We start from the raw sequence: 57,671 nt of genomic DNA on the forward strand, positions 1-57,671 counted from the left end.
GTTGAGCAGCCCCTTGGTCTTGTCGTTGCGCAGGCAGACGAGCTTCTCGCCCGCCGCCGGCATGGGATCGCGATAGCCGTTCAATTCGCGCAGGCGCGTGTTGTAGAGGCGCCGGGTCTTGTTGAGGCCCACCAGCACCTGATCGGCCGCCATGACGGTGGCGGCATCGATCTCGCGGCGGCGGATGATGCGGCTCTCGCCATAGGTGCCCGGCTCCAGCCGCCCGCCTTCCCGAACCTGCATCGACAGGTGGATGATGGGGTTGTCCTTGGCCTGCCGGTGGACCTCCGTGAGCATCATGTCGGGCTCGCCCTCGGTGAAGAAGCCGCCGCCCTTCACCGGCGGCAGCTGCGCCGGGTCGCCGAGCACGAGAACGGGTTGACCGAAGGACAGGAGATCGCGCCCCAGCTCCTCGTCCACCATGGAACATTCGTCGATGATGATGAGATCCGCCTTGGAAGCCGGGCTCTGGCGGTTGATCACGAATTGCGGACCGTTCTCGTCCGATTCCCGGGAGCGGTAGATCAGCGAATGGATCGTCGACGCATCGGCGCAGCCCTTGGTGCGCAGCACGAGCGCGGCCTTGCCCGTATAGGCGCCGAACGCCACATCCCCGTCAACGTTCTCGGCGATGTGCTTGGCGAGCGTCGTCTTGCCCGTGCCGGCATAGCCGAAGAGGCGAAACACCGGACGGTCGCCGCGGCGGAGCCACTCGGCGACGGCTTTCAGGGCGGCGTCCTGTTGCGGCGACCAGGTCATGCGGATTTCGCCTCGCGATGCAGGGAATAGAGAAGACCCATGATGATGATGCCGCTCCCGAGGAAGACATAGGGATCGAGCGCCTCGCCATAGAACTGCCAGCCGACAAAGGCGATCAGCGGGATGCGCATGAAGTCGAGCGGAACGACCATGGTGGCGTCGCCCCGCCGGTAGGCATTGGTCAGGCAGTAATGCGACAGCAGGCCGCCGACGCTGATGCCGATGAGGCCGAGCGCGTGGGACGGCTGCACCTGGAGCCAGAAGGCCCGGCTCACGCCCGCGAGGTTCATGGGCAGCTGCAGCAGGTTCATGAAGAACAGGATCGCGAAGGTGCTCTCCGTCATCGTGAGACGCTTGGTCATGATCGCCACGAGGGCGAAGCTGAACGCCACGCCGAGCATGAGAAAACTGGCCGGCTGCAAGGTTTCCAGACCGGGGCGCAGGATCACGAGGATGCCCGCGAAACCCAGCACGATGGCGACGAGACGGCCTCTCGTCATTTGCTCCTTGAGCAGCGGGATCGCCAGCAGCGCGACCCAGGCCGGCGTGGTGAATTCGAGCGCGAAGACCGTTGCGAGCGGCAGGAGCGTGAGGCCGAAAGCCCACCCGTCCGTGCCGAGGAAATGAAGGACGTTGCGCGCCAGGTGCAGCGGAAAGCGACGGGGCTTCAGACCGGGCCGCAGCTCCGGCTTGAGAAGCGCGAGCGCGAGCAGGATCAGGACGCCCGCGGCGTTGCGCACGGCCAGCATCTCGAAGATCGAGAAGGTGGGTGCAAGCGTGCGTACCGCAATGGCGGTGGCGGAGAAGGAGAGGAGCGCGCCGCTCATCCAGAGGACGACGGCGAGGATGCTGCGATGGGGCAAGGCGGTCCAACCGATGTGAGGCCCTTTTCGCTTAGCCTGCCTCGACGATGGCGTGAAGCCTCCATCGTCATGCGGCCTGCAGCGACCAAGGCGCACACGACGGACGAATGCGTGTGCCGGTCTCGACGGGAGATCGGCACATGTCCTCACGCTCGAGTCATGACATGTGATTCTCGACACGCACGACGGCATGCGGACCGGTTTTCGACTCCGTGCGACGATTTTTTCGGACACTTATGCGCGATGTCTCCAACCGACGCAGGAGCCGTTTTCGACCCTCTCCAAGTGAAGAGGTTTTTGACCTCGACGTTGAACGCTCCCAAACACGCTCGAATACTCTGCGGCGGTTTAACATCTTCTTTACAATTGAGCTAAGTCACTGCGCTAAAAGGATTTTTCATTCCATCATGACGGCGCCCGATCATGAAGAGCGATGTCGACGGCGCTGACGAAGTGTCTCTAACTGTCTCATCTTGAACCCGATATTGAGTCTTTGATCTGCAAGAGCAGAGAGACTTGTCGTCCGAAATATCCACAGAAAAAGTGAGCGTTCTACTGTCTACACTTTTCGATTATCGGAACCGCGTTGGTATAACGACGTTGCCTTGCAAGCGTGACGGTTGCACGCGAAGGCCCTTGAAGGAGGCGGCAATGCCGACAGATACCAAGAACCCGCTGACGATGCTGTTCACGGGTGACACCGGTGCGACCAGCACCAAGAAGACCGCTAAGAAGAGCAGCGCGCGCCGCAGCTCGACGAGCACCGCCAAGAAAGCTGGCACGAAGAAGACCGCTGCCAAGAAGACGACCGCCAAGTCCGCCACCAAGAAGACGGCTGCGAAGTCGACCTCGCGGTCGGCGGCGAAGTCCTCCGCCAAGTCCGGCGCGAAGAAGACCACTGCCAAGAAGGCGGTCGCCAAGAAGACCACGGCGAAGTCCGCCGCCAAGTCCGCTGCCAAGAAGACCACGGCCCGCTCGTCGGCCAAGTCGGCAGCGAAGAAGACCACCGCCAAGAAGACGGTCGCCAAGAAGACCACCGCTCGGAAGGCTCCGGCCAAGTCGGCCGCCAAGAAGTCCACGGCCCGTTCGACCTCGGCCCGTTCGACTTCGGCTCGGAAGACGGCTGCTCGCAGCACCAGCCGCAGCGCGGTGAAGTCGCCTGCGAAGTCCCGCAGCGCCTCCAAGTCCACCACGAAGCGCGCTGCCGCCGCTTCGAGCCGCACCTCGGCCACGAAGAAGTCGGCCAAGGTCGCGAAGCGGTCTTCGAGCGCTCGCAAGAGCCCGTCGAAGTCGCGCAAGCGCTAAACATCCATGCCGCAAGCGCCGGAATAGGACCTCCTATCGCCCGGCGCCTGCGCATAAAAAATCGCCCGGCGAGAGCCGGGCGATTTTGTTTGACCGGGTCGCAGGTCGGGTTACCGGCCCGTGCTCATCGGGTCGCTGTCGCCCCAATAGGGCGTGGCGTTGTAGTAGCGGTGGACGTGCTCTTCCCATTCGCGATCATACGATGCGTCATGCCCCTCCGCGCTGCGGCGGGGCGCTCCGCGCAGCTGATCCTCGGAGAGGTTCAGCTCATAGGCATCGAGCTCGGTGTTGTACTTCAGGACGCTCCAGGGAAGCGTGTAGTATTCCTCGCCGAGCCCCATGAAGCCGCCGAAGCTCATGACCGCATAGGCGACCTTGCCGGACCGCTTCTCGATCATCACCCGCTCGATGGTTCCGATCTTCTCGCCGTCCGTGCGGCGCACCGGCGTTCCTTCGACCTTGTCGCTGGCGATCAGGCTGTGAGTTTCACGAACGTCGCTGCTCTGTGCCGTCGTCTGCATCACTGCGCTCCCTTCCTGTGTGAGATCCAGGGCACCGGACCCAAAGGCGGACCCGTTTTCCGGGTCAAATCCGATGCTTCATCGTTCAACCGGCGCATCGTCGATGCGGAAACCGGATCCATCTTTCCGCACGATGCTCCAAGGCAACGCTCGGGTTGAAAAGCAGGTTCCGGTTCGGGTCCGAAAGTCCAAGCTTTCCAAGACTTTTGGCTTTCACGACTTCCGGGAGATCATCGATCCAGGGGGCGGACTCCCGCTTCTTGATCCGCCGAATGCCATATCCTCGAAGAGCGCATCGTCGGTGCGGCGCGGCAGGTCCGCTTCCCTTGCAAGCGGGAAAGATATTCCCTTGCAAGCGGGAAAGATATCCCTTTCACTTGCGAGCCTCCCCTTCCGCATGGTGAACCCGTGTCGTCCCGGCGCCGCGCGGCAAGCGCTGCCGTAGGAACCCCCTTTCCGACCTCACGTTGACCCACGTTCACGGACCTTGAGGAATTGAAGGAGATTGCCATGGCGGTTCGCCAGAAGCCGGTCGAGGGCCAGGTCGTCGTCATCACCGGCGCATCGAGCGGCATCGGACTTGCGACGGCCCATCTGTTCGCCGAACGCGGCGCCAAGGGTCTCGTTCTGGTCGCCCGCAACGAGGATGCTCTGCGCAAGATCGCCGATGAGCTCAGCCGCGGAACGACGCGCGCCATCGCGGTCGCTGCCGATGTCAGCAAGCGCGAAGACCTGGAGCGGGTGTCGCGCACGGCCATCGAGACTTTCGGGGGCTTCGACACCTGGGTGAACGATGCCGCGGTGGCCATCTACGGCAATCTCTCCGACATCCCGATGGAGGACCAGCGTCAGCTCTTCGACGTGAACTACTGGGGCGTCGTCAACGGCTCGATGATCGCGGCTGATCACCTGCGCCGGCGGGGCGGCACCATCATCAATGTCGGCAGCGTTCTGTCCGAGCGGGCCATGATCCTGCAGACCCAGTATTCGGCGGCCAAGCATGCGGTGAAGGCCTTCACGGACGGCCTGCGTATGGAGCTTGCGAACCAGGACGCACCGATCTCGGTCACGCTCATCAAGCCTTCGTCCATCGACACGCCCTATGTCGAACATGCCCGCAACTATCTCGACCGGGAGAATGCCGTTCCACCGCCGGCCTACGACCCGCATCTCGTCGCCAAGGCGATCGTGTACGCGGCCGAACACCAGCGTCGCGAGATCACCATCGGCTTCGGCGGCTGGGTCATCGGCGCCATGGGAAAGGTCGCGCCGCACCTCATCGACAAGGCGATGGAATGGACGGGCTATGCCTCGCAGACCACGGATCATCCCGAACGCCCGGGAATGCGAGACAACCTCTATCGCGCCCGCCAGGACGGCGACATGTATTCGTCCCTGCCCGGCGAGCCGCGCAAGACCAGCCTGCTCCTCGAAGCGCAGCTCCATCCCTTCACGACAGCCGCCGTGCTGGCCGGAGTCGCGGCCGGCATCGCAGCCCTGTTCCTGCCGTCCCTGGCGGCAAGCCGTCGTCCGAAGAGGGTCAAGCGGCCGACGCCTCGCTACCAGCCCGCCATGCGCCGCACCGGCAACGGGCACGACAAGCGCACGTTCGGCCCCGGTCACATCAGCCAGCGCGGCCCCAGCGAAGGCCGCCCGCAACCGAGGCATTGATTGCGGCTCTTCCCACGTCATCACCGGCCTCGTGCCGGTGATCTCGATCGGACAAGCGCGGCACACTTCCAATCGGGATGGCCGGGACTGATCCCCGGATCACGTCCGGGGACGGCCATGACGCAGCATCCTTCAGGCTCACCTCACCTTCAAAAGAGCGACAACATGGCCGCATCCGGCACGTTCCGAAGTCCGCGCCCGCAGGCTAGCCTTGCCGCATGATCCCGATTCGCTCTCTCGCCCTCGCGCTCGCTCTTCTCGCCGGCGGCTCCGCCGTCGCCCAGGACAAGGGCACGCTCGACCCGAAGCCGCTGCCGCCGCTCGCCAATCCCGACGATCCCAAGCTCGCCGCGAAGGAACTCTTCGGGCGACGCACGACGCCGGCCGATCTGCGCTCCCGCTCCATTGGCGGCTATGCCCGGGGATGCGTGGCGGGCGCAGCCGCGATCCCGATCGACGGGGACAACTGGCAGGTCATGCGCCTGTCCCGCAACCGCAACTGGGGCCATCCGCAGATGATCGGATTCCTGCAGCGGTTCGCGACCCGTCTCCCCGGCATCAACGGCTGGCCGGGCCTTCTCGTCGGCGACATCTCGCAGCCGCGCGGCGGCCCGATGATCACGGGCCATGCCTCGCACCAGATCGGCCTCGATGCGGATATCTGGCTGACCCCCATGCCGAACCGACGCCTCTCGCGGGCCGAGCGGGAGGAGATGTCGGCCACCAACATGGTGCGCGACGACCTGCTCGACATCGATCCCGCCAAGTGGACCCCGCAGCATACCGCGCTCATCCGCGCGGCGGCCCAGGAGCGCAGCGTCGCCCGTGTCTTCGTGAACCCGGCGATCAAGCGGGCCCTCTGCCGCGAAGCCGGCGCCGAGCGCTCCTGGCTGACGAAGGTGCGGCCGATCTGGGGCCACAACTACCATTTCCATATCCGCCTCGCCTGCCCGGCCGGCGATGCGGGCTGCGCCGACCAGGACCCGCCGCCGGGCGGCGACGGCTGCGGCGCGGAGCTCAATGCGTGGTTCACGCCGCAGATGCTGCATCCGAAGCCCGGCAAGCCCCGCCCGCCTCTGACCCTGGCGCAATTGCCCAACGAGTGCCGCGGCGTTCTCGAGGCGCCGTGACGAGCGCTTAAACGAGAAACGGCCTGCATCCGGATGGATGCAGGCCGTTTTTTCAAGCCTTCGGCAAGAGGCTGGATTTATTCGGCCGCGACCCCGACGCCGATCTGGCACGACACGCCCGTGCCACCGAGGCCGCAATAGCCGTTCGGGTTCTTGGCCAGGTATTGCTGATGGTAATCCTCGGCGAAGTAGAACGGCCCCGCTTCGAGGATCTCGGTCGTGATGGGTCCGTAGCCCTTCGCCGCGAGCGCCTCGCCATAGGCCGCCCTGGAGGCCTCCGCGGCCCTTCGCTGGGCCTCGTCGAACACGTAGATCCCTGAGCGGTACTGGGTGCCCGCATCGTTGCCCTGGCGCATGCCCTGCGTCGGATCATGGTTCTCCCAGAAGGTCTTCAGCAGGGTGTCGTAGGAGATCGCCTTCGGATCGTAGACCACCAGCACGACCTCGTTGTGCCCGGTCAGGCCGGAGCAGACCTCCTCGTAGGTCGGGTTCGGCGTGAGGCCGGCGGCATAGCCCGCGGCGGTGATCCAGATGCCGTCGCCCAGCTGCCAGAACTTGCGCTCCGCGCCCCAGAAGCAGCCGAGGCCGAACACGGCCTTCTCCATCCCCTCGGGATAGGGCGGCTGGAGGGGGCGGTGATTGATGAAGTGCGTTTCAGCCGTCGGGATCGGGCTGGGGCGGCCGGGCAGAGCCTCGGCGGCATTGGGCAGGTCGAGTCGTTTGCGGAAGCTGAACATGGAGGTCCCTCGCGTGACCTCGTCCATGTAAGCATTCCCGGGCCTCTGCGGGAGAGCCCCGACGTCACCTTCCCGTGAAAGAAGGGGTTCAGCGGCCGGCGAGATAGCCGATGGGCTCCAGGGGCTTCTGGCCGATCCACATCAGCAGCGCGCCCAGCAGGAAGGCCGTGACCGAGGCGGGCATCTGCAGGACATAGGTGGCGATCGGATCCCACAGCCAGGGATAGCCGCGCTGCGCGATGCTTCCCTCGAGTTCGGCCAGCCCGTTGGGCGACAGAATGCCCGCCACCTTTCCGATGGACCCGAACGATACAGCATTGTTGACGATGGATCGGGTGCCGTCGATCACCAGTCCGACGAACCCCGCCGCGATGAGCAGGAGGCCAAGGCTACGCGCTAGGAACTTCAAGGGAAGATACCTCTATGAACAGAGGGGGAATTATCTAGAGCGTTTTGTCGCAATGGCAAAGGCGATTCCGGCTAAATTGTCACAAGTTCGGTCTTGCCTTTTCCCCCGGTTTGGCGATACACGAGCGCTCCGCCGACGATGTCGCGGAGAACCGGACCGGCCCGTCCAGCAAGACGACGCCGCGGTTCCTGGGCCTTGAAGGCTCATGCTGGAGGGGTGGCCGAGTGGTTGAAGGCGCACGCCTGGAAAGTGTGTATACGGGAAACCGTATCGCGGGTTCGAATCCCGCTCCCTCCGCCATTATTTAAATTCCTGACATCGCAGGATTTTTTCGCGGCATCTTCTCCTGAATGCCAGTGTTCAATTGTGGAGTAGCTGTTCTCTGTGCTCCTCTCTAAAGCGGCCTTGAAGGCGATTTCGCCTTCAATTCCGGGCCCCTTCTCCCCCCAAACCACCCAGGCGGGTTGTGGGACTAGCGGCGGCTCCTGCACAAATTCTGCAGAACAATCCTTAAATCCTGCGCAGCGTCTGTCATCTTTGTGCAAAGCAGCCTGTCAGCTTTGCCGGCATGAACTCATCCGACCAATCGCCTCCCGTTTTACCCACCCGCCTTCTGAAAGATGGCTGGTGGCTCTTTCGGGAGAATGACAAACCGTCAGCCATTATCCTCACCTTTCCTGAAAGGCAGAAGGAGCAGTCTGAACGGAACGAGAGATCGGATGGGACCTCAGTTCACTCCTCACAAAGACAGGCCGATTTCCCATGACCGCTGCCCTGAAGCCTCTAGCCAATCTGGCCCATTCTACATTCAGCACAAAGCTAGCCTTGGCCCTCGTCATTGCCGCATTCGGTGACTGGCTTTTCTACGATCATGGTGTCGGCCTATCGCTGGTCATCTTCTTGGCCATTCTTGCCGGTGCTGCATGCTTCATGAGCCCGAGCCGTGAGCGTCGCGGCCTGTTGATTGCCCCCATCCTCCTGACCATTGCGTTCCTGCCACTCCTCGAATCCACCGGGATCATTTCCATGTTCTTCGGTATCTTGGGGACGGCCCTGGCCGCCGTCGTAGTAACGGGCGGCATCTCCAGGGGCTGGAATATTTTGGCAGCCTCAACACAAAGGCTGCTTCTCACCGGGGCACTCCAAATCATCCCCGATTTTGTCCAGGCGAGACGGGAAGCCCAACGGCGAGGTCGCAAGTGGCTAAGATTGGAGGCCGTGTCAGGCTGGGTTATCCCAGTCCTATGCTGCGCCGTTTTCGTTGCCCTATTTGCCTCCGCCAATCCCTTGATCGAACAATGGTTGTCCGTATTCGATCCGTCTCGGCTGAGCTGGGAGATCAATTTCGCACGGATGGCCGTCTGGATCATTCTGCTCGCTGTTATCTGGCCTTTCCTCTCGGTGCATCTGTGTGAGAAGCCATTGATCAAACAGAGCCTCTTGAGGGCCGATGCTCAGAATATTAAAGGCAGCAACCTCCTTTTCGGACCGGCAGCCATCCTGCGGTCGCTGGTTGTCTTCAACGTGTTGTTCGCCGTGCAATCCGGTCTCGACGCTGCTTATCTGTGGGGCGGGGCGACGCTGCCGGAAGGCATGACATATGCCACTTATGCACACCGCGGAGCCTATCCCCTGATCGTCACTGCGCTTCTGGCCGCCGGGTTTGTGCTAGCCGCCATGCGTCCTGGCGGAGCCGGTGAGCAATCGCCCATCATCCGACAGCTGGTTTACCTCTGGATAGGGCAGAATGTCCTACTCTCGGTCTCCTCGATCCTGCGCCTCGAATTGTACGTCGCCACTTACTCTCTGACCTTGTTGCGTGTGGCAGCCTTCCTCTGGATGCTGCTCGTAGCTGTCGGCCTCATGTCCATCATGGCTCGCATCGCCCTGCGGCGCTCCAACAGCTGGCTTGTTGGGGCCAATGTGCTTTCTCTTGCCCTCACTCTCTATGCCTGCAGCTTCGTAAACTTTGCCGCGGTTATTGCAAACCACAACTTATCTCAGAGGCGTGAAGCTATTCAGGGAACGCCCTTGGTTGACACCGGGTATATCCGGACATTGGGTCCGCACGTCATCCCGGCCATCGACCGCTATATCGCACGCAAAAATCTGACCGCCCCCGACAGCCTTGTCCAATGGCGCAACCGGGCTGCGGCTGCCCATACCGAGCGCATGAAGGACTGGCGAGTCTGGACATTCCGCGACCTGCGCCTGAAACACTATCTCGCCAAGCGAATGGATGGTAAAGCAACAGGTCTTGCGACGATCAATGAGTTCATCACACCCTAGGAGACAGGAGTGGCACACCGGATCCTCGTCGTCGATGACGACCCGCATATCCGCGAGGTTATCTGCTTTGCCCTCGAAAAAGGCGGGATGGCGACCTCGATTGCCCGCGATGGCAAGGAAGCGCTCAAACGCTTTCGAGAGACTAATCCGGACTTGATCGTGCTAGACATCGGCATGCCTGAGATGGATGGACTGGAGGTCTGCCGTCAGATTCGGAAGGAATCCGATGTCCCAATCCTGTTTCTCTCGGCGCGCGATGAGGAGATTGATCGCATCCTCGGTCTGGAGATTGGAGGCGACGATTACGTTACAAAGCCTTTTAGCCCACGGGAGCTCGTTACTCGCGTCAATGTCATTCTCAGGCGCACCGCTGCGAAGGACGTACTGGCACCTGAATCGAAGCTCCTGTCTCAGGGGCAGCTATCAATGGACCCTCTCCGCCATACGGTTATGTTCAATGGCTCCCCTATCACGCTTACCGCGATCGAGTTCATGATCGTGAAGAGTTTCCTCGCCCGGCCCGGGATCGTGCTGACACGTGAGCAGATTATAGATGCTGCCTACAGCATTCAGATCTACGTTTCCGATCGGACAATCGACAGCCACATTCGTAACATCCGAGCAAAATTCACAGCGGCGGGTTGTGTCAGCATCATTGATACGGTCCATGGGGTAGGCTTTAGATTGGGCCTCTGTGAGGCCACCTTATGACAAGTCAGGTTGCAACCAAGTGGCGCCCGACCCTCGGAATGATTGTGTTCGCTGTGCTCGCAACGGTGCTGGCCCTTCCTCTCGTCAGCTTGGTCTTCTTTCGGCTGTATGAGAACGAGCTCATTCGTCAAACTGAAGCGGAACTCATTGCACAAAGCGCTGCACTCGCAGCAATCTTTGGGCAGGAGGTAGAAGCAACGTCTGACATGAACCTATTGTCCGGTGCCCTGGTCAATCCTGTAGTCTCTGGTCATGGGGAATTTGATCACTTCCTTCAGCCATCTCTCGACTTGGCCCGCGACAATGTCCTTGGACCGCGACCGGAAGCTGCCCCATCCCTCAGGCCGCCTGCTGCTCCTCTGATCGCGATTGGCCAACGTCTACAGCGTATCGTGCAGCAGACACAATCCATAACCCTGGCAGGCTTCAGGCTACTCGACACACAAGGTGTGGTAATCGCAGGCCGTGATGAAGTAGGTTTATCCCTAGGCCATATCGGAGAAGTCGAACAAGCTCTTCAGGGTCGCTATAAAGCGGTGCTGCGCGCGCGCATCTCCAACGAGCCGCCTCCACCGCTTTATTCGCTAAGCCGAGGCACGAGCGTTCGGATCTTCGCGGCCATGCCTGTTATCGTGCAAGGTCACGTGGTAGGCGCGATCTACGCATCCCGCACACCGAACAACATTATTAAGCATATTTATGATCAGCAGCGAAAGCTGATCCTTGCTGGCCTGTCGATTCTTGGAGCAACGCTGATCATTGGCCTGATCTTCTCGCGCGCCATCACTAGGCCGCTCCATGCGCTTGTCGCACGAACGATCGAAGTGGGTCATGGCAGGCGTGAAGCATTGCAACCGCTTGCTCACCATGGAACCCGAGAGATCGCAGTTTTGTCTCAGAGCTTTATCGACATGGCCAAGCGTCTCCATAATCGCTCGGATTATATTGCGACATTTGCGGCCCATGTGACACATGAACTTAAAACACCCCTCACTTCGATTCAGGGTGCAGCGGAGCTATTGCGGGATGATGCCGCTGCTGCATCAGGCTCTATGACTCCTCCGGAGCGGCTCCGCTTCCTCGACAACATCATTGCCGATACCTCTCATCTAACGCTCATGCTCCATCGACTGCGTGAGCTTGCCCGTGCTGAAAATCCACCTGTTGATGGGCAGACGAATCTCGCGACGGTTATTGCTGAGCTAAAGAATAGCTTTCCCGGCTTGAATATCAGAATCGATGGATCAATCGATTACCACGTCTCAATTTCTGCGGAGAACTTATCTATCGTATTCTCCCACCTCGCGGATAATTCCACTCGCCATTGCGCGCATACGCTCTGGATATCTGCATTCGCAACCAATCATGTTGTCGTCATCTCCGTACATGATGATGGAGACGGCATATCTCAGGCCAATCAAGCTAGGATTTTTGAGGCATTCTTCACGACACGCCGGGAGTCGGGCGGCACGGGAATGGGCCTCGGCATTGTCCAAGCCATGCTCCAGGCTCACCACGGATCGATTAGGCTTTTGCCCTCCGAGAAGGGCGCTACCTTTGAAATCCGACTGCCCGAGGCTTAAACCGACAGCCTCCGAGTGCTTCTTGAGTAAAAACTTACCTCATGTTCATGCTTTAAGGATCGCGGCATCTCGATCCCCATGCGCTATCCAGAACAGCTTACTCAGGTTCCGTGAACGCACTTACCGGAAATTCGCAGCCTTGAACCATCTGGCAATCGCTGCCGGCAGGAGTGCGACCGAGCTGTGAGACAGGGCTAACCAAGATTGGCTGCATCGTGTTTTAATATAATATATTATGTGCGGTTGCACACACCATCATACGCGGCACATCCTGACTTTCTTCCTGCGTGTGCATGAGGCTGATACGCTGGCCTGGTGTAAGCGATTTCATGGTGAGCCGTGCCCCGCCACAACCCTAGCTTGGACGAGCAGTGCTGCAAGGTTGAGGCGGCGCAAGAGCAACTGGCCCGCCATGAGAGATTGAGCCGGATCGCCCTGCTTTTGATCCTGCTCTTGGCCCTCGGCCTTCTGACTCTGGTACTGGGTCATCTCCGGCATTAGCCGTCGCCACAGACATGGGCGGCGCTGGCCACGGCGGCGGTCTTGTGAACGGGGAAGCTTGAACCTCCTGAAAAGGTGTCCAGGCGCGAGAAGCGGCGGCCGCGCCTTCATTAAGCGCCGGAGGAGCGCTGAGGGTCTGTGGTCAGGTGTGGGCTACGGTCTCCTGCGGTTCGCCCAGACGACGGTTCCATAGCGTCCCGTGCGGGCTGATCAGGCCCCTCACCCAGGATCAATGCTCCTTCTTCAATAACATGACGGCGCCGATAGAGGAGCTTGCTCAGCCGTGAGAGGTTCAAGTCAATGTTCAGTGCGTGGCGAACTTGGCGCTCATCCATCCGTGCCACGCTCTGCATCGGACCACCGATGCAGATTTACAACGTCCCGTCGAAACATCGCGAGCGGTCAATCCACGCCACACCTTGGCCATAAAGGGGCTGGCATTAAGGTCAGCATTATTGACCCAAATGGAGAAGAAATTGCCGTTTTCCCTGAGCCGGCGGATGTTCCTTGCCGGGATGCCACTGTCGCTGACTGCCTGCGTATCAGCCGGTCGGACTGCCCTGCCGTCAAGGCCTGCCATCAGCCCTGCCGTCACCGCTATGTATGCCGCGCTGCCAGATGAGCGATTTCCGGTTCCCGCAATCGACGTCAGCCAAGTTCCTCCGCAATACATCCGGCAGGTCGTTGACTTCCAGGGTCCGGAGCAACCTGGAAGCATTGTGGTCGATCCCTCGCGGCGGTTCCTTTACCTCGTCCAGGAGAACGGGACGGCGCTCCGCTACGGCTGCGGCGTCGGCAAGGCCGGCTTCGACTATCAGGGCAGTGCCGTGGTCGGACGCAAGGCCGCGTGGCCGCGCTGGACGCCCACGCCGAACATGATCAAACTCGAGCCGGGACGCTATGGTCCGTACGCCGGCGGCGTGGAGGGCGGCCTCGACAATCCCCTCGGTGCGCGGGCTCTCTACTTGTACCACGATGGCCGCGACACGCTCTACCGCATCCACGGCACGAACGAGCCCGACACCATCGGCCACTCCGTCTCAAGCGGGTGCATCCGGCTGTTCAACCAGGACATCATCGACCTGCATCGTCGGGTACCTGTTGGTACGAGCGTCACGGTGCTGAATGCCGACGCCGGAGACAGGACGATGCCGTCCGCATCTGCTGTGGGCGTCTGACCAACACACTTCTGCCCTAAACCAATGTAGATTGACCTTAGCAATGAGCGGGAGAGAGCCAGCACGCTGGCCGCCGAAGGAGCAACTGCCCCGGAAACTCTCAGGCACCCAGGACCGCTTCGTTGCCCAACACTCTGAAAAGTGGAGCACTGCGCTCCCGCCCATGGTGAAAGTCGCGGCTGCCCTGTGCGTCCCGACGAAACTCTCAGGCCAATGACAGAGGGGGCTCCTTCCGCAGCATCGCCTGCGGACCGTAACGGAGCCTGCAGAATGCGCCATCCCGAGCATCCACAAGTCATGATGCATCTCGTTCATCCCGACCACGGGCGAAGAAGTCCATGGGACGCATCCGGCCGCACGTGAGCCGCTTACACACCGCAATTCACTTGAGAACGCCAGCCGAGTGTCTCCGCGGCGCCTCGCGCATCCGACGCCCGGCATGGTCTCGCGCGCATCACATGATGAGCGAAGGATGACGGCTACCTGCTCGAACGAGCCGCTAGACCTCGTCCTGTGTGAGAAGCACGCCGGCGTTCTCATCCTCATTCGTCATTGAGCGGCTTCCTTTCGCGCAAGCGGAAAGGGCCTGCCCGAAACTCAGGTGTTCAGAATGCGCTTCGTTCTTCGTTTTTTCGGCTTTGCCGTGGCTCTTGCCTCGCTTCTTCTGGTCAGCGTCTCGCTGGCCGTCGGAGTCCTGCTGTGGCACCTCTCCGCCAACCTCCCTGACCACGCCGAGCTCGCGCGCTACGAGCCCGCGACGACGACGCGCCTGCATGCTGCCGACGGGAGGGTCATCGCCGAATACGCGCGAGAGAACCGGCTGTACCTTCCCCTGGGGGCCGTGCCGGGACGGATCGTCGCCGCCTTCCTGTCGGCGGAGGATCGACACTTCTACGAACATAACGGAATCGATCCCAAGGGTATCGGCCGCGCCCTGCTCGCCAACTTCGCCGGCACCGCGGGCCGCCCGCAGGGCGCCTCGACGATCACCCAGCAGGTGGCCAAGAACCTTCTGCTGTCGCGGGAGCAGACCTACAGTCGCAAGATCAAGGAGATCCTGCTCGCCTTCCGGATAGAGGAAACGTTCAGCAAGGATCGCATCCTCGAACTCTACCTCAACGAGATCTATTTCGGCATGGGTCACTACGGCATCGCCGCGGCTGCGTTAGGTTACTTCGACAAGTCCGTGCAGGAGCTGAGCCTAGCGGAGGCGGCCTACCTCGCCGCTCTCCCGAAGGGGCCGAACAACTATCATCCCTTTCGCCAGCCCGAGGCGGCCATGGCCCGCCGCAACTGGGTGCTGGAGCGGATGGCCGCCAACGGCTACATCGCACAGCACGAAGCGGACGGGGCAATGGAGGAAGCGTTCGTCGTCAGTCCCCGTTCGGTCTCGCCGCACGAGACTCAGGCGGGCTACTTCGCCGAGGAGGTCCGGCGCGAACTCGCCAATCGCTACGGCGAGGCGGCGCTCTACGAGGGCGGCCTTTCGGTTCGCACGACGCTCGATCCGAAGATGCAGGCCGTGGCCCGCAAGAGCCTTGTCGATGGACTTGTCCGCTTCGACGAAGCACGGGGCTGGCGTGGAACCGAGACGCACCTCACGTCTGTCGAGGGCGACTGGGGAGCAAGGCTCGCCGAACTGCCGGCATTCGAGGATATCCGCCCGTGGCAGCAGGCCGTCGTGCTCACGGTCGACGCCAAGGGCGCCCGCATCGGCCTTCGACCGGACAGGGATGCGACTGGATCCGTCGAGACAGCTCGCCGCACCGGACGGATCGTGAGCCGGGGCATCCGGTGGACGGGCAAGAGCCGCGCGAACGACGTCTTGCGCGTCGGCGACGTCGTCCATGTCGAGCCGATCAGCAAGGCATCGAAGGAGTATCGGCTGCGGCAGATCCCCGAGATCTCGGGAGCTTTGGTCGCACTGGAGCCGGATACCGGGCGCATCCGCGCCATGGTGGGCGGCTTCTCGTTCAGCCAGAACGAGTTCAATCGCGTCACTCAGGCTTGGCGCCAGCCCGGCTCCACGTTCAAGGCCGTTGTCTACGCGGCGGCCCTGGACAACGGCTACACACCGTCCAGCCTCGTGCTCGATGCACCCCTGTCCATCGAGCAGGGAGCAGGACAGGCGCCGTGGTCCCCAGGCAACCACAACGGCCGCTACGACGGCCCGTCCACGCTCCGCATGGGACTGGAGCGCTCCAAGAATGTGATGACGGTCAGGCTGGCGCGGGACATCGGGATGCCGCTTGTGTCCGACTATGCTCGGCGCCTCGGTGTCCAGGACGACTTGCCTCCGCTGCTCGCGATGGCCCTCGGAGCCGGCGAGACGACGGTGCTGCGGATGACCACGGCCTATGCAATGTTCGTCAATGGCGGCCGTCATATCCGGCCCACCTTGATCGACTACATCCAGGACCGTCATGGGACGACCATCTTCCGGCACGACCGGCGGACATGCACTGGCTGCGCAGCTCCCTCCTGGCGCGACCAGGGCCTCCCCAAGCTGGCCGACCAGACGGAGCAGATCATCGATCCGCTGACGGCTTACCAGGTGACATCACTGCTCGAGGGTGTGGTCGAACGCACCCTGCCGCGGGTGTTCTCCGGGTTCGATCGACCGCTCGCCGGCAAAACCGGGACGACCAACGACGCAAAGGATCTGTGGTTCGTCGGCTCGACGCCGGAACTCGCCGTCGGCGTGTTTCTCGGTTACGACCGGCCCCGCTCGCTCGGCAGGTCGGCCTATGGCTCAGGGCACGCCGCTCCCATCGTTCGAGCCTTCCTGGAACAGGCGCTCGCGGGCAGGCCTCAAGCAAGCTTTCGCGTTCCGGCCGGCATCAAGCTGATCCCCGTAGACCCCCATACAGGCGGGCGCCGTGCGCCCGGAGCAGGCGTGATCCTGGAGGCGTTCAAACCGGGCACGGAGCCGCCGGCTGCGGCGCCTTCCCCGGTGGCCGACTGGGGCCCGGCCGACATCCCGGCCCAGGAGGCTTATGCCCCTTCTGGCCCCACCTATTTCCGCTGATGACGCTCACGATGGAACCCTGACTGATGTTCGATACCTTTGCCGCCTTGCTCGATTGGTTCGGGATCGTCGTGTTCGCCACTACCGGGGCGCTGGTCGCCTCGCGCAAGCAGATGGACTTGATCGGCTTTGTGCTGCTCGGAACCGCAACCGGGATCGGTGGCGGAACGATCCGCGACATCCTCATCGACTCGCTCCCGGTCTTCTGGGTGCGGGAGCCAGCCTATCTGATCACCTGCGTGCTGGTCTCCTGCGCGGCGTTCTTCCTCGCCCACATCCCGCAATCGCGGCTGAAGCTTCTGCTGTGGTTCGATGCGGTCGGCATGGCCCTGTTCGCCGTGACCGGGGCTGAAAAGGCCCTGCTGGCCGAGGCCGCCCCCGTCGTGGTCGTTGCGATGGGAGTGATCACGGCCACTTTTGGCGGCATCGTCAGGGATATCCTGGGTGGCGAAAGCCCGGTCATCCTCAGCCGCGAGATCTATGTGTCGGCGGCGCTGGGCGGAGCGGCGATCTTCGTCGCGCTCGCAGTGGCAGGCATCGCACGGGAATATGCGCTGGCCGGAGGTTTCTGTGCCGCGTTCGCGATCCGGGCAGCCGCTTTGCGGTGGGACTGGTCCCTGCCGCGCTATCGGCCGCGGCCTGGGCGCACGCGGGAGGAGATCGATCCATGACGGGCCCGGACGCCAACGTAGAGGTGTTGCCACTAACGTGGCAACACCTCTCTTGTTTGACCGCATTTTTTGACGGTGAACCGGATCCACTTCACCGAAAAATGCTCTAGGCCTCATCCATTCGCCACGAACCGGAATGGAAACCCGCTATGGGAGGGCTCGCTTCTCGATCTCCGGAGCAGAGCGCTGAACTCAACGAAGGACGCTGGATCGGTCGATGGCGACACCGAGTTCCTGCAACCTCTCGGCAAGAGTGCAATGGCTGATCCCGTATCTTCACTCCCAGCGTCCGCACGGCAGAATGACCGCGACCGGAAAACGGCGGCGCTTGAACAACGACAATAGGGCCGCTCCTTACATACCCACCCTCATGACACGACCGAAGTTAAGGCGACGAGGCAGGATGTCTTCAGCCTGAGGCAGGCTCCCTCCGGGCAAGTGCTCCGTCTCGCCGGCAGCATTCAAATATGGAATCGATGCAGGTTTTGGACGTTGCCGCGCCTGTGGGAATTTTTGTACATCAGGGACGTGAGATCATTCCCGGCGACAACGATGGACGGGTTAGGAGTCCGAATGACTGCGATGGTTATATCGTAATGGACCTGCCGGGCATCGCAGGCCAGAGGAATTATCCGCTGGCGAGGCCTCATCTGGTCGATGACCCTTATGTCCTCCGGGCCGTCGATCATGTCGAGCAGGCGCTTTCGGAGCCCCTCACATTGAACGATGTCGCAGCAAAGGCTGGATTGAGCCCCTTTCACTTCCACCGCCGGTTCGCCGCCAGCATGGGCGAAACGATCGGAGATTACATCCGTATCGCGCGACTCAGCCTCGCTGCCTCCCTCATTGCACGATCCGAGACCGCCATCCTGGAGGCTGCTTTGCGCACTGGCTACGGTAGCCAAGCCGCCTTCACGCGAGCTTTCGGGAAGCAATTCGAGCACACGCCGAAAAACCTTCGCGCGTTGGTCCTCGAACGTGCTCCATCGCCCACCGCTCTCCACCGTGACTTCGCCGGCGCTGCAAGTCTGCAGGTGCAGCCCGGAACGCCCCTGATCGGAATGCGCTTCCACGGCGGATACGATCAGGTTTTGACGCATTGGCGCCATTTCGCCCGGTACCTGCTCCGAACCGGTTTCAACCTTGATCGGGCCCAGGCCGTGGGCGTTCTTTACGATGACCCGGGCATCACCCCTGCTAACCGCATCCGGTATGATTGCTGCATGATCGACGCGGGATGGCCGGACCATTTTATCGAGTCGCCCTTGCGGCGCCTGAACCTACAAGTCGGAGCCTACGCCCAGGTGAAAGTGGACGGCGAATATCGCCTCGTGAGCGAGAGCATCTTCAGCCTCTGCGTGCTGTGGCTGCAGAGGCACCGGCGGGGTCTCGGCAACGGTCTTGCCTACGAGATCTACAGCGCTCCCCCCTGGACCGGTAGCGGTGACATCTCAGCCACAGTGCTCGTCCCGATCCTCTGAAATCCGCCAAACAGCAATCCTGATCAAACCCAGCTTTCAACAGGATGCTAGGACGCAACAGTCCAACAACATCCCATTGCCGGACCGGAGAAACCTGATGTCATTTTGGCGAATGTCGCTGCTGTCCAGCACGTCTGCTCAAACGGTTCTCGCAGCAACGGCAGGACTCGGGCTCTTGGGAATGTCGACAACTCCTGCGGCTTCGCAGGCCTGGTGGATTTCCGACGCAGCCGAACTCAATGCCGCAATCGGCTACGAGAACCAGTACAATGTCGGGACTCTCTTCCTCATCACGAACTCCTTCACTGCCGCCAATCCGACGCTCGTTCAGGTCGTTCCGACAATCCACCTGCAGAATTATGCGATCGGCATTTCCGGCCTGAGCGGGGCTGGTGGTTTCAACGTCTACAGCTACGGTCTCGGAACTCTGACCCTGACCGGGATCAACAGCTTTACGGGCGGACTTGGCATCAATAGTGCGACCGTGCGCATTGACGGTGGCGCAGCCCTGGGCGGAGGTGCAGTCGCGCTCAACAGCGCGACATTGCAGCTTACGAACAACGCGTCCTTATACAACGGCATCTCTCTCGGGAACCTTGGGGCCACGATCGACACTGCCGGCTTTAGTCTCACGGCCAATGGACCGATCAGCGGACCTGCTGGCATGTTCCTCATCGGTGGCGGGACCTTGACCCTGACCGGGGCCAATACTTACGCCGGCGGTACAACAGTCAATAATGGAAGGGCGATCGTAGCGGCTTCGGGAGCTCTCGGCACAGGGCCTGTGATTCTGAACGGCGATACCGCCTCCCTCAGTTTCGATGGTGCTGCTGTCAATGCGGGCCCGTTGAACATTGCTCTCAACGATTCCAGCCAACTCACCTTTCGCAATGGAGCAAGTGCTGGAGGATCGACGATCACCGTCGCGGCCGACGCTACCCCTCGCCTCGGGGCAGGCTTGTTCTTCGGAACCGGAGCGACAGCCGACAACGCGACGATCGTCAATGAGCTCGCCCCGGGCTATTCCGGCGTAACATTCCGAAGCGGCAGCAATGCCGGTAACGCGACGATCGAGAACCGCAATGGCAGTGTTACGGGTTTTGAGGGCACCAGCTCCGGAGGATCGGCGACGATCACGAACCGAAGCTTCGGAACCGTCCTGTTCCAAGACAGCTCGACAGCCGGATCGGCCACCATCATCAACGAGGCGTCGGGGCAGGCATATTTCTCGTCCAATGCCACAGGCGGCAACGCCCGGATGGTCAACAAGGCCGGTGGCCTCGTCGATATCTCGGCCCTCAATGGAGCCGGCATCACGTTTGGTTCGATCGAAGGGGGCGGCCGGTTCAATCTGGGCTCCAAAACGCTGACGGCTGGCAGCAACGATCGCTCCACCACAGTGTCGGGTCTCATCCAGGGCATCGGCTCCCTCGTGAAGACGGGCTCGGGAGAGATGACGCTGTCGGGGACGAACACGTACACCGGCGGCACCACGATCACCGACGGCACGATTGCCGTGTCACAAAACACAAACCTGGGCGCAAGCGGCGACCTCACCCTTGATGGCGGCGCCTTGCGGGCCATCTCCACCTTCACCACCAGTCGGGCCGTCACGCTCGGACCCGCAAATGGTCTGTTTGAGGTCGATGCCGGCGCGAACCTGACTCTCGACGGCGTGATCAGCGGGGTCGGTGGGCTCGCTAAGGCGGGCGAAGGCACACTCCACCTGAATCACGCCAACACCTATTCCGGTGGAACCCAGATTCACGACGGCGCGCTCTATGTCGGCGCGAACGGCGCGCTCGGTACCGGCCCTGTGCTTGTGGAAGGGCCGACCGCTGACGTGCGGCTCGGCCCCGGCGTCAGCGCTGGGGATCTGGCCATGACACTCGATGGCGGACGCCTGTTCTTCAGCGATCGATCAAGCGCCGGAAACGCCAGAATCAGGAGCCAGGCCGGTGGATCCGTGCGGTTCGAGGGCGGCGCCTCTGCGGGAGGGGCCGCATTCGACAATGTCGGGGGCACGATCGCCTTCACCGCCGACTCCACGGCAGACCATGCGGCGATCAATAACCGTGCGGACGGCCGCATCGATCTCAGCGGCCACACGGGCCCTCTGGCCATCGGCTCATTGACCGGTGCGGGCACCGTGTTCCTGGGCGGCAATACATTGATCCTGGGCCGCAACAACGCCAGCAGCGTGCTCGAAGGCAGTCTGCGCGACGGCGGGCTCATGGCCGGTCTGGGTGGCGGACTGATCAAGGCTGGCACCGGAGCTCTCGAACTGACGGGTGCGAGTACCTACACCGGGGAGACGCTGGTGCAGGCCGGAACCCTGAAGGTGAACGGCTCACTTGTTTCCTCGCCGGTGACCGTACAAGCCGACGCTGCACTCTCCGGCGCCGGCACGGTTGGCGGGATCTTGGCTCGATACGGGTCCACGATTGCGCCCGGCAATTCGATCGGCGCGCTCAACGTCGCTGGTAGTGTGGCCTTCAGCGCAGGCTCGATCTACGCGGTGGAGATCGATAGCGCCGGCCGGTCTGACCTTATTACCGCGACCGGAGCGGCGTCGCTTGCCGGCGGGACGGTCCAGGTCCTGCCGGACCAAGGAACAGGCTACAAGGCCAATAGCCCCTACACCATCCTCAGCGCCCGCAGCGGCGTGACAGGAACCTTCACGGGCACCACAGGTGGAGAATTCGCGTTCATCGTACCGACACTTGGCTACACCAACGATAAGGTCACTCTGACCATGGTGCGAAAGGTCGAGCCACAGCAGCCCGAGCCGCCTCTTCCGCCGCAGCCGGTGGCGTTCCACTCGGTAGCTCAAACCAGAAATCAGTACACCACCGCTGATGGTGTCGAGGCGCTCGGAGCCGGCAATCGCCTGTACGACGCCGTGCTCGGCACCAGCGCGCCCGGAGCGCGGCAGGCCTTCGATGCTCTTTCTGGGGAGGCGCATGCGACGGCCGCGGGTGTCGCGCTGGGCGATGCCGAGCGGGTGCGCAACGGCCTTCTCACGCGCCTGCGCCAGCCGCTGGCCGCCCGCCCGGCCCAGCCCGACGCCCCTGCGCCCGGCCGCTTCGCCCTGTGGGGCGAGGGCTTCGGCTCCTGGGGGCGGGCCGGCGCCAACGGCAACGCCGCCGGCCTCGACACCGCCACCGGCGGCTTCATCCTCGGCGCCGACGCTCCGGTGGCCGACGCGGTCCGGCTCGGCCTGGCCGGCGGGTTGATCCGCACCGGCTTCGACATCGACGGGCGCCTCGCGTCGGGCCGCACCGAGAGCGTGTTCGGCGCGCTCTACGGCTCCGGCGCCTGGGGCGGGGTCACGCTGCGGCTGGGCGCGGCCTCTGCAGGGCATGCCCTCGAGGTGAACCGCGCCATCCGCTTCCCCGGCTTCCGCGACCAGACCGGCGCCTCCTATGACGGCTGGAGCGCGCAGGCCTTTGGCGAGGCCGGCTATCGGATCGACCTGGGGCCGGTGCAGCTGGAGCCGTTCGCCGGCGCCGCCGTGCTGCGGCTGCACACGGACGGCTTTGCCGAGGACGGCGGCGCCGCGGCCCTGACCGGCTCTGCCCGCGTCCACGCCCTGGCCACCACCACGCTGGGCGTGCGGGCCGAGGCCCGGTTGAGCGACACGGTGCCGCTGGTGGCGCGCGGCCTGCTCGGCTGGCGCCATGCCTATGGCGACGTCGAGCCTGCGGCGCTGCTGGCCTTCGGCGGCGGGGCGTCGGTCTTTTCGGTGGCGGGTACGCCGGTGGACCGGGATGCGCTGGTGGCCGAAGCCGGTCTCGACTGGCAGGCCTCGGACGCGATCAGTCTGGGCGTGGCCTATGCCGGCCAGATCGGCGCGCAGGCTCAGGAGCACGCCGTCAAGGGCAACCTCACCTGGCGCTTCTGAGGTCGCCATTTGTGAACCCACGGCTCACGATCAGCGAGTTTCACATGAGTTCGTGCAACCTCCGTGCGCTCACGACAACTCCATCCATATCGCAGTAGATGAACCGTCCTGGAGCGAACTCCACCCCGCCGACTTGGAATGAAGCGCCGATCACGCCCGTTCCGTTAAACGTACCACGGGCCGGGACGACGCCGAGCGCCATCACGCCAAGATTCATGGTTGCAAGCGCCTCGGTGTCGCGAACGGCACCAAAAACGAGTATTCCGGCCCAGCCGTTCTCGATTGCCTTGGTCGAAAGCCTGTCCCCTAGGAGAGCGCTCCGGGTCGATCCCCCACCGTCGACGACGAGGACCCGCCCCTGTCCAGGCTGTTCAAGGCATTGTCTGACCAGCGCCACATCCTCGTATGTACTGACGGTTTGAATCTCGCCGCTGAAGGACTTGCGGCCACCAAAGGTGCGGAACTGAACCAGACAGACTTCTAGTTCGCCCGCGAACTCATCGCAAAGATCGGCTGTCTTGAAAGCACTCGATATGTCCATCACGGTTCGGTCTTGCTCCGTCTTTGTGGAGATCGATTCAGGGGTTACCCAGCCAGCCTTTCGAACTGACTGAACTGGAATGACATAATCCGGTGTCGAATGACGCTGAGCAGGGTTATCGAAGCCGCCGATGTATCGGCCCACGTCCGCCTCGCTCTCGGCTCTAGAACATTCTGCGCCAGATCAATTTCGACTTCAAGTTCTTGAAGAAGGTCTCGACCACCGAACTATCATAACACTTACCGTTCCCCGGCATCGAAATCCGAATGCTGCGTTTCCTCAACTCAGCTGCTTTAGTGGAGGATCTTGCCCAGGAAATCTCGCGCTCGTTCGGATTTTGGTGCCGAGAAGAATTCGTCAGTTGGCGAAATTTCCACGATCGATCCGGCATCCATGAAAACCACCCGGTCGGCGACCTGGCGGGCAAATCCCATCTCATGCGTGACGCACAGCATGGTCATTCCGTCGCAGGCGAGCTCCGCCATGACGGTCAGGACTTCGTTGATCATCTCGGGATCGAGCGCCGAAGTCGGCTCATCGAACAGCATGACTTCGGGATCCATGGACAGTGAACGGGCAATGGCGACGCGCTGTTGCTGGCCGCCCGAGAGCTGGCTGGGATACTTGCGGGCATGGGCTGTCAGGCCAACGCGATCCAGTAGGGAAAGGGCTTTGCCTTCGGCATCGGCACCCGAACGCCTTAGCACCTTGATCTGGGCGATCGTCAGGTTTTCCAGCACCGTAAGGTGAGGAAACAGTTCGAAATGCTGAAACACCATGCCAATCCGCCGGCGCAGCGCCGGCAGTTTCACGCCGGCAGCCTTGATGGACTGGCCCTGAAAAAGGATGTCTCCCTTCTCGAAGCTCTCAAGCCCGTTGATCAGCTTGATCAGAGTCGACTTACCCGAGCCCGACGGTCCGCAGAAAATGACGACCTCGCCCTTTTCCACCTGCACACTGCAATCATGCAAAGCTTGAAAGTCTTGATACCACTTCGAGACGTTCTTCAGTTCGATCATCATCTTGTCAGTCCTGGCTGCAGTTTCCGGACCAGACCGCTGAGGCTCGAGCAGATGGCCCAATAAACGAATCCGGCGAAAACGAGCATTTGTATCAGGTTGCCGTCGCGTTCTCCGATACTGACCGCATTGCGGAAGAAATCGCCGAGCGAGATCACATAAACCAGCGACGTATCCTGAAAGATCACGATGCACTGCGTCACGATGATCGGCAGAACCGCCCGGAAAGCCTGCGGCAGAATGATATGGCGCATCGACTGCATGTAGGTCATGCCAAGCGACGCGGACGCGTTGAACTGCCCCCTGGACAGACCGGCGATGCCTGAGCGGATGATCTCGGCGAAGAACGCCGATTCAAGCAGAACGAACGCCACCATCGCCGATACCAGGCGAATATCGACGCTGGGCGAAATGTTGAAGGCTGCCTTCAGGGCCTGCGGCACGATGAGATAGAACCACAGAAGCAGCATCACCAGCGGGATCGATCGGAAAAGGGTGACGTAGATTCGTGTGAATGCCTGCAGGAACCTGCTTGTCGACGCTGCGAACAGGGCAAGCAGCGTCCCTCCTAAAAGACCGCCGATAATGGCGACGAATGTCACTTGAAGAGTGATCGCGATCCCGGTGCCTATGATGCCCCAAGCGGACACGATGTTCTGGAAGAACTCCATTCCCGTTATCCTCTCATCATGTCAGGGAGAGCTGCGCGCCGCCTGACCAGACTCATCACCTGCAGGATGACGAAATTGAGCAGCATGTAAGCGACCGTCACAACAATGAAGGACTCGTAAGGCTGGGCGGTATAATCGACCAATTGACGCGCCTGCCCGCTCAGTTCCAACAGTCCGATCGTGGAGGCGGCGGCCGAGTTTTTCGATATGATCAGGAACTCCGACGTCAATGGCGGGAGGATCTTCCGGAAGGCTTGCGGCAAAAGGATATGGCGAAAGCTCTGTAGTGTCGTGAAGCCGAGAGAGAGGGACGCCTGGATCTGACCGCGCGATAGCGATCCGATGCCGGCCCGCATCTGCTCGCAGATGCGGGCGCTGGTGAAGAAGCCGAGAGCGAGCACCGACATGACGAAGACCTGGGTCATGGGCGCGATGCTCTTGATCCAGTCGCCGATAGCGGTCGGCAAGATCTCGGGCACAACGAAGTACCAGATGAAGAACTGCACGATCAGGGGAACATTTCGAAAGACCGAGACATAGACTGCGCCGATCACGTCGCCCCCCCGGTCTGGCCACGCCCGGACAATTCCGAGCGTGGTGCCAAGCAGAAGCGCAAGCAGCCATGCCGCTATCGTCAGCGCCGACGTCACGATGAGCCCGTCAATGACCCAGCCGAGATATGTCGAATTTTCTCCTGTGGCGACCGGCTGCAGCAGAGCGTCCCAACTCCAGTTATAGGTCATAATTTTGGTTCCCCGCTTCAGTCGGCCGCCACACTCCGTCAGTTCAGAATGTTGCTGTTGGGCTGAGCGAACAGACTCTTGAGATCATCCGACATCGGAAAATCGAGGTTGAGGCCGCGGGGCGGGATCGGCGACATGAACCACTTCTGGTAGATCTGAGCGGCCTTCCCCGAGGTCTGCAGTTCGGCTATCGTCGTGTCCAGAAGCTGCTTCATCTGCGTATCGCCCTTGCGCACCATGCAGCCATAGCTTTCACGGGACTGCGGCGTGCCGGTGATGACGTACTTGGAAGCATCCTTCGCCTTCGCCCGCTCGCCGGCCAGAAGCGCATCATCCATCATCATAGCCTTGGCGCGCCCGGTCGACAGCATCAGGAAGGACTCAGCATGGTCCTTGGCACTGACGATGTTCATGCCCATCTGCTGCTCGGCGTTCATCTTCCGCAGCAGGATTTCCGAGGTCGTCCCCGCGCCGACGACGACGTTCTGCCCCTTGAGATCGGGAAAATCGGTGATGCCCGAGTCCTTTGCCGCCATCAGCCGTGTGCCCACGACGAAGATGCTGTTTGTGAAATCAACCTGCTTCTCGCGCGACTCATTATGGGTCGTGGTCGTGCATTCGAAGTCGATGGTCCCGTTCTGCAGAAGCGAGATGCGATTCTGGGACGTGATCGGCAGTTTCCTGACCTCCAGATCAGCGCGTCCGATCCTTGCTTTAATCTGCTCGATGACCGCGCTTGTGACGTCCATGGAGTATCCGATTGGGTTCTTTCCATCGTCGTAATAAGAAAACGGGATCGATGCCTCGCGATATCCGACCACGACGACGCCGTCATTCGCGACCTTCGCCAGGGTGCCGTCCAACCCTGCCGTCTGTGCGTGAGCGGCCGTTGCGCCGACGCTGATCACCGCGGCCGCTGCGACACTCGCGAAGTATCCTGCAATCGCCATCTTCATTCGGTCTTTCCCTTGTTGTTCAGTATTGCGGACACATCGATCACGTACATCTGCCGTTCGTGTTCGTGCATCGAGTCAATGCAGACGCGCTGACCATCTTGGCTCCATCGTGGATGCAAATCGCAGCGGTTTTCCTTGGTCAAGTGCGGATCGGCATAAAAGATTCCGACATCGTGACGCACGTTCCGTTCGACATCGAAAAGGATGAGAGCTCGCTCGTTCGTCACTGGATCCGGGTAGGTATCCGTCAGAAGCCATCTTTTGTTGATCGGAGAATAGGTCATGTGACCATTCTCCGTCAGGATCCCGTCCCCGACGATCGTCACCCGAGCCGGACGAACGTCCTCGTAAAGATGATAATGGATCGCGCCGTCATGCGGTCCCCAGACGATGATATGGCGATCATCCCGCCACAAGGGGTGTGAAATCTGGTATTCTGACTTTTCGTAATCGAAGGTGCCTACCTGGCTCGGATCGAAATCCTCGGCCAGTTGCGGCAGCGGGTGATCCGAGCATTCCAGGATGCGCACGTCGTTGCCGTTGGGATCCATCGTGATCAGGCGATGCAGGAAGCAGGTTTCATCCTCGACCCGTTCGGTCCAGCGATGCAGGAAAAGGACCCGGTCCGAGGACGGGTTGATCTCGATATGGCTGACCCAGTGAATTGCCCGGTCCATCGAGGGCCTGTGATCGAGTGCCTTCAGCTCCGCGTAGCTGATCAGCTGCCGAACCTCGCCCGTTTCCAGATCGACCCGGTGGATGCCGTCGTCAGGGGGACACAGCGGCAGGTCGCTTTTCGCGCCATCCTGCCCGACATAGCCAATCGTCTTGTGTGTTATGTAGAGCCGCTCGTAGTCGACCGTCAGGGCATAGCGGCCATTCGGCGCCGCGACATAGATGGGCGCGTCGAGTTCGTGCGGCTCTCCAGTATCCAGGTCGTGGATGACCGCGCCAAAGCCTGGATACAGGCCGCCTTTTGCACGCACGTTGTAGATCAGCCGTCGGCTGCTCGCAGCATCCAGCCACTGCAGCTGGCTTCCCATCTGCCAGTTCCAGGCGGTCGTTGCACCTATGACATGAAAGGCACCATCGCCGGCCATATTGAAATAGCCGATCTCGGCAACTGAATCTGCCCTGATCACGAAGTCACGTGCCGGGACGCGATGACCAAGCAGCAATCGATCCTGTGCGCCCCAATTGGTCTTGTCGTAGTAACCAAAGAAGTGATGTCCCGCATCGTTGCCAACACGGAGTACGGGCCGGGCTGGCTTCAGGGCTTTGTTCGACGTTTCAAGGGTAGAATTCACAGATGCCTCATTGGTCAGCACGTCATATTGGACCTGCTGACGGCCAACCTAGTAGCGACTGAGAATGCTGAAAAATACTTTGTTGACACATATCTATGCACATTTGATATAGTTAGGATCGTAATTCCCAAGGTGCGAGCGGGTGTCCAAACCTTATAGTTTTCAACAAATTCAAGCTTTTAAGGCCGTCATGGAGACCGGCACGACCACCACTGCCGCAATAGCACTGAACACGACGCAGCCGTCGATCAGCCGAAAGCTCGCAGATTTTCAACGTGCGACCGGACTCAAGCTGTTCGAGCACCACCACGGACGGCTCCGGCCTACTCGGGAGGGGCGCCAGCTCTATGAATCCGTCCGGCGGAATTTCGAAGGGCTTGAGAAGATTGAGACGGCTGTCGGTATTCTGCGCAAGTCAGGCGCCGGCGTTCTGCGCCTAGGAAGCACCTCAACCTTGGCCACGGGCCTGCTGCCGCAGGTGATCAAGCGTTTCCTGGCCCAATTCCCTGGCACCTTCGTTGGGCTTCAGACCCTGCCGACGCCTCAGCTTGCGGAGCTGCTGAACCAGAACCTGATCGACCTTGCCGTGACCACGGGCGATGTGGACCCATCGATCTTCGAAACCCGCATCCTGACGACGACCTCAGCCGTCTGCATCGTTCCGCAGAATCACCCACTGGCGTGTTCAGACTGGGTCGATTTGGAAGAACTGCGCAGGCATCAGATGATCCTGCTCAACGATTCGGACAACATCGTGATCCGTATGCGTGAACTGCTGAACGGGCTCGGCGCTCCAGAGAACATCGTGGTCGAGACGAACTCCTCGATTACCATCTGCGCGCTCGTCGTGGCAGGGGTAGGCGTCGGCATCGTCAATCCGTACATCGCGAACACCATGTCCCAAGGGCTGGTCATCAAGGAACTGCGTCCCTCAATTCGTGTCGATGTATCGCTGGTCCGCTCCATGACGCTTGCCCCGTCACTTCTAGGCGAGGCCTTTTCCCGTCTACTTGCAGATACGATCGCTTAGACGCGTTCTCCTTCGTCGATCTGATGCACGGACGAGCCGGAATTTACGATCCACTCCGTCAGAACGCCTTGTGATCTTGGTGCAGAAAAAGGGAACTGCCATGTCCGGGCGCCGCCCTTCTGGCAAGGTGATTGCTGACGGCGCATTGGCCAAGCGGGGCGGATGCAGTTGTACCTCCAACCTTGGAGGCCGGGACCTCATTATTGCGAGATCTGATATTCAACGCTGGAACCGGTCACTCACAATATAGCGCGTTTGGCTGCGGCAAGACATCTTCCTTACTCCATCCATGAACCTCCGGACCTGACGCCTCGATTACTCCGTTACCCACTCACATCGTGCCGGATGCAGGCCTTGAAGTGACCAGGAGAAACCTCTTCGAGGGGGGGCACCATTGCCGCACATTGCTCAACCGCGTGCAGGCAACGGGTACGAAACACACACCCGGAAGGCGGATTCGCAGGGCTTGGAATATCCCCCTTTAGGATCTGCCGAGTACGGGCTCTGGCGGGATCCGGAGACGGGATCGCCGAGAGCAGCGCCCGCGTATACGGATGCCGCGGATCGGCATAGAGCTTCTCGCTCGGCGCAATTTCCATGATGCGCCCCAGGTAGAGCACGATGACCGTATCACAGATGTATTCGACGACTGCCAAGTCATGCGAGATGAACAGCATCGTCAATCCGAGGCGAACCTGCAGGCCGCGCAGCAGATTGATGATCTGAGCTTGGATCGAGACATCGAGTGCCGAAACTGGTTCATCTGCTACGATTAGCTGAGGTTCGAGCGCTAACGCTCGCGCGATTCCAATACGCTGGCGCTGCCCACCCGAGAACTCATGCGCGTAGCGGTCAAAGGCATCGGCTGGCAGATCGACGGCGGCAAGTGTCGCCCTGGCGCGCTGTATCCGCTCCTGGACCGTTCCCACATGTTGGATTTCAAGTCCTTCGGTCAGGATCTGTCCGATGGTCATACGCGGCGACAGACTCGCGAATGGATCCTGGAAAATATACTGCATGCTCTTGCGCTGCCGACGCATCTGAGATGCTGTGAGCTTCGTGATGTCGATGCCATTGAAGCGAACCTCACCGGACGTCGGCTCGATCAAGCGCAGAACAGAGCGTCCAATTGTGGTTTTGCCGCTGCCTGACTCACCTACGAGGCCGACGACCGTTCCGCGTGGCACATCAAAGGAGACATTCTCGATCGCGCGAACGACGGATCTGCGGGAAAAGCCCATTGGCTTGAAATGCTTGGTCAGCCCCCTGACTGAGAGCAGCGGCTGTTCCATACCTAAACTTCCTTCCATCGGATGCAGCGGCTCTTCTGGCTGTTGCCGGTTTCATATAACGGCGGGACATCGACCCGACATGCGTCGATCGAATAGAGGCATCGTGGTGCAAAGGAGCAGCCGTTCGGAAGCTGAACGAGGCTTGGCACGGATCCTGGAATCGTCGGCAGTGGAGTACCTTGCAGCTTCAATGCGGTTGCTTCTCCCAGCTTCGGGATCGACCGCATCAGACCGATCGTGTAGGGATGACGTGGATGTGCAAACACCTCGGCCACCATGCCCGTCTCGACGATACGCCCGGCATACATCACAGCCACCCGATCAGCGATCTCCGCCACTATGCCCAGGTTATGAGTGACGAACAGGATCCCCATGCCCCGATCCGCTTGCAGCTTCTGCAGGAGGTCGAGAATCTGGGCTTGGATCGTCACGTCGAGCGCGGTGGTCGGCTCATCGGCAATCAGGAGCACCGGATCACAGGCAAGCGCCATCGCGATGGTGGCACGTTGGCGCATGCCGCCTGAGAGCTCGTGCGGATACTGATCGGCGCGCCGCTCGGGATCGGGAATGCCGACATCGGCCAGGAGTTTGATCGCGGCAGCCGCGGCATCCTTGTGGCTCCGCCCGAGGTGAATACGCATAGGCTCGGCGATCTGCTCGCCGATTGTATAAACCGGGTTCAGGCTCGTCATAGGTTCCTGGAACACCATGGCGATGTCATTGCCTCTGATCTGCCGCATACCCTCGGCATCGAGCTGCGTGAGGTCCTGAGTTTGTCCTGTCTTGCCCCGAAACAGGATGCTACCCTCAGCCACCTGCCCCATTCCTCTCGGTAGAAGGCCCATCACCGACAGGCTGGTGACGGACTTGCCCGATCCGGACTCCCCGACCAGTGCCAGGGTTTCGCCTGGCTTAATCGTCAGGTTCAGATCCTGTACGGCGGCCACCGGACGTCCGCCGATGCGAAATACCGTTTTCAAGCCGGAGATATCCAGGATCGGGGTGACATGCATGGCTTCAGCTCGCGAGCCCAGCAGCACGGACGATTGCCTCCACCTTTGTGGCTTCCTCGGCATTGAGCGATCGCTGAGGCCGGGCCATCGTGTTGGTGGCAATGATGCCGAGAGCGTGCATCGCAGTCTTGAAGGCACCAACTCCCGCCGATCCCGCGCTGGTGCGTGGCAATGAAACCCAGACCATTTCAAAAAGCCGGCACAGGCGCTCCTGCTCCTTGCGCGCGGCCTCCCAATCTCCGGCTTGAGCATGGTCCCACAGCCGTACGTAGCCGTGAGGGTCCACGTTCGCGAGCCCGGGAACTACGCCATGGGCTCCCATCTGGAGGACGTTATCGACGACGATCTCGGAGCCTGTCATGAGGAAGATGTCGGGTTGGTCCATGAGATCAAGCAGGCAAAATCGGAAATTGCCGTCGTCGCCGCTCGAATCCTTGAGCCCTGCAATCGTTCCTTCGCGGGCCAGAGCCACTGTCGTCTTCCTCTCCAGCTTGGTGTGCACGCAGACCGGAATATCGTAAGCGATTACAGGCAGATCAATTGCTTCACGCACGTAACGGAAATGGTCGACGACCTCCGGTTGGCTCGTGCGGGTATAGAAGGGAGCGGTCACCACCACTGCATCTACCCCGATCGACTGCGCCGTTCTGGCGTGGCCGATGACCCGGTCCGTCGTCGGATCGATGACGCCGGCCAAAACCGGCAAGCGTCCGTTCACCACTTTCACGGTGTGTTCGAGGATCTGACGCCGGGTTGCCTCGTCGTGGAAAATCACCTCACTCGTTGAGCCGAGAACAAAGAGGCCATGCACGCCACCTGCGATGAGATGTTCCAGAACCTTGGTGTAGGACGGATAGTCGACCTCGTAGGTTTCGGTTAGAGGAGTGACAACGGGAGGAACGACGCCGCGAAAAGTAGTCATGATGAGCCTTTGGTGGTCGGTTATTTAAGATCTGAGCGAGGGTCGAAGGCGTCTCGCAGGCCGTCGCCCACGAAGTTTATCGCCAGTACCGTGATGACGAGCGCTGCGCCCGGGAACATCCATTGCCAGACATACTGCTCGAGCACGCTGGTAGAGCGGGCGGCGTTCAGCATGTTGCCCCAGCTGGCCTCCGGGGGAGCGATACCGAGTCCGAGGAAGGAGAGGCCCGCCTCGAGCAGGATTGCATTGGCGATCTGCAGGGTTGCGTAGACCACGAGGATGTCGATGCAGTTTGGAAGACCGTGCCGGAACAGAAGGTGCCTCATCCCGGCTCCCATGCCGCGGGCGGCGACGACGAAGTCACGTTCGCGCAGCTCGAGAAGGCGGGCGCGGACCATGCGTGACAGCACGGGCCAGGACAGCAACGAGATGACGGCGATTGTCGGGACAATTCCCGTGCCGACAATTGAGGCGAGAACAAGCAGCAGGATCACCGGCGGAAGCGTCATGGCAAGGTCGACGAAGCGCATGATGGCGCCGTCAGCCAACCGGCCGCTGAAGGACGATACGGCACCCACGAGAAAGCCGATCACCAATGAAACTCCGACTGATGTGACAGCAACGAGGAGCGATGTCCGACCGCCCTGCATCAGGCGCGCGAGGATATCGCGCCCGACCCCATCCGTCCCGAACCAGTGACTGGCGCTGGGGCTCTTGTTGAGGGCCCTCAGGTCGATCTGGTTGGGTGTGTAGGACCACCAGAGCGGATAGGTCAGGATTGCGGTGAGAATGATGAGGAGGACCAGTAATCCCAACAAGGCCACTCGATTGGTGATAAACCGACCGAGGGCCCGAGCGGTAGGCCCCCTATGCTTGGCAGAAACGTCGATCGTCGCGGCACTCATCGTCAGGCTACCTGGATACGAGGGTCGACAGCCGCATAGGCGATGTCAGTGAGGAGATTGACCACAATGACACAGGCTCCGATGATGAGCGTAGCCCCCATAATGACCGGGTAGTCGCGTGTGTCGACAGCATTGATCAGCAGCAGGCCCATGCCCGGCCAGTTGAACACGCTCTCGATGAAGATTGCGCCGCCTACAGCGATGCCGATGGTCGACCCGATGAGGGTAACCACCGGCAGGAGTGCGTTACGAACCGCATGCTTCATGATGACCCAGAACTCCTTCACACCTTTCGCTCGGGCGGTGCGAACATAATCCTGGTTCAAAACCTCGATAAGCGACGCGCGCATATAGCGCATGATCAGCGCTGCATGGCCAATGGAGAGAAGGCACGCGGGCAGAACGAGGTGAGACAGGAGATCACCAAGTGAGAAGGGGGCGCCAGGGGTTAGCATGCCGCCGGAAGGTGCCCAGCGGAGGACCACCGAGAATAGGTAAAGCCCGAGGATCGCCGTCAGGAAGGCCGGGCTCGAAATGCCCAGGAAGGCGATGACGGAGAAGCCGATGTCAGTCGAAGAATTTCGCCTGACGGCGCTGAGAACCCCCGTCGCTATGCCGGCCACGATTGCAAGGGCAAGCCCGGCGGCCATGAGCAGGACCGTGGGACCTATACGCTCCAGCACGAGGGGCAGAACCCTCACGCCGCTGCGCTGGATCGAATAGCCGAGATCGCCGGTAACCGCAGCCCGCAGCCATGCCAGATACTGGACGGGCAGAGGCTGGTCGAAGCCGAGACGGACGCGCAACGCGTCCATTTCCGCTTGGGACATCGCAACGTTGGGGTTGATATAGGCATCAATCGGATCGCCAGGCGCCAAACGAAGAAGGACGAAGACGAGCATGCTCAGGGCAACGAGCATCAACAGGCCGGTGGCGATGCGCCTCAGGATGTATGGCAGCATGAGAATGCCCTTTTGACTTTGGGAAGGCAGCTTTGACAGGCGCAAGCCGCCCTCCCCTTTTGCTCTGACAGATGAGCTTATTTCTCGATCGACCACTTCTCTGGGTGGGCGTTATAAGGTCCGCCGGCGGGAGCAGGTACCCAGACGAAGTCCTTGAGCTTCGCTGAAGCGACGCCGTAGCGGTTGGCAACCCACATGGTAGCCCAAGGGAGATTGGCGTTCATCGCCTTGCATACATCCTGGTAGCGCTTGTTGAGCTGCTGCGGATCGGTCTCGGCGAGTGCGGTGTCAAACGCCTTGGTCAGCTCCGGCATGTCGACGCGCAGGAAGTTCGCCCCCGCAGGGGGCTTCTGCGCTGCGTTCAAACCGATATTGAGGCCGGACGGATCGGGCCCATTCTGTAGGCCGGCGTAGACCAGCGGAAATTGGCTGAAATCGGGGTTGGCGGCATAGATGATGCCGTTGTAGGTCGGCGTGTCGACCACGCGCGGCACCACATTGATGCCGACCTGCGCGAGCATGGCCTGTACCGCGGCCATGACGTTGGCAGCCTGTGGCGTATTGTAGTAGGTGAGCCAAGTGATCGGCTTGCTGCCGTTAACCTTGTCCCATCCGGCTTCGCCCAGAAGAGCTTTGGCCTTGGCCGGGTCGTAGGCGTACGCGCTCAAACCCTCCGGGACAAGCTGCTTGGCGACATAGCCGCAGTTGGCGGCCGTTGCAGCTCCCCCATAAAGGCTATCGATAATCGCCTGTCGATCGATAGCGTGCATCACGGCCTGGCGCACCCGCACGTCCTTCCAGAGCGGAACCTGCTGGTTGAAGCCGAGATAGTTGACGACGAAGGACTGCCCCTCGATGACCTTGAACTCTTTGTTGCTCTTGAACGCAGGAACATCATCGGGCTCGACATAGGTGAACTGGATTTCGCCTGCCCGCAGCGCCGCGACGGCTGCGGCGGTGTTCTTGAAGTAGCGGTTGATCACTCGGTCCACCTTCGGGCGGCCAAGGCGGTAATCGTCATCGGCGACGAGTTCGACGTATTGGTCTGTCACGTACTGCTTGAACTTGAATGGTCCGGTTCCAACCGGCTTGGTCGCCCACCACGTGCTGGTCGCCAGTTCCTTCGGCGTTGTGCCGGCAAGCGCATGTTCGGGCAGGATCATGAGCTTCGTCAGCGTCGCCAGGAACCCGGCATCCGGACGCGAGAGCTTAATGATCGCCGTACGTTCATCGGGTGTCTCAACGGAGGAGATCGCATTAAGGCGGGCGGCAAAAACCGTTCCGGTCTCGCCGTTCTTGGCAAGGTCGACCGTGAACTTGACGTCCTTGGAGGTAAAGGGTTTGCCGTCATGCCAGGTTTCGGCGGCAAGCTTGAACGTGTACTCGGTCTTGTCAGCGTTGACGGTGTACTCGGTAGCGAGAGCGCCCTCGATCGCTGTCAGGTCGGCATTATAATTGACCAGGGGCTCAAAATAGACGTTGAGCCAAGTAAAACCGCCTGTCGCCGCGAGTGGGTTGAAGTTACCCTGAAAGCCGCCTGGACCAACGTCAAAGCCACCGGTGATGGTCTTCTGTTCCTGAGCGGCTACCGAAGTGGTCAGGGCTGCGGCCCCAATCAGCCCCGCAATGGAGATAGCTCGTTTCAATGTCTTCAGCTGCATCGTTTCCTCCCGTTATCCGTTGGTCGACTTTTTGTTGTTGGCGATCACATCGAGAATGCCCTCGTAATGTCTGTCGAGCCTCTCCCGGGCTCGTTCGATATCGCGCGCCGCGACCGCTTCGACGATCTCGTGATGGTCGCGCCACGTCGAGAGCGGGTCGGAGTTGGCAAGATTGGCAAAGTTGGAAGCCTTGTAGAAGGCTCGCCAGAAGATCTCGATCAAACCGGTGAGCATCCGGTTGTTCTGGCATCGAAAGAGGAGACGGTGAAACTGCTCATCCTCCTCGGCAAAGCTCTCGTCTCGCTCGGCGCGCTGGCGCATGCGCTCCGTTACCTGGCGCAGAGCGGTGAGATCCTCCTCACCAATCATCTCGACCGTCTTGTGGATGAGGCCGGTTTCCAGGACGCGACGCAGCTCGCGAAGTTCCTCGACGTCCCTCAGGGTATCACCAAGACCATAGGCGAGATTGTCGAGGAGCGGCTGGAATGAGAACTCCTTCACGAAGACGCCAATCCCGCGGCGGGTCTCCAGGACCCCTACCGACTCAAGCGCCTTGATGGCTTCCCGCACGGAGTTGCGGCTCACGCCGAGCTGCTGAGCGAGGAAGGATTCGGGCGGCAGTGCATCCCCGGCCTTGAGCTGATTGTCCTCGATATAGCCGCGCAGGCTCTCCTGCACCGTCACGTGCAGGGAGGGGGGCTTGGTCAAGGGCTTGATGCCTCTCAGGCCAGACATTGTTCACTCCGCTCGCTGCTGTGAAACACAGAATCCGGCTTGCTGCATATCAGCTTGTAGGATATCCATCAAGTGGGCAACTGAATAGGTTTGTCATATGAGGGTTTGTCTCCTAGGCGTAAGTCATTGGCACGCCGCGATGCATCTGGATGCGGTCAGGTTCTCAGACGGCGAGGTCACAAATGTTTGGGACGCCGACCCTAAAAGAGGAGCCGACTTTGCTGGCATCCATGGCGTTTCGGTTTGTGACCGCGTCGAACAGGCGCTTGAGAGAAAGCCCGACTTGGCGGTTGTCATGGGCTCGCCAGACAAGGTTCCAGACCTCGCTCTGAAAGTCATTTCCGCTGGCATCCCAATGGCCCTCGAAAAGCCCGCAGCCTCGACGACCAAGGAGTTGCTGCGGATCGTCGAGGCTGCCCAAAGTCACGGCAGCTTTGTTGCTGTGCCCCTCCCGAACCGCTTCGGACCTGTCTTCTGCGCGATGGCTGCGCTTGAGACGGATGGCCGCCTCGGCGAGCTCGCCTACGGTCATTTCCGGATCGTCAACGGACCTCCTCAACGCTATCGCGACGATGGGGTCGACTGGATGCTCGATCCGACAATCGGAGGCGGCGGAGCGCTGCGAAACCTCGGCATTCACGGAATCGATGCAGCCGTCTCGCTCGCTCAGGGCCCCTTGCGCATCGTCTCAGCCTCGGTCGCCAATCGCATCCACGACGAGCCGGTCGAAGACCATGCCCATGTGGTCCTGTGTGACGATGCCGGAACGCTCTTCACAGTCGAGGCTGGCTACACCTTCGCCTCCATGTCCCCGGGCGGGGACTTCGAGTGGCGGATCGCTACGGGCAACGCTTACCTGATTGACCGAGGCGAGACGGCGCAGTGCGCGACCCTGGACGACAGGAGCATCCGCATGCTCGCCCCTGAACATCCTAGCACGCGCTACCGCTTGTTCATGGCCGACACGTTCGACCGGCTTCGCTCGGGCAAGCGCCCGGCCGTCAGCATTGAGGATTACTTGGCAGCGATGGAGGTCATCGATGCCGCATATGAGAAGGCGAAGGCATGATCGGTGTAGGAATTATCGGGGCGGGTCACTTCGGCGCGGTTCATGCCCGCGCGATGACCGAGGTCGACGAGGTCAGGCTCGTCGCATCCTGTCGGGAGAACGCAGACGCAGCCGCCGCCTTTGCGGCTGAACATGGTGGCAAGAGTTACGGCGACTGGCGGGCCTTGCTGGACGATCCGATGGTCAATGCCGTGCTCATCGCCACGCCACACCACCTCCACGAAGAAATCACCATCGCGGCCGCCCAAGCCGGAAAGCATATTCTGCTGGAAAAGCCTATGGCACCCAGCTTGTCTGCTTGCGACACCATGCTCGCGGCCGCAGAGACAACACGCGTCAAGCTCATGATTGGGCACGTGATGCACTTCGCCCTACCCTGTCTCAGAGCCAAGGAGATCATCGACTCGGCCAAGCTCGGCGCTCCGGTTTTGGGTTCAAGCTGGATGATCAAGTTGTGGATGGAGAGCAACCGGCGGCCCTGGCATCTCAACCGTGCATCAGGGGGCGGGATGCTGATGACGGCCGGCATTCACGCGCTCGATCGGCTGATCTGGCTCATGGGGCAGCCGGTGGCTGGAGTCACGGCGATGGCCGGCACCTACTTCCACGAACAGGAGGCCGATGATGCGGCCCTGATCGGCTTGCGCTTTGCGAACGACCGGATCGGTCAGGTCGCCAGCGTCGGCTACCGGGACGGTGCGGTCACGTTCGCTATGGATCTTGTGTGCGAGAAAGGCACGATCCGGATCGATTTCGATCATGGGGTCTCCACAGGCCAAGGCGGCGTCTGGACGCCGGTTCCGGGCTCCATCGAGCCGAACTGGATGAGCGCAGCCGTGGCGCGCGAGTGGCAAGCCTTCGCCGCCAGCATCATCAACGATACGCCCTCCCCGGTTACCGGTTCCTATGGACGCCATGTGGTTGCCTGCATCGAGGCGGCTCATCAGGCCAGCGGCAGTCGGCGCGAGGTTCCTATCGCTGCCACTACGCTGGTGTAACGCCTCACTCGACACGCCACGAAGGTCCGGAACAGTCATGACATTTCAACCTGCGGCCACAGCGCTCACAGAAGCATTGAAGGGCGGACTGGTCGTCTCGTGCCAGCCTGTTCCTGGGGGCCCGTTCGACGATTCCGGATCCGTCGTGCGCTTCGCACTGGCCGCCCAAGATGCGGGTGCCCGCGGACTTCGGATCGAGGGCGTGGCCAACGTTGCCGCGGTTGCTGCTGCCTGCTCGATTCCGATCATCGGCCTTGTCAAGCGTGACCTCGCGGAAACGCCGGTCCGCATCACGCCTTGGATTGAGGACGTCGTCGCCCTTGCCGAGTCCGGCGCGGCGATTATCGCCTTCGATGCCACGGATAGACCAAGACCCGTGGCGGTCGGGACGTTGATCGAGAAGATCCATTCTCTGGGCTGCCTTGCGATGGCCGACATCGCGACGATCGCCGAAGCGAGAAACGCAAGCGCGCTTGGTGCAGACCTGATCGGCACCACCATGTCCGGTTATACCGACGTGGCTCCACCACCGCGAACGCCTGATATCAGGTTGGTGTGGGAAGCCTGTGGACTCGGCAAACCGGTCCTTGCCGAAGGCCGTTACAACGAGCCCCGTCTCGCGGCCGCGGCCATACGCGCAGGAGCCGCAGCGGTTGTTGTCGGCTCTGCCATCACCCGGCCGGAGCATATCACACGATGGTTCATTGATGCGATTGCCGTCGAAGCCGCTCCAGCAAGGCCGGTTCTCGCAATCGATATCGGCGGCAGCAAGACGGCCGTGGCGTTGGTCCTGAAAGACCGCATCCTCGAGCGGCGGCAAGTGCCGACGCTACCCGCCGATGGAGCGGAGGCATGGCTGCAAGCGGCCGCAGATGTCGCGCGGGATTGGCGCGGACAGTATGATGGTGTCGCGGCCGCCGTGACGGGTCTGATCAGGAACGGACTCTGGACAGCCGTCAATCCAGCGACCCTACCCGTTCCGGCAGACTTCCCGCTCGTGTCATGCTTGGCCGAGCAATTCGGTGATCCCGCCCTGGCCTTGAATGATGCTCAAGCTGCAGCTTGGGGCGAGTATCGCTTTGGTGCGGGCCGAGGGCGTGATCTGCTCTTCCTGACAGTATCGAGTGGAATTGGCGGAGGGGCTGTCGTCGGCGGTCAGCTTTTGAGCGGATCCGGGGGGCTTGCGGGGCATGTCGGCCAGATCCCGGTGCCAGTTCCGGGGAAACGCCATCACCGTCTGGAGGATTTAGCATCTGGCTTCGCCATTTCTGCAGCAGCCCGCGCTGAAGGCCATGATGCAGATGCCAAGACGGTTTTCGCCGCTATGGCAGCGGGCGAGAGTTGGGCGGAGGGCATCGTCGGCGAGGCTGTGGATCATCTGGCCCTGACTCTCCCGGGTTTACAGGCCCTCCTTGATCCACAGATCATGGTGATCGGTGGTGGCGTAGGCCTCGCGGCAGGTTTCCTGCCCCGTCTTGAAGCAGCTCTGTCCCGCTTCCCTTCTGCCCTCAAGCCTTCTCTGGCTCCGGCCCTCCTCGGCGCCGACGCTGGCCTATTAGGCGCGGCGGATCTTCTCAGAAGGCGGATGTCCCTTGAAACGGACACGACTCCAGCCGCTGGTGCGCCCGCGCCTAATGCGTAGCCACGGTCAATCTGCGACGACCCCGTATCTGAGGAGTGAGATGCCAACGCAGCTGAACACAGAAACAAGCATGCTTCGCGAGGCGTTTGAGGCGCCTGAGGTTGTGGCGCGTCTGCTTGCGAGCAACGCGCCGCTGTGCCGCGAGCTCGGCGCGCGCCTGCGCGCGTCCCCGCCGCCGTTTGCCGTCACCTGCGCGCGCGGCAGCTCGGACAACGCCGCCACCTTCGTCAAGTACCTGCTCGAGATCCAGTCCGGCCTCGTCACCGCCTCGGTCGGCCCGTCCGTGACCTCCGTCTACGCGGCGCGCCCGCGCATGCGCGATGCCCTCTTCCTCGCCGTGTCGCAATCGGGCCGCAGCCCCGACATCCTCAACCTCGCCCAGGCCGGCCGCGACGACGGCGCCCTGACGGTGGCGCTCGTCAACGACACCTCCTCGCCGCTCGCCGCCACCTGCGAGGTCGTGCTGCCGCTCCATGCCGGCCCCGAGAAGAGCGTCGCCGCCACCAAGTCCTTCATCGCCGCGCTCGCCGCCGGCCTGCAGCTCGTGGCGCACTGGTCGCAGGACCGGGCGCTGCTCGATGCCCTCGACACCCTGCCCGACGTGCTCGCCAAAGCCGCCGCCACCGACTGGTCGGCGGCGCTGCCCGCCCTTACTGATGCCGACAACCTGTTCGTCGTCGGCCGCGGCGTCGGCTTCGCCGTCGCCCAGGAAGCCGCCCTCAAGCTCAAGGAAACCTCCGGCGTCCACGCCGAGGCGATGAGCGCCGCCGAGCTGATGCACGGCCCGTGGACGCTCGCGGGCGAGCACTTCCCGATCCTGTTGCTCAGCCAGCGGGAGGAGACCCGGGGGGGCGTCAACGATCTCGTGACCAAGCTCGCCGAGCGGGGCGTGCCCGTCCTCGTCGCCGGCGCCGCCGAGGGCCGCGCCCGCCTCGCCCTGCCGGGGAGCGAGGAGGCGCATCCCTATCTCGCCCCCCTCGCGCTCATCCAGAGCTTCTATCCCCTGGTGAACGCCATTGCCCTGGCGCGCGGCCGCAATCCCGACAGCCCGCCGCGCCTGCGCAAGGTGACGGAGACCGTGTGATGGCCACAGCCCTCGTGGGAGCCCGCGTCTTCGACGGCGCGCACATGCTCGACGGCCGCGCCGTCGTGATCGAGCACGGCCGCATCCGCGGCCTGCCGCAGGAGCAGGATCTGGGCGCCGGCATCGCGCGCCGCCAGGTCGAGGGCCTGCTGGCGCCCGGCTTCATCGACGTGCAGGTCAATGGCGGCGGCGGCGTGCTCTACAACGACGTGCGCAGCGTCGAGGGCATCCGCACCATCGCCGAAGCGCACCGCGCCTACGGCACCACCGGCCTGCTGCCGACCTTCATCACCGACACCCGCGAGACCATGGCGGAGGCCGTGGAGGCGATGCGCCAGGCTCTGGCCGCGCGCGTGCCCGGCGTGCTCGGCATCCACCTCGAAGGTCCCTTCATCAGCCCCGAGCGCAAGGGCGTGCACAACCCCGCCTTCATCCGGCCGCTGGAGGAGGAGGACCTCGCGATCCTCACCGCGCTCACCGAGGGCCGCACCCTGGTGACGCTGGCGCCCGAGCGCGTTGACATGGCGGCGATTGCGCGGCTGGCCGCCGCGGGCGTGCTGGTCTGCGCCGGGCACACGGCGGGCGATTACGCGACCATCGTGGAGGCGGTGCGCCATGGGCTGCGCGGCTTCACGCATCTGTTCAACGCCATGCCGCCGCTGGCCGGGCGCGATCCCGGCCCGGTGGGCGCGGCGCTCGACAGCCCGGACACCTGGTGCGGGCTGATCGTCGACGGGCACCATGTGAGCGATGCGGCCCTGCGCGTGGCGATCGCCGCCAAGGGGACGGAGCACATGATGCTGGTGACCGACGCCATGGCGGTGACCGGCACGGATCTGACCGGCTTCGACCTGCACGGCCGCACGATCCATCGCCGCGACGGCCGGCTCACCACGGCGGACGGCACGCTCGCGGGCTCCGACCTCGACATGGCGGGCGCCGTGCGCAACAGCGTGCAGCGGCTCGGCCTCGCCCTGCCGGCGGTGCTGCGCATGGCCTCGCTGATCCCGGCCCGGTTCCTGAGGCTCGATCACGAACGGGGCCGCATCGCGCCCGGCTACCACGCCGATCTCGTCCTCCTCGACGAAAGCCTCACCGTCAGGCAGACTTGGATCGGTGGGACAATGGAGTAGTAGTGGCGCGAGTTTAAAGTTGATCTGCGGTTTGGCGGTGGCGTTGTCCGTCGCCGCACCGGAGTAGTAAACTCTGCAACCCCTGGTGCGCCGGCAGAGCGTCGTCACCTGACGACAGCGTCTCCTGTCCCACCGTTTGGAGAGCTTGCTGGCTCAAGCTGGTGGAAGGCCGGTTCTCTCCCCTGACCCGCCGCTGTCTCCAGCGCAGACGCTTTGTCAGGCTTCATAGCCTGACAGGCACAATCCAAGACTGCATGGAGCAGAAGACATGGCAGGCTCCTGATACCGCGCGTGAGGACCATGTCTTGCGCAACGCGAAAATCCTCGCGGATGAGCGTGGAAGTTGCGATGAACTCATCGGTCATGGCCCGATGGGACGCGTGAGCCACTCACGTCGTATTCCTCTTGAGATGGCACGAGTATCGAATTCATAGGGAGCTCTGTAGTCGGATCGGGAGATCCACATTCGCTCATTCCGGCTTCAACCGGATGCGGCGCCCCCCGCCATGCACCTGGATAGTTTGCCCTGACACCCAGCTACCGGCTCGTGAGGCGAGCCAAAGGAAGGCGTTGGCGACGTCCTGCGGCGTGCCGGCTCGCCCGGTGAGGTTGTCAGGATGGGCCAGGGCATGCTGTGCCTTCTCGTCCAGACCTGCCGCGGCATAGCCTTCCGTCAGCACCGTGCCGATCAGGACCGTATTGATCCGTACCTCGCGGGCCAAGTAGTGCGCGAGACCCAGCATCAGGTGATTGAGTGCGGCCTTCGCAGCCGAGTAGGCGATAAAGTCGAAGGCGGGCTGTATGCCCACCAGCGAGCCGGAATTCGTGATGGTCGCATTCTCAGCTCTCAGCAGATGCGGGCGACAAGCCGCCGCCATGCGCATGGCCGAGAGCGTATTGAGCCTGTAGCTCTGTATCATATCCTCGTCGGAGACCGCGAGCGGGTCGTCGTAGGCGCGCCCCCAGCCAACATTGTTCACCAGGGTGGAGACGCCACCGAATGCCATCACCGTCTCATCCACACAGGCCCGGATATCGGCCTCCACCGTGACATCGCAGGCGACACCGCGCACGTCGCTTCCGCTCTCTTCGGCGATGACGGCTGCCGCCGCTTGCGCCTTTTTGCCATCAAGGTCGGCGATCATCACGCGGGCACCGGCCCCTGCGAAAGTGCGAGCGATGGCCTCACCGATGTTCTGCGCACCACCCGTGACGAGTGCGACATGGCCGTCCATGCGGAAGTCGGAGAAAGGATCGAAGCGGGTCATGAGAAGCTCCTCTGCGATGAGCCGCGCTCGCAGCAACGGTCAGTCGAGTTCCTGGACACCCCCACCCGAGACGGTGAGTACCTGACCGCTGATCCAGGATGCGGCTGGCGAGCACAGAAACAAGGCGGCGTTGGCGATGTCCTCAGGCCGACCCAGGCGCCCGAGGGGAGTGTGCCGCAGCATGGCCTTCTCGACGTCGGGTTTCAGTACGCTCGCCAAGGCATCCGTGCGGATCGCGCCAGGCGCGATGGCATTGACCCGAATGCCCTGCGGGCCAAGGTCGAAGGCCATATTCCGGGTCAAGTGATTCACCGCCGCCTTCGACGAGCCGTAGGAGGCCATCCGCACGTTCCTGTTCTCGCCCGCCATGGACGAGATGTTGAGGATCGCGCCATGCCCCTTCTTCGCCATATAGGGCGCGGCCAGTTGCGACAGGCGGAACAGCGAGAACAGGTTGAGTTCGAACGCCCCGCGAAAATCCGCCATCGGCATGTCGAAGGGCTTGGGACCACCGCCGCCAGCGTTGTTGACGAGGACCGTTAGTTCGCCGAAGCGGTCGATGGCGGCTTGGACCACGGCCTGCAGGTCCGCCTCCTGCGTGACGTTGCAGCCTATCCCTACAGCTCGGCCGCCTGCCCGGGTGATCTCGGCGGCAACGGTCTGCGCGGTCTCGGCCTTGAGATCGCTGACCACCACAGCCGCGCCAGCGTCTGCAAAGACCTGGGCAATGGACCGGCCGATGCCGGCACCGGCTCCTGTGACAAGAGCCACGTCATGATCAAGTCGGAATTGCCCGGGGTCGTACATGCTGACGCTCCGTCGGAGGTGTACGGATCCAGGGTGCCACTCTTGAAAGCGTCAGGTCAATGAGAGACTTCCCCGTGAGCTTATGAAATCTTCCCGACGCACCCGCATTAAGGCCACATAGATATGCGATGGCAGATCACAATCACTCGGTTCCAAGGATGCGACATGGAGATAGCCAGCAATGTTTCTTCCGAAGAGCACGCGGCACCTGCTCACTCTCACATTGGTCCTTAGCGTGAGCGCTCCCGGGTTCGCCTTGGCTCGAGCACCATGGACGGCGCAGACATCCGATCCAAATGCTCTAGGGTGGATGCAGGGCTCACCGCCACCTCCGGACAAGATTATCCGCTTCGCGGATGGCAGCTATCAATCCTTCCCGCAATGGCGCTGGAGCGTGTGCCACTTTCAGCAGCTGATGCCGACGAAACCGGTTTCGCGAGGCATGGGGGCGCCGCGGCCCTTGGTGAAGTCAGAGCAGACTGATATTGAAACCATTCGCTTCACCCCGACAGGCGCGACAGAGCCGATGACGTTCATCGAAGCGTTCGATCGGAACTTCACCGACGGAATCATCATCCTGCACGAGGGGCGGATCGTCTACGAACGTTATGCTGGATGTCTTTCGGACCAGAACAGGCACGCGGCGATGTCGGTCACGAAATCACTTATCGGCCTCCTAGCGGAAATCCTCATCGCCGAGGGCACGCTCGACGAAAACCGCCGCGTCGATTCCTATGTCCCGGAGCTTGCAGCAAGTGCCTTTGGAGATGCTACCGTTCGCCAAGTCCTCGATATGACCACGGGCCTGCAATTCAGCGAGGATTATGCCGATCCGACAGCCGACGTGTGGCGCCATGCGATGGCGGGCAATCCACTGCCGAAGCCATCTGATTACGCGGGCCCTCGCAGTTACTACGAATACCTGGTCACCGTCCGTCGAGGCGGGGCTCACGGTGTCGCCTTCGGATATAAAACGGTGAATACCGACACCATGGGCTGGATCCTCAACCGCGTGACCGGCCGGCCCGTGAGCGATCTGCTGGCGGAGCGGATCTGGAGCCGGATCGGCGCCGATCTGGAAGCCTCCTTCACGGTGGATTCCATCGGAACACCGTTTGCTGGAGGCGGTTTCAACGCAGGTCTCCGGGACCTTGCCCGCGTCGGACAGTTGCTCCTCGACAAAGGTGTGGTCGACGGCAATCGAGTCGTGCCGGAGGCAGCAGTGACTAGCATCCAGCGTGGCGGCAACCAGAGCGCCTTTGCGAAGGCTGGATACTCTCAACTCGCCGGATGGAGCTACCGGAGCATGTGGTGGGCTACCCACAACAAGAACGGCGCTTTCATGGCACGCGGTGTATATGGCCAGTCTCTTTATGTGGACCCCGCCGCCCGTGCTGTCATTGCCCGGTTTGCATCGCATCCGGAAGCGGGAAATGCCGCCAACGACCCGACCACATTACCCCTTTACCAAGCCATTGCCGACCACCTGCTGGGCTCGGCTCGTTAACATCGTACCTAAGAGACTCCGTTGCAAACGCTGACATAACTAAAGAGTCTACCAGAGATGACTCACGTTAGCAGGCGTCTAGCGCTGCTCCCGAGAAAGATCGTGGACGGAGCGGCCGCAACACCGCGCTCAAACACCATTTCAGCCATACCGCGGTAGGCGATGGCGATCTGCAGTATCAGCGCAGCACAGAAGGATGACCTCAACCGGAAAGCGGCGGCGCTTAAAAAAAGAGACAATATGGCAACCCTCAAACAGCTACCCTCTTTTAAACTGCCAAGGTTAGTCAAACGGTGCCGAGGCCATAGACTTTTGGTTTGACTCGATCCACTTCCGCGCAGCCCCCGTGAAGCCGTCTCCCCGCCTCCACCGGCGAATTGATCATCCAGGCTTGATGACAGCACTCTTGAAGCCGTGGCGGACCAACCGATTCGGGCAGCGCCCCAGAGAGAGAGGCGGTTGTGAAGCGAGCCGGCGGGCCGAGCGGTCACGCGGATATCAGTTTCTTCCACACCCGGCCCCGGAAAGCACCCGAACGCTTTCGATAGAAGAACCCGAAACGAATAAGTCACGTATTACCAATAATTTATATATTCTCTCATCGGCTCGGTCGTTGAGGGGTTAGCTGATAATCAATCTTCGCATTCCCCCTCCTCCCATGAACGTTCGCGCATAAGCCACATCCGGTACACCTATGGTCCGCTTGACTGGAGAGTATTGGTATGCATTCTGGTCTTACCAAGGTAAGAAATATGACCGGTGATCTTGAAATCACGCGGCTTGGGGAGAGTGGCGGCAAAGGGTTCGAGAAGGTATTTGCCTTCCTGCGCGAGCGTTTGCTCGCGGGCTCATTGCGACCGGGCGACCGGCTTATCCCTGAACGCGATCTCGCCGCGCAACTCGGTGTCAGCCGACCGATCCTGCGCGAGGCTCTGCGCGCTCTGACGGTTCTCGGAGTCGTGGAAATCCGCGACCGTGTCGGGACGATCGTTCGACGTCCGGACTTATCGGTTCTGAACGATTTTTTCACCTTCGCCTTCGCGCAGCAATCTGACGTCGTGGACGACGTGATGCAGGCGCGCATCGCGATCGAATGCCAGGCCGTCCGGCTTGCCGCCGAGCGGGCCACCGTATCGGATTTCGAGCGGTTGCAGCATGCACTCGCACGTATCGTCGAGACCATCGATGATCCCGACGGCGGCAGCGCAGCCGATTTTGAATTTCACCGCGCCGTCGTGAACGCAGGCAAGTCCGAGACGCTGATTGTGCTGCACAACTCACTATCCGGCATCCTGATGCGCTCTCATCGCGATCGCCGGGAACTTCTTCAGGTATTCGACTCCATGAAGAACTACCTGATCGAGGATCACCGCCGGATCTTCGACGCCATCGTCGGCCGGGACCCGGAGCATGCGGAAAGGGTCCTGCGAGAGCATTTCGCGATCGGCGACGATTTCCGTCGTCGCGCCGCGATCGGCGAATCCGACGCCCGGAGTGCCTCATGACACTTGATCAAGGACAGAAAGACACGATGGGACGGAACGGACAGAATGCGACGGTCGGCTTTGTCGGCCTAGGGACGATGGGGCGCGAGATGGCGCTCAACCTGCTCAAGGCCGGATATCCAGTCTGCGCCTATGACGTACGCAAAGAAGCCATCGACGACCTCGTTACCCAAGGTGCAACCCGCGCCGAGAGTCCGGCTGAGGCGGCCCGGGACTCGGACATCGTCATCTCCATGCTTCCCGACACCCCGCAGGTCGAGGAGATCGTCTATGGCGAAGGCGGTCTTCTGACGTCGCCACCACGCGGTCTTCTTCTCGTCGACATGAGCACGATCTCTCCTGTCGCCGTCCGGCGCATGCATGCCGACCTCAAGGCCGTCGGCGTGGAATTCCTCGATGCGCCCGTGTCCGGTGGCCCGGTCGGCGCCAAGAATGCCACGCTTTCGATCATGGTCGGAGGCGACCGAGACGCCTTCATGCGTGCGGAACCGTTTTTCCAGGCCATGGGAGCGACGATCACGCATGTGGGCGAAGCTGGGGCCGGGCAGACGGTCAAGCTCTGCAACCAGCTCGTCTGTGCCATCAATATCCAGGCCATCTGTGAGGCTCTTGCGCTCGGTCGCGCCTCCGGCGTGGATCTCGAACAGCTCCGCAACGTGCTCCTGGGTGGCTCGGCCGCGTCCTGGATGCTCGATAAGCTGGGGCCTGCAATGATCGTGGGCGATACCTCTGCCGGGTTTCGCATCGATCTGATGCTCAAAGACCTGCGCCTTGTGCAGGAGCAGGCGCTTTCGCTATCCGTCCCGCTGCCGGGCACGGCGCTAGTGACCAGCCAGTATGTCGAGGCGCGCGCCCATGGTGAAGGCACGAACGGCAACCAGTCTCTCTTCCGGGTCTATGACCGGATGACGAACCAAGCTGCAAACTAGCTCGGGGCCATCTGCGATGAACCTCAACTTGGATTTCGCCGCGATCATCGAGCGATGGCCGGCCTTCCTGGACGGGGCACTGCTCACCCTTCAGCTCGCCTTCATCGCAACGGTGCTCGGCACAGCCATCGGTGTCCTTGGTGCCATCGGGCGGCGCAGCCGCCATCCGATCATTGCACGCATATGCAGCATCTATGTCGAGGCGATCCGCAACACGCCACTTCTGGTCCAAATCTTCCTCGTCTATTTCGGCCTTGCCAGTCTGGGATTGAAATTCTCTGCCTTCATGGTCGCCGCGGCGGCACTCACGATCAATGTCGGCGCCTACACGACCGAGATCATCCGCGCAGGATTCGACTCGATCCCGCGCGGACAAATCGAGGCCGCAGAGGGGCTGGCTCTGTCTCGGGCCCAGATCTATTGGCACGTGGTGATGTGGCCAGCGATCGAGAAGGTCTATCCGTCGCTGACGAGTCAGTTCGTGCTGCTGATGCTTGCCTCGTCGGTAACGTCGCAGATCTCGGCGGAAGAGCTGACGGCAGTCGCGAACTATATTCAGTCCGATACCTACCGCGCTTTCGAGACCTATATCCTCGTCGCAATCGTCTATATCGTCCTGTCGCTGATCATGCGTGCCGGTTTCTGGCTTCTCGGCCTCGTTATCTTCCCGCGTCGTCGACGCCTCGGCACCCCTTTGTGAGGAGAAGTGGATGGGCGGCTCCCTCAATGCCAATCACCTGATGTTCCTCGGATACGGAGCGCTTTGGACAATCGGTCTGTCGCTCATCGGCCTCCTCGGCGGCGGCATCGCCGGTTTCATCGTTGCCCTCTGCCGCATCTCGCCGATCCGGATCGTCAGGCTTCTCAGCGCCGGTTATGTCCAGCTCATCCAAGGCACGCCACTGCTCGTCATCATGTTCCTGACCTATTTCGGCCTGCCGGCGCTTGGCCTGACTGTCTCTCCCCTGATGGCCGCCGGCGCTTCGCTCACGATCTTCGTCAGTGCCTATCTCGGAGAGATATGGCGTGGATGCTTCGAGTCCGTTCCGAAGCAGCAGTGGGAAGCAGCGGAAGGGCTTGCCCTAAGCCGCTCCCAGCGGATGATGAAGGTCATCCTGCCACAGGCGATCCGGATCGCGACGCCGCCGACCGTGGGATTCATGGTCCAGATCATCAAGAACACCTCGTTGGCATCGGTGGTCGGATTCGTGGAGCTCGCGCGATCCGGGCAGATCATCAACAATTCCCTGTTCGAGCCGTTCCTGGTCTACACGATCATCGCCATCATCTACTTCGCCCTCTGCTATCCGCTCTCGCGGTTCAGTCACCGATTGGAAAGGCGCGGTGGCCCGGCTCGCCTCGAACTTGAGACTGCCTGACATGCACAGCATCACTAGAACACATTCCGCGTCATCGGTCGTCGCCCTTTCGAATGTGCACAAGAGCTTCGGCGCGCTCAAGGTGCTCGACGGGGTAAGCTTCGCTGTCGATCGTGGTGAGGTTCTCGTTCTCATCGGCCGCAGTGGCTCCGGCAAGAGCACCGCCTTGCGTTGCATCGACCGCTTCGAGACGATCGACCGCGGCGAGATTGTCGTGTGCGGCCATCGGGTCAACGACCCAAAACTCGACCTGCGGGCACTGCGCCAGGATGTCGGCATCGTGTTCCAGAGCTACAACCTGTTTCCGCATTTGACCATCGAGGAAAACATCACGCTTGCCCCCTGTTCTGTAAAAGGAATCTCGAAGGTTCAGGCGAAGGAGCAGGCGCGGCGGGTTCTTGCCCAGGTCGGCCTGGAGGACAAGCTCCACCAATATCCTGAACAGCTTTCCGGCGGTCAGCAACAGCGCGCGGCGATCGCCCGCTCGCTCGCCATGCAGCCCAAGGTGATGCTGTTCGACGAAGTGACCTCGGCCCTCGATCCGGAGCTGACCGGCGAGGTTCTGAAGGTCATAGAGGCGCTCGCTGCGGACGGCATGACCATGGTGATGGTCACGCACGAGATGGGATTTGCCAGGGGGATCGCCAACCGGGTGGTGTTCATGCATCGCGGCAAGGTCCATGAGACCGGTCCTGCCGCGATCCTGACATCGCCCGCAACTCCGGAACTCGCCCAGTTCGTTGGCACGGGGCTCTAAACGACAACCAGAACTTAGGGAGACCAACGACGATGATGATGAAGCGCCCGCTCTACGCTGCCGCAATTGCAATGACATGCATGGCGTCACTCGGCACAACCGCAGCCCACGCTGACCTTCTCGACGATATCATGAAGGCCAAGAAGATCCGCATCGCGACCGACCTAGCAATTCCGCCGTCCGGAATGATGGATGCGAACCTAAATCCGACGGGGTCGGACGTGGAGACGGCCCAGCTTCTCGCCAAGGATCTTGGGCTGGAACTCGAGTTCGTCCAGACGACGGGTGCGACCCGGATTCCGAACGTCCAGACCAACAAGGCAGACATCATCATCTCGACCCTCTCCGTTACGCCCGAGCGTGCCAAGGTGATCGACTTCACCAAGGCCTACGCGGCCTTGCAATCCGTCGTAGGCTGCCTCAAATCGGTGCAGGTGAAGAGTTGGGAGGACCTCAAGGGCAAGACCATCGCCGTCTCCCGCGGCACGACGCAGGATACCGAATTGTCGAACATGAAGGATCGCAATCTCACCCTCGCACGCTTCGACGACGACGCCACCATGGTGACGGCTGCGGTCTCGGGGCAGGCCGATTGCGTTGCGACTTCCGCAACGATCGTGAACCAGATCGGCGTCAAGAACCCGGCCCGCACGTTCGAGCCCAAGGTGCTCATTCGCACCTTCGACCTTGCCATCGGGGTCCGCAAGGGCGAGCCGCGCCTCGTCGAGAAGCTTAACGAATGGATCTCGACCAACCTGAAGAACGGCAAGCTGAACGAGATCTACAAGAAATTCCATGGCAGCGAGCTCCCGCAGGAGATGCGAAGCTGAGCCAGGAGAACATAGGGTGGCGCCCAGCGCCACCCTGCCTGCAACTATAAACGAAAGGTTATCCAATGCGCGTCGTAATCGGGTCGGATCATGCCGGATGGCCCCTCAAGAATGCGGTGGTCGAGCACGTCCGCTCTCTCGGACATGAGGTCATCGATGTCGGCTCGTTTGATGACAAACCTGTCGATTTCCCGGATATTGCCCGCGCGTTGACTCATAAGGTCAAGTCCGGTGAGGCCGAGCGCGGCATCATGGTCTGCGGCACCGGCGTCGGTGCGTCGATCGCAGCCAACAAGGTCAAGGGCATTCGCGCCGCCGTCTGCCACGATATCCACTCGGCGCATCAGTCCGTCGAGCATGACGACGTCAACGTCATGTGCATCGGCGCCAAGATCGTCGGCTCTTGGCTCGCACAGGATCTCGTTGAGGCCTACTTGAAGGCGGAGTTCTCCACCGACGAGGACTGCCGTCGCCGCGTGGAAATGCTTCACGCCATGGATGCCGAAGGCTGAGTCCAATCGGATCGGATAACGTGCGCGTATGGCATGGTCCTTGTCTTCGGCTCCAATAGCGTCGATTTGGTCGCCCTCGTGTCTACGATCCGGCAACCCGGCTAGATAGTCCTCTCGCTGGGCTATGAGATGTCGTTCTACGGCAAAGGGCGCGAGCCACGCGATTGCGACGGCGCGGGTATTGCTATCGAATCGAGTGGCAATCACGGCCTGAGTTGACTGGATGAACTTTAATCACTGTCAATGAATGCGGCGAGAACGAGATCTGTGTCCCCAGCGAGACCAGTGCTTACTGGCCAGAGCTCCGGCCTTAGAATCTGTGCCGTATGGCTCAACGAATGCGATGTTCCAGATGGAAGCTCCTTTCCAAGCGTCCCTCCATGTTGCGCAAGGCGTACGGGCGACTGGTGGTCGCGCTATTTGGAGCCCCTGCGCCAACTCAGCCGCAAGCTCCGGAAAGAGATCTCTCGAATCACAGACAGCAGCTGGGTACTGATAAGGGTCCCGGCTGGTAGCCCAATATCCCATTCGGTAAGCTTAAGCACATTTGACCGGTCATAGGGGCAGGGGTGCCTCCGCTGTGGCCTCGTTGAGCCGGGCGGCGTATAACGTCGTGCCGGCCGCGATTAAGAGCGTTTCACTCAGCCTGAATAGTGAAATTCAAAGTATGTTAAATCATCGGACCTGACTTCGAATGAACGTCCTATGCTTTAATTGATCAGTTCCTCCGTCACCGCCACTGTTGACTTCGATTCCGATACCCGGCGCATCAACACATAGAATACAGGCGTAAAGACAAGACCGAAGAGGGTGACCCCCAGCATACCGGATAGAACGGCATTGCCCATGGCCCGACGCATCTCGGAACCTGCTCCCGTTGCCATCGCGAGAGGAACCACACCAGCGATGAATACAATCGACGTCATCAGGATGGGCCTCAGGCGCAGCCGCGCAGCTTCGAGGACGGCATCGAGAGGATCATATCCCTCGTTCTCCCTGCTACGTGCGAACTCGACGATGAGGATCGCGTTCTTGGCCGCCAGACCAACGAGAACGATAAAGCCGATCTGAGTGAAGATATTGTTGTCGCCACCCGACAGCCACACGCCGGCAGTCGCGGAAAGCAGAGCCACCGGAGCGATCAACAGCACAGCCAGAGGCAGTGACCACGAATTGTACTGAGCAGCCAAGATCAAGAAGGCGAGCAGTACGGCAAGCGGGAAAATGTAGATTGCCGTGTTGCCTGCCTGCTTTTCTTGATAGGTCAGGTCCGTCCACTCGAACGTCATGCCTGCAGGTAGGGTGTCCCGTGCGATCCGGTCGATGGCTGCGATCGCCTGACCGGACGAATAGCCCGGTGCCGCATTGCCGCTGAGATCGGCGGAAGGATATCCATTGTAATGCATGACACGGTCCGGTCCGGAACCGGGAAAGACAGCTATGATCGACGCAAGCGGGATCATCTCATTCTTGTCATTGCGAACCTTCAGGCGAGCAATATCTTCGGCCTGCATACGAAACGGCGCGTCTGCCTGAACGAAGACGCGGTAGGGTCTTCCGAAGCGGTTAAAATCATTAACGTAGACAGATCCCAGATAGGTCTGAAGTGTTTCGAAAATCGTCGTGAGAGGGATGCCAAGAGCCTTCGCCTTCGGACGGTCAATATCCACCTGGATCTGCGGTGCGTTCACTTGAAAGCTGGCGAGCAAGCCCATCAGTGCCGGATCCTGGCTCGCTTTCAGCATGACAGAGCCCAAGGCACCCGCAAGGGCATCGTGCCCCTGTCCGCTGCGATCCTCGATCTGCAACTTGAAGCCGCCAATCGCGCCCAGGCCAGAAACGGGCGGTGGCGGGAACATGCCGACGAACCCATCAGGGATCTGCGAGAACTTTTCCATAAGGCGACCGGCGATGGCATGAGCCGAGAGCGATGGATCCTTGCGTTCCTCGAACGGTTTCAGTATTGCGAACATCACGGCAGCGTTCGGAATGTTGACAAATCCGTTGACCGACAAGCCGGGGAAGGCGACGGTACTCTCGACCCCAGGCTCAGCAAGTGCGACACGCGACATTTCCTTCACCACTAATTCCGTGCGATCGAGGGAAGCGCCAGAAGGAAGCTGTGCGATACCGACGAGGTAGTATTTGTCCTGTGCCGGCACGAAGCCGCCGGGAATCTTGTTGAAGCCCATATAAATCAGGCCCAGAAGGCCGACATAGACCACCATAACGATACCGCTGAGTCGAACGACTCGTCGCACAGTATCAACATAAGATTTGGAAGCAGCTTCGAAAGAGCGATTGAAGAGGTGAAAAAACTTCCCGAGTCCTACGTCGATCAATCGCGTCAAAGCGTCCTGCTGTCCATGGTGCGGTTTCAGGAGAATGCCGGACAGCGCAGGACTTAAGGTGAGAGAATTCACCGCTGAAAGAACCGTCGATATCGCGATGGTCAAGGCGAATTGCTGATAGAATGCTCCCTGAAGACCACTAAGGAAGGCCGTGGGAATGAAGACCGCGGCCAGGACGGAGGTGATAGCGATGATAGGCCCCGTCACTTCGTCCATGGCCCTGTGGGCTGCTTCCTTGGGACTCGCGCCTAGGCTCATGTGGCGCTCGACATTCTCCACCACGACGATGGCATCGTCGACCACGATGCCGATCGACAGAACAAGGCCGAACAGCGATAGAGTATTGAGAGAGAAACCGAAGAGATGCATGAACGCAAAGGTACCCACGAGTGACACAGGTACAGCGACCAGCGGAATGATCGAAGCGCGCCAAGTTTGAAGGAACATTACGACCACAAGCACCACAAGCACGACCGCCTCGAGCAATGTAACGGCGACGGCCCTGAGCGAAGACTTCACGAGAATCGTCGGGTCATAGGCGATCCGGTAATCAATTCCTTGTGGGAAACCCTTTTTTAGCCCCTCCATCGTGGAGCGCACAGCACTCGAAACTTCGAGAGCATTCGCACCAGGACTCTGAATGATTTGAATCGCGACCGCTGGCTCCCCATCGAGCAGACTTCTAAGCGCATAAGCGTCTGCACCCAGTTCTACGCGTGCAACGTCGCGCAGGCGCACTGTTTGAGCTTCGTCTCCCGTCTTGACAATAATGTCGCCGAACTGCTCCTCATTGGAAAGGCGTCCAAGGGTGTTGACGGATACCTGGAATTCAGCCGTCGTGTTGGGTTGCTGACCGACAGTACCCGCAGCTACTTGCACATTCTGCTCGCGAATGGCGCGGATGATATCCATGGCAGTAAGGCCTCGGGCCGCCACCTTTGTCGGATCGAGCCAGACGCGCATCGAATACTCACCAGCCCCCCAGATCACGACGTCGCCGACGCCAGGCAAGCGCGCAAGAGTATCGCGAACCTGCAGTTGAGCATAGTTCGAGATATACAGTGGATCGTATCGTTTATCTGGAGAGATGAGATGGACAACCATCAGAATATCGGGAGAGGTCTTCTGCGTGACCACACCCTGACGCTGCACATCTTCGGGAAGACGCGGAAGAGCCCGCGAAACCCGATTCTGCACTTGGATCTGCGCCGCATCGGGATTGACGCCCTGTGCGAAGGTAACAGTGAGCGTCATGCGTCCGTCCGTGGCCGCTTGAGAACTCATGTAGAGCATCCCCTCAACGCCGTTCAGAGCCTGCTCCAGAGGGGCTGCGACCGTATCCGCGATGACCTGGGGATTGGCGCCTGGATAGCTTGCCGTGACCTGGATCGTCGGCGGCGTAATAGCCGGATACTCGCTCAATGGCAGTCGCGTCAGCGAGAGAGCGCCACTGAGGATCACCAGAGCAGAAAGGACGATAGCGAAAATCGGACGGTCGACAAAGAAGTGTGAAAAGCGCATGGCCTACCTCACTCGGCAGCGGCGAGTTCGGCAGCGTCTCGAAAAGCTGCGGCATCCATGTTGCCGCCCATCGCTACGTCGCGTGGCGTCACCACCATTCCCGGACGAACCAAACCTTTAACAATAATCTTTTCGCCAGGGGCGAGACCTGACAGGACGGATCGCATTCCCGCGATGACAGGCCCAAGCTTCAAAATTCGGTACTCGACCTTATTGCCTTCGGCGAGCACGAGCGCATAGCGCTTGCCCTGATCCGTTCCGACAGCCTGATCGTCTATTAACACCGTTTCACGCGGCGCGTCGGTGATGAGCTTCACGCGGGCGAAAAGCCCGGGCGCGAGACGCCCATCGGGATTGGTAAGAGATGCGCGTGCGCGGATCGTACCCGTGCTGCGATCGATGCGGTTGCCCACGAAATTGAGAATGCCTTGCTGCGGAAAGCCCTGGTCGCTGATAAGCCCGACACGCACCGGAAGCTTCGCCCCGGTCCAACCGGACCTGTCAGAGCGAGCTTTCTCCAGCGAAGTGAGATAGGTCCCCTCGTCAATGTCGAAGTAAACATAAGCTGGGTCGACGGAGACGATCGTCGTGAGCAGCGTCGCCTGCCCCACATTGCCTCCCGTCACCAGATTGCCTTGTGTCACAAGCACGCGGTCGATCCGACCAGAAATCGGAGCCGTGATTCTTGTATATGACAAGTCAAGCTCTGCGGTGAAAACTGCCGATTTCGCCGCCTGTACCTGTGCCTGGCGCTCGCGGCGATTGGCAAGGGCACCATCATACCGATCCCGAGAGGCAATGCCCTTGTCGTTCAACTGATCGACGCGGGCAAACTCGGCTTCTGCCTGAGACAGGCGGGCTTCTGCTTGGGCAAGCTGTGCACGAGACTGCTCGAGCATCGCTTGATAGGGGCGAGGATCGACTTGAAAGAGAATCTGCCCTTGTTCAACGATACCTCCTTCAGGCACGGTGACTGCTTGGATATATCCGCCGATCCGTGGACGGACTTCGACGCTTTCCACAGCAGCAATATAGCCCGTGTATTCGAGCGATGGCGCGACTTTACGAACCAGGACTTCGGCAACAGGAACCTCCGGTGGAAGAGTGGCGTTTTTGGAACCCGTTTCGGAAGAGGCACGACCGGAGAACATCCAGATACTTATTCCGATAGCGAAAGTCGCAAGAAGCGAGAACAGGATAGTTTTCCGGATTGGAGCCGACATCTCATCCATTCTTTCGACAGATATCGGCGGCATGCTTTGCCTAGCCGATGAATTGAATTGCAAGGGATGCTGAAACTTCCAACAGTAAGAAGGTCAGGCTCCCTTCTTCAAACAGTCAGCGCCATTCTGCAGATCAGAGAAGCCTCCGGGTAGGAGCCAACTCGCATCGCGCACACCTAAAAGGCTTCCTGCAGAAACGCGCAGGATCTCCCCATTGGCTGAGCCCAGGGCCTTGGAGGATTGCCCTGGGCCTGAGGGTCATCGAATGTCTTCAGAGAGCGGCCGTGTAGCCGGCCTCGGCCACAATAGCCTTCAGCACCGTGAAGTCGGATGCACCCTTGACGGCAACCGTCTTTGCCTGCGGATCGGCGACGACTTCCGTGCCCGGAAGGCGTGTCTCGATCGCCTTCTTGATCGTGCCTGCGCAGTGACCGCAGGTCATGTCGTCAACCTGGAAGGTGAAAGCACCCGTGATTACGCCCTTGGCGTTAGTCGTATCAGTGGAGTGGGAAGAACATCCACACATGGTTCAACTCCTTTGCATTGATTGCAAGAGTGAGGTCTACGACTTCCAACGGTGGCAGGGTCAAGAGGCAAAATCCCCATACTCCAACTCTGATTGAAGAGCGAACTTTTGTATCTTGACCTTACCATCGTT

General features: G+C 61.1%; 48 protein-coding genes, 1 tRNA gene and 1 riboswitch (1 of these 50 only partly in view). Of the genes, 25 read left to right on the forward strand and 24 right to left on the reverse strand.

The features are described from left to right. The 4 genes from H0S73_RS21740 to H0S73_RS21755 form a co-directional block, all read right to left on the reverse strand. Positions 1-759: the 5' portion of an ATP-dependent DNA helicase gene (locus H0S73_RS21740; RefSeq protein ID WP_181054089.1), read on the reverse strand. It extends 333 nt beyond the left edge of the window; 759 of the gene's 1,092 nt are visible here — the first part of the coding sequence; the start codon lies at positions 757-759; its stop codon lies beyond the left edge, outside the window. Then, complete coding sequence (locus H0S73_RS21745; protein WP_181054090.1) at positions 756-1,622, reverse strand: DMT family transporter; 867 nt, start codon at positions 1,620-1,622, stop codon at positions 756-758. Before H0S73_RS21745 ends, H0S73_RS21740 begins: the two co-directional genes overlap by 4 nt. A gap of 572 nt (positions 1,623-2,194) precedes the next feature. Further along, positions 2,195-2,920: a hypothetical protein gene (locus H0S73_RS25545; protein ID WP_202049842.1), complete on the reverse strand. Its 726-nt coding sequence runs from the start codon at positions 2,918-2,920 to the stop codon at positions 2,195-2,197. Positions 2,921-3,037: 117 nt separating this feature from the next. After that, positions 3,038-3,448: a PRC-barrel domain-containing protein gene (locus tag H0S73_RS21755; RefSeq protein ID WP_181054091.1), complete on the reverse strand. Its 411-nt coding sequence runs from the start codon at positions 3,446-3,448 to the stop codon at positions 3,038-3,040. Positions 3,449-3,958: 510 nt separating this feature from the next. On the opposite strand from H0S73_RS21755, the gene H0S73_RS21760 reads away from it, so the two are divergent. Continuing rightward, positions 3,959-5,119, forward strand: coding sequence for an SDR family oxidoreductase (locus H0S73_RS21760; RefSeq protein WP_181054092.1), 1,161 nt, complete (start codon positions 3,959-3,961; stop codon positions 5,117-5,119). A gap of 218 nt (positions 5,120-5,337) precedes the next feature. Beyond that, positions 5,338-6,249: a penicillin-insensitive murein endopeptidase gene (gene mepA, locus H0S73_RS21765; RefSeq protein ID WP_181054093.1), complete on the forward strand. Its 912-nt coding sequence runs from the start codon at positions 5,338-5,340 to the stop codon at positions 6,247-6,249. Positions 6,250-6,326: 77 nt separating this feature from the next. On the opposite strand, the gene msrA is transcribed toward mepA, so the two are convergent. After that, positions 6,327-6,986, reverse strand: coding sequence for a peptide-methionine (S)-S-oxide reductase MsrA (msrA, locus tag H0S73_RS21770; RefSeq protein WP_181054424.1), 660 nt, complete (start codon positions 6,984-6,986; stop codon positions 6,327-6,329). An 88-nt stretch (positions 6,987-7,074) separates the two neighbouring features. After that, the gene (locus tag H0S73_RS21775) at positions 7,075-7,395 is read right to left on the reverse strand and encodes a PetM family of cytochrome b6f complex subunit 7 (protein ID WP_181054094.1); all 321 of its coding nucleotides are present in this window, start codon (positions 7,393-7,395) and stop codon (positions 7,075-7,077) included. Between the two features lie 210 nt (positions 7,396-7,605). On the opposite strand from H0S73_RS21775, the gene H0S73_RS21780 reads away from it, so the two are divergent. From H0S73_RS21780 to H0S73_RS21820, 9 genes are all read left to right on the forward strand, one after another. Further along, positions 7,606-7,695: transfer RNA gene (locus H0S73_RS21780), tRNA-Ser, on the forward strand. Positions 7,696-8,157: 462 nt separating this feature from the next. Further along, the gene (locus tag H0S73_RS21785; protein ID WP_181054095.1) at positions 8,158-9,684 is read left to right on the forward strand and encodes a DUF4153 domain-containing protein; all 1,527 of its coding nucleotides are present in this window, start codon (positions 8,158-8,160) and stop codon (positions 9,682-9,684) included. 9 nt (positions 9,685-9,693) lie between these two features. Continuing rightward, positions 9,694-10,395, forward strand: a complete 702-nt coding sequence (locus tag H0S73_RS21790; RefSeq protein WP_181054096.1) for a response regulator — start codon at positions 9,694-9,696, stop codon at positions 10,393-10,395. Beyond that, positions 10,392-11,978: an ATP-binding protein gene (locus tag H0S73_RS21795; RefSeq protein WP_181054097.1), complete on the forward strand. Its 1,587-nt coding sequence runs from the start codon at positions 10,392-10,394 to the stop codon at positions 11,976-11,978. The genes H0S73_RS21790 and H0S73_RS21795 overlap by 4 nt, the downstream gene beginning before the upstream one ends. Positions 11,979-13,198: 1,220 nt before the next feature. Beyond that, on the forward strand, positions 13,199-13,657 hold the full coding sequence (locus H0S73_RS26295; RefSeq protein ID WP_343058433.1) for a L,D-transpeptidase: 459 nt from the start codon (positions 13,199-13,201) through the stop codon (positions 13,655-13,657). Between the two features lie 38 nt (positions 13,658-13,695). Then, positions 13,696-13,784: riboswitch (glycine riboswitch) on the forward strand. A 483-nt stretch (positions 13,785-14,267) separates the two neighbouring features. Beyond that, complete coding sequence (locus H0S73_RS21805; protein ID WP_181054099.1) at positions 14,268-16,685, forward strand: penicillin-binding protein 1A; 2,418 nt, start codon at positions 14,268-14,270, stop codon at positions 16,683-16,685. Between the two features lie 26 nt (positions 16,686-16,711). Continuing rightward, complete coding sequence (locus H0S73_RS21810; RefSeq protein WP_181054100.1) at positions 16,712-17,356, forward strand: trimeric intracellular cation channel family protein; 645 nt, start codon at positions 16,712-16,714, stop codon at positions 17,354-17,356. Between the two features lie 467 nt (positions 17,357-17,823). Continuing rightward, positions 17,824-18,837 carry an AraC family transcriptional regulator gene (locus H0S73_RS21815; protein WP_181054101.1) on the forward strand — a complete coding sequence of 338 codons (1,014 nt, stop codon included), beginning with the start codon at positions 17,824-17,826 and terminating at the stop codon, positions 18,835-18,837. 181 nt (positions 18,838-19,018) lie between these two features. Continuing rightward, positions 19,019-22,741, forward strand: coding sequence for an autotransporter domain-containing protein (locus tag H0S73_RS21820; RefSeq protein ID WP_181054102.1), 3,723 nt, complete (start codon positions 19,019-19,021; stop codon positions 22,739-22,741). A gap of 40 nt (positions 22,742-22,781) precedes the next feature. On the opposite strand, the gene rraA is transcribed toward H0S73_RS21820, so the two are convergent. From rraA to H0S73_RS21850, 6 genes are all read right to left on the reverse strand, one after another. Further along, complete coding sequence (rraA, locus tag H0S73_RS21825; protein ID WP_202049843.1) at positions 22,782-23,426, reverse strand: ribonuclease E activity regulator RraA; 645 nt, start codon at positions 23,424-23,426, stop codon at positions 22,782-22,784. Between the two features lie 149 nt (positions 23,427-23,575). Beyond that, a complete protein-coding gene (locus H0S73_RS21830) occupies positions 23,576-24,301 on the reverse strand; it encodes an amino acid ABC transporter ATP-binding protein (RefSeq protein WP_181054426.1) in 726 nt (241 codons plus the stop codon). Next, positions 24,301-24,972 carry an ABC transporter permease subunit gene (locus H0S73_RS21835; protein WP_181054103.1) on the reverse strand — a complete coding sequence of 224 codons (672 nt, stop codon included), beginning with the start codon at positions 24,970-24,972 and terminating at the stop codon, positions 24,301-24,303. The genes H0S73_RS21830 and H0S73_RS21835 overlap by 1 nt, the downstream gene beginning before the upstream one ends. 5 nt (positions 24,973-24,977) lie before the next feature. Then, a complete protein-coding gene (locus H0S73_RS21840) occupies positions 24,978-25,715 on the reverse strand; it encodes an amino acid ABC transporter permease (protein WP_181054104.1) in 738 nt (245 codons plus the stop codon). Between the two features lie 38 nt (positions 25,716-25,753). Beyond that, positions 25,754-26,671, reverse strand: a complete 918-nt coding sequence (locus tag H0S73_RS21845; RefSeq protein WP_202049844.1) for a glutamate/aspartate ABC transporter substrate-binding protein — start codon at positions 26,669-26,671, stop codon at positions 25,754-25,756. Further along, complete coding sequence (locus tag H0S73_RS21850) at positions 26,668-27,978, reverse strand: hypothetical protein (RefSeq protein ID WP_343058434.1); 1,311 nt, start codon at positions 27,976-27,978, stop codon at positions 26,668-26,670. Before H0S73_RS21850 ends, H0S73_RS21845 begins: the two co-directional genes overlap by 4 nt. 142 nt (positions 27,979-28,120) lie before the next feature. Here H0S73_RS21850 and H0S73_RS21855 point away from each other — a divergent pair, with 142 nt between their 5' ends. Then, positions 28,121-29,008 carry a LysR substrate-binding domain-containing protein gene (locus H0S73_RS21855; RefSeq protein WP_181054105.1) on the forward strand — a complete coding sequence of 296 codons (888 nt, stop codon included), beginning with the start codon at positions 28,121-28,123 and terminating at the stop codon, positions 29,006-29,008. Between the two features lie 323 nt (positions 29,009-29,331). Here H0S73_RS21855 and H0S73_RS21860 read toward each other — a convergent pair whose 3' ends face one another. From H0S73_RS21860 to H0S73_RS21890, 7 genes are all read right to left on the reverse strand, one after another. Continuing rightward, on the reverse strand, positions 29,332-30,300 hold the full coding sequence (locus H0S73_RS21860) for an ABC transporter ATP-binding protein (protein WP_181054106.1): 969 nt from the start codon (positions 30,298-30,300) through the stop codon (positions 29,332-29,334). A gap of 2 nt (positions 30,301-30,302) precedes the next feature. Further along, positions 30,303-31,313: an ABC transporter ATP-binding protein gene (locus H0S73_RS21865; RefSeq protein ID WP_181054429.1), complete on the reverse strand. Its 1,011-nt coding sequence runs from the start codon at positions 31,311-31,313 to the stop codon at positions 30,303-30,305. Between the two features lie 4 nt (positions 31,314-31,317). Beyond that, the gene (locus tag H0S73_RS21870) at positions 31,318-32,235 is read right to left on the reverse strand and encodes a dihydrodipicolinate synthase family protein (RefSeq protein ID WP_181054107.1); all 918 of its coding nucleotides are present in this window, start codon (positions 32,233-32,235) and stop codon (positions 31,318-31,320) included. A 20-nt stretch (positions 32,236-32,255) separates the two neighbouring features. After that, positions 32,256-33,140 (reverse strand): ABC transporter permease, encoded by an 885-nt coding sequence (locus H0S73_RS21875; RefSeq protein WP_181054108.1) that lies wholly within the window; start codon positions 33,138-33,140, stop codon positions 32,256-32,258. A gap of 2 nt (positions 33,141-33,142) precedes the next feature. Further along, positions 33,143-34,102 carry an ABC transporter permease gene (locus H0S73_RS21880; protein ID WP_181054109.1) on the reverse strand — a complete coding sequence of 320 codons (960 nt, stop codon included), beginning with the start codon at positions 34,100-34,102 and terminating at the stop codon, positions 33,143-33,145. Between the two features lie 77 nt (positions 34,103-34,179). Continuing rightward, positions 34,180-35,763: an ABC transporter substrate-binding protein gene (locus H0S73_RS21885; RefSeq protein ID WP_181054110.1), complete on the reverse strand. Its 1,584-nt coding sequence runs from the start codon at positions 35,761-35,763 to the stop codon at positions 34,180-34,182. 12 nt (positions 35,764-35,775) lie between these two features. Further along, the gene (locus H0S73_RS21890; RefSeq protein WP_181054111.1) at positions 35,776-36,498 is read right to left on the reverse strand and encodes a FadR/GntR family transcriptional regulator; all 723 of its coding nucleotides are present in this window, start codon (positions 36,496-36,498) and stop codon (positions 35,776-35,778) included. Between the two features lie 97 nt (positions 36,499-36,595). Between H0S73_RS21890 and H0S73_RS21895 the strand changes: the two genes are divergently transcribed. The 5 genes from H0S73_RS21895 (at position 36,596) to nagA (ending at position 42,424) form a co-directional block, all read left to right on the forward strand. Further along, entirely contained in the window at positions 36,596-37,567 is a 972-nt protein-coding gene (locus H0S73_RS21895) for a Gfo/Idh/MocA family protein (protein WP_181054112.1), read from the forward strand. Beyond that, positions 37,564-38,565 carry a Gfo/Idh/MocA family protein gene (locus H0S73_RS21900; protein WP_181054113.1) on the forward strand — a complete coding sequence of 334 codons (1,002 nt, stop codon included), beginning with the start codon at positions 37,564-37,566 and terminating at the stop codon, positions 38,563-38,565. Before H0S73_RS21895 ends, H0S73_RS21900 begins: the two co-directional genes overlap by 4 nt. Before the next feature lie 37 nt (positions 38,566-38,602). Then, the gene (locus tag H0S73_RS21905; protein WP_181054114.1) at positions 38,603-40,207 is read left to right on the forward strand and encodes a putative N-acetylmannosamine-6-phosphate 2-epimerase; all 1,605 of its coding nucleotides are present in this window, start codon (positions 38,603-38,605) and stop codon (positions 40,205-40,207) included. A gap of 103 nt (positions 40,208-40,310) precedes the next feature. Continuing rightward, entirely contained in the window at positions 40,311-41,291 is a 981-nt protein-coding gene (locus H0S73_RS21910; RefSeq protein ID WP_343058435.1) for an SIS domain-containing protein, read from the forward strand. Then, complete coding sequence (gene nagA / locus H0S73_RS21915; protein WP_181054116.1) at positions 41,291-42,424, forward strand: N-acetylglucosamine-6-phosphate deacetylase; 1,134 nt, start codon at positions 41,291-41,293, stop codon at positions 42,422-42,424. Before H0S73_RS21910 ends, nagA begins: the two co-directional genes overlap by 1 nt. A 470-nt stretch (positions 42,425-42,894) precedes the next feature. Here the strand turns inward: nagA and H0S73_RS21920 are convergent, their stop codons facing one another. Together H0S73_RS21920 and hdhA are read right to left on the reverse strand one after the other, a co-directional pair. Then, on the reverse strand, positions 42,895-43,692 hold the full coding sequence (locus H0S73_RS21920; protein WP_181054117.1) for an SDR family oxidoreductase: 798 nt from the start codon (positions 43,690-43,692) through the stop codon (positions 42,895-42,897). Between the two features lie 39 nt (positions 43,693-43,731). Then, positions 43,732-44,463, reverse strand: a complete 732-nt coding sequence (hdhA, locus tag H0S73_RS21925) for a 7-alpha-hydroxysteroid dehydrogenase (RefSeq protein ID WP_484502644.1) — start codon at positions 44,461-44,463, stop codon at positions 43,732-43,734. Positions 44,464-44,809: 346 nt separating this feature from the next. Between hdhA and H0S73_RS21930 the strand changes: the two genes are divergently transcribed. From H0S73_RS21930 to rpiB, 8 genes are all read left to right on the forward strand, one after another. Next, on the forward strand, positions 44,810-46,006 hold the full coding sequence (locus H0S73_RS21930; RefSeq protein WP_246389148.1) for a serine hydrolase domain-containing protein: 1,197 nt from the start codon (positions 44,810-44,812) through the stop codon (positions 46,004-46,006). 752 nt (positions 46,007-46,758) lie between these two features. Continuing rightward, complete coding sequence (locus tag H0S73_RS21935; protein WP_181054120.1) at positions 46,759-47,511, forward strand: FadR/GntR family transcriptional regulator; 753 nt, start codon at positions 46,759-46,761, stop codon at positions 47,509-47,511. A gap of 26 nt (positions 47,512-47,537) precedes the next feature. Beyond that, the gene (locus H0S73_RS21940) at positions 47,538-48,440 is read left to right on the forward strand and encodes an NAD(P)-dependent oxidoreductase (RefSeq protein WP_246389345.1); all 903 of its coding nucleotides are present in this window, start codon (positions 47,538-47,540) and stop codon (positions 48,438-48,440) included. 16 nt (positions 48,441-48,456) lie between these two features. Continuing rightward, positions 48,457-49,140: an amino acid ABC transporter permease gene (locus H0S73_RS21945; protein ID WP_181054122.1), complete on the forward strand. Its 684-nt coding sequence runs from the start codon at positions 48,457-48,459 to the stop codon at positions 49,138-49,140. Between the two features lie 10 nt (positions 49,141-49,150). After that, positions 49,151-49,819, forward strand: coding sequence for an amino acid ABC transporter permease (locus H0S73_RS21950; RefSeq protein WP_181054123.1), 669 nt, complete (start codon positions 49,151-49,153; stop codon positions 49,817-49,819). A gap of 1 nt (position 49,820) precedes the next feature. After that, positions 49,821-50,576 (forward strand): amino acid ABC transporter ATP-binding protein, encoded by a 756-nt coding sequence (locus tag H0S73_RS21955; protein ID WP_181054124.1) that lies wholly within the window; start codon positions 49,821-49,823, stop codon positions 50,574-50,576. A 38-nt stretch (positions 50,577-50,614) separates the two neighbouring features. Further along, positions 50,615-51,406, forward strand: a complete 792-nt coding sequence (locus H0S73_RS21960; protein WP_425488236.1) for a transporter substrate-binding domain-containing protein — start codon at positions 50,615-50,617, stop codon at positions 51,404-51,406. A gap of 65 nt (positions 51,407-51,471) precedes the next feature. Beyond that, positions 51,472-51,918 (forward strand): ribose 5-phosphate isomerase B, encoded by a 447-nt coding sequence (rpiB, locus tag H0S73_RS21965; protein WP_181054125.1) that lies wholly within the window; start codon positions 51,472-51,474, stop codon positions 51,916-51,918. Between the two features lie 710 nt (positions 51,919-52,628). Here the strand turns inward: rpiB and H0S73_RS21970 are convergent. From H0S73_RS21970 to H0S73_RS21980, 3 genes are all read right to left on the reverse strand, one after another. Then, complete coding sequence (locus tag H0S73_RS21970) at positions 52,629-55,790, reverse strand: efflux RND transporter permease subunit (protein WP_181054126.1); 3,162 nt, start codon at positions 55,788-55,790, stop codon at positions 52,629-52,631. 8 nt (positions 55,791-55,798) lie between these two features. Beyond that, positions 55,799-57,046 (reverse strand): efflux RND transporter periplasmic adaptor subunit, encoded by a 1,248-nt coding sequence (locus H0S73_RS21975; protein ID WP_246389150.1) that lies wholly within the window; start codon positions 57,044-57,046, stop codon positions 55,799-55,801. Between the two features lie 238 nt (positions 57,047-57,284). Continuing rightward, positions 57,285-57,539 carry a heavy-metal-associated domain-containing protein gene (locus H0S73_RS21980; RefSeq protein ID WP_181054127.1) on the reverse strand — a complete coding sequence of 85 codons (255 nt, stop codon included), beginning with the start codon at positions 57,537-57,539 and terminating at the stop codon, positions 57,285-57,287. Positions 57,540-57,671: the final 132 nt, after the last annotated feature.

The organism is Microvirga mediterraneensis (assembly GCF_013520865.1).
Lineage (GTDB): Bacteria > Pseudomonadota > Alphaproteobacteria > Rhizobiales > Beijerinckiaceae > Microvirga > Microvirga mediterraneensis.

What these genes read in the sequence shown, in the direction of transcription:
- H0S73_RS21755 (WP_181054091.1), bottom strand. Translation starts at nt 3,448, where the DNA reads ATGCAGACGACGGCACAGAGCAGCGACGTTCGTGAAACTCACAGCCTG.
- H0S73_RS21760 (WP_181054092.1), top strand. Translation starts at nt 3,959, where the DNA reads ATGGCGGTTCGCCAGAAGCCGGTCGAGGGCCAGGTCGTCGTCATCACC.
- mepA (WP_181054093.1), top strand. Translation starts at nt 5,338, where the DNA reads ATGATCCCGATTCGCTCTCTCGCCCTCGCGCTCGCTCTTCTCGCCGGC.
- msrA (WP_181054424.1), bottom strand. Translation starts at nt 6,986, where the DNA reads ATGTTCAGCTTCCGCAAACGACTCGACCTGCCCAATGCCGCCGAGGCT.
- H0S73_RS21785 (WP_181054095.1), top strand. Translation starts at nt 8,158, where the DNA reads ATGACCGCTGCCCTGAAGCCTCTAGCCAATCTGGCCCATTCTACATTC.
- H0S73_RS21795 (WP_181054097.1), top strand. Translation starts at nt 10,392, where the DNA reads ATGACAAGTCAGGTTGCAACCAAGTGGCGCCCGACCCTCGGAATGATT.
- H0S73_RS21805 (WP_181054099.1), top strand. Translation starts at nt 14,268, where the DNA reads ATGCGCTTCGTTCTTCGTTTTTTCGGCTTTGCCGTGGCTCTTGCCTCG.
- H0S73_RS21810 (WP_181054100.1), top strand. Translation starts at nt 16,712, where the DNA reads ATGTTCGATACCTTTGCCGCCTTGCTCGATTGGTTCGGGATCGTCGTG.
- H0S73_RS21815 (WP_181054101.1), top strand. Translation starts at nt 17,824, where the DNA reads ATGGAATCGATGCAGGTTTTGGACGTTGCCGCGCCTGTGGGAATTTTT.
- H0S73_RS21820 (WP_181054102.1), top strand. Translation starts at nt 19,019, where the DNA reads ATGTCGACAACTCCTGCGGCTTCGCAGGCCTGGTGGATTTCCGACGCA.
- H0S73_RS21830 (WP_181054426.1), bottom strand. Translation starts at nt 24,301, where the DNA reads ATGATCGAACTGAAGAACGTCTCGAAGTGGTATCAAGACTTTCAAGCT.
- H0S73_RS21835 (WP_181054103.1), bottom strand. Translation starts at nt 24,972, where the DNA reads ATGGAGTTCTTCCAGAACATCGTGTCCGCTTGGGGCATCATAGGCACC.
- H0S73_RS21840 (WP_181054104.1), bottom strand. Translation starts at nt 25,715, where the DNA reads ATGACCTATAACTGGAGTTGGGACGCTCTGCTGCAGCCGGTCGCCACA.
- H0S73_RS21845 (WP_202049844.1), bottom strand. Translation starts at nt 26,671, where the DNA reads ATGAAGATGGCGATTGCAGGATACTTCGCGAGTGTCGCAGCGGCCGCG.
- H0S73_RS21860 (WP_181054106.1), bottom strand. Translation starts at nt 30,300, where the DNA reads ATGGAACAGCCGCTGCTCTCAGTCAGGGGGCTGACCAAGCATTTCAAG.
- H0S73_RS21865 (WP_181054429.1), bottom strand. Translation starts at nt 31,313, where the DNA reads ATGCATGTCACCCCGATCCTGGATATCTCCGGCTTGAAAACGGTATTT.
- H0S73_RS21870 (WP_181054107.1), bottom strand. Translation starts at nt 32,235, where the DNA reads ATGACTACTTTTCGCGGCGTCGTTCCTCCCGTTGTCACTCCTCTAACC.
- H0S73_RS21875 (WP_181054108.1), bottom strand. Translation starts at nt 33,140, where the DNA reads ATGAGTGCCGCGACGATCGACGTTTCTGCCAAGCATAGGGGGCCTACC.
- H0S73_RS21880 (WP_181054109.1), bottom strand. Translation starts at nt 34,102, where the DNA reads ATGCTGCCATACATCCTGAGGCGCATCGCCACCGGCCTGTTGATGCTC.
- H0S73_RS21885 (WP_181054110.1), bottom strand. Translation starts at nt 35,763, where the DNA reads ATGCAGCTGAAGACATTGAAACGAGCTATCTCCATTGCGGGGCTGATT.
- H0S73_RS21890 (WP_181054111.1), bottom strand. Translation starts at nt 36,498, where the DNA reads ATGTCTGGCCTGAGAGGCATCAAGCCCTTGACCAAGCCCCCCTCCCTG.
- H0S73_RS21895 (WP_181054112.1), top strand. Translation starts at nt 36,596, where the DNA reads ATGAGGGTTTGTCTCCTAGGCGTAAGTCATTGGCACGCCGCGATGCAT.
- H0S73_RS21900 (WP_181054113.1), top strand. Translation starts at nt 37,564, where the DNA reads ATGATCGGTGTAGGAATTATCGGGGCGGGTCACTTCGGCGCGGTTCAT.
- H0S73_RS21905 (WP_181054114.1), top strand. Translation starts at nt 38,603, where the DNA reads ATGACATTTCAACCTGCGGCCACAGCGCTCACAGAAGCATTGAAGGGC.
- nagA (WP_181054116.1), top strand. Translation starts at nt 41,291, where the DNA reads ATGGCCACAGCCCTCGTGGGAGCCCGCGTCTTCGACGGCGCGCACATG.
- H0S73_RS21920 (WP_181054117.1), bottom strand. Translation starts at nt 43,692, where the DNA reads ATGACCCGCTTCGATCCTTTCTCCGACTTCCGCATGGACGGCCATGTC.
- H0S73_RS21930 (WP_246389148.1), top strand. Translation starts at nt 44,810, where the DNA reads ATGCAGGGCTCACCGCCACCTCCGGACAAGATTATCCGCTTCGCGGAT.
- H0S73_RS21935 (WP_181054120.1), top strand. Translation starts at nt 46,759, where the DNA reads ATGACCGGTGATCTTGAAATCACGCGGCTTGGGGAGAGTGGCGGCAAA.
- H0S73_RS21940 (WP_246389345.1), top strand. Translation starts at nt 47,538, where the DNA reads ATGGGACGGAACGGACAGAATGCGACGGTCGGCTTTGTCGGCCTAGGG.
- H0S73_RS21945 (WP_181054122.1), top strand. Translation starts at nt 48,457, where the DNA reads ATGAACCTCAACTTGGATTTCGCCGCGATCATCGAGCGATGGCCGGCC.
- H0S73_RS21950 (WP_181054123.1), top strand. Translation starts at nt 49,151, where the DNA reads ATGGGCGGCTCCCTCAATGCCAATCACCTGATGTTCCTCGGATACGGA.
- H0S73_RS21955 (WP_181054124.1), top strand. Translation starts at nt 49,821, where the DNA reads ATGCACAGCATCACTAGAACACATTCCGCGTCATCGGTCGTCGCCCTT.
- H0S73_RS21960 (WP_425488236.1), top strand. Translation starts at nt 50,615, where the DNA reads ATGAAGCGCCCGCTCTACGCTGCCGCAATTGCAATGACATGCATGGCG.
- rpiB (WP_181054125.1), top strand. Translation starts at nt 51,472, where the DNA reads ATGCGCGTCGTAATCGGGTCGGATCATGCCGGATGGCCCCTCAAGAAT.
- H0S73_RS21970 (WP_181054126.1), bottom strand. Translation starts at nt 55,790, where the DNA reads ATGCGCTTTTCACACTTCTTTGTCGACCGTCCGATTTTCGCTATCGTC.
- H0S73_RS21975 (WP_246389150.1), bottom strand. Translation starts at nt 57,046, where the DNA reads ATGCCGCCGATATCTGTCGAAAGAATGGATGAGATGTCGGCTCCAATC.
- H0S73_RS21980 (WP_181054127.1), bottom strand. Translation starts at nt 57,539, where the DNA reads ATGTGTGGATGTTCTTCCCACTCCACTGATACGACTAACGCCAAGGGC.